The sequence below is a fragment of the Pseudomonadota bacterium genome (assembly GCA_027620075.1).
Lineage (GTDB): Bacteria > Pseudomonadota > Alphaproteobacteria > Rickettsiales > UBA6187 > 1-14-0-20-39-49.
Genome location: JAQCEY010000004.1, coordinates 56,466 through 114,136, shown reverse-complemented (window position 1 = coordinate 114,136; position 57,671 = coordinate 56,466). Strand labels below are relative to the sequence as shown.

The 57,671-nt window shown below is 39.6% G+C and carries 52 protein-coding genes (2 of these 52 cut by a window edge); 19 read left to right on the top strand and 33 right to left on the bottom strand.

The features are described from left to right. Positions 1–1,411: the 5' portion of a PBP1A family penicillin-binding protein gene (locus O2942_07490; protein MDA0782092.1), read on the bottom strand. It extends 524 nt beyond the left edge of the window; 1,411 of the gene's 1,935 nt are visible here — the first part of the coding sequence; it begins with the start codon at positions 1,409–1,411; its stop codon lies off the left edge, out of view. Between the two features lie 90 nt (positions 1,412–1,501). On the opposite strand from O2942_07490, the gene cyaY reads away from it, so the two are divergent. Beyond that, on the top strand, positions 1,502–1,813 hold the full coding sequence (cyaY, locus tag O2942_07485) for an iron donor protein CyaY (GenBank protein MDA0782091.1): 312 nt from the start codon (positions 1,502–1,504) through the stop codon (positions 1,811–1,813). A gap of 342 nt (positions 1,814–2,155) precedes the next feature. Here cyaY and O2942_07480 read toward each other — a convergent pair whose 3' ends face one another. Further along, positions 2,156–2,812 carry a 50S ribosomal protein L25/general stress protein Ctc gene (locus O2942_07480; protein ID MDA0782090.1) on the bottom strand — a complete coding sequence of 219 codons (657 nt, stop codon included), beginning with the start codon at positions 2,810–2,812 and terminating at the stop codon, positions 2,156–2,158. 82 nt (positions 2,813–2,894) lie between these two features. Continuing rightward, a complete protein-coding gene (locus tag O2942_07475; protein ID MDA0782089.1) occupies positions 2,895–3,827 on the bottom strand; it encodes a ribose-phosphate pyrophosphokinase in 933 nt (310 codons plus the stop codon). A gap of 136 nt (positions 3,828–3,963) precedes the next feature. Here O2942_07475 and O2942_07470 point away from each other — a divergent pair, with 136 nt between their 5' ends. Further along, positions 3,964–5,784, top strand: a complete 1,821-nt coding sequence (locus O2942_07470) for a glycosyltransferase (protein MDA0782088.1) — start codon at positions 3,964–3,966, stop codon at positions 5,782–5,784. Positions 5,785–5,799: 15 nt separating this feature from the next. Here the strand turns inward: O2942_07470 and O2942_07465 are convergent, their stop codons facing one another. From O2942_07465 to O2942_07430, 8 genes are all read right to left on the bottom strand, one after another. Beyond that, positions 5,800–6,651 carry a hypothetical protein gene (locus tag O2942_07465; protein MDA0782087.1) on the bottom strand — a complete coding sequence of 284 codons (852 nt, stop codon included), beginning with the start codon at positions 6,649–6,651 and terminating at the stop codon, positions 5,800–5,802. Between the two features lie 72 nt (positions 6,652–6,723). After that, positions 6,724–7,833, bottom strand: coding sequence for a rod shape-determining protein RodA (gene rodA / locus O2942_07460; protein MDA0782086.1), 1,110 nt, complete (start codon positions 7,831–7,833; stop codon positions 6,724–6,726). A gap of 9 nt (positions 7,834–7,842) precedes the next feature. Further along, positions 7,843–9,651 (bottom strand): penicillin-binding protein 2, encoded by a 1,809-nt coding sequence (gene mrdA, locus O2942_07455; GenBank protein ID MDA0782085.1) that lies wholly within the window; start codon positions 9,649–9,651, stop codon positions 7,843–7,845. After that, positions 9,644–10,147: a rod shape-determining protein MreD gene (gene mreD, locus O2942_07450; protein ID MDA0782084.1), complete on the bottom strand. Its 504-nt coding sequence runs from the start codon at positions 10,145–10,147 to the stop codon at positions 9,644–9,646. Before mreD ends, mrdA begins: the two co-directional genes overlap by 8 nt. A 4-nt stretch (positions 10,148–10,151) precedes the next feature. Further along, positions 10,152–10,997 carry a rod shape-determining protein MreC gene (gene mreC, locus O2942_07445; protein MDA0782083.1) on the bottom strand — a complete coding sequence of 282 codons (846 nt, stop codon included), beginning with the start codon at positions 10,995–10,997 and terminating at the stop codon, positions 10,152–10,154. Between the two features lie 319 nt (positions 10,998–11,316). After that, positions 11,317–12,810 (bottom strand): DegQ family serine endoprotease, encoded by a 1,494-nt coding sequence (locus tag O2942_07440; GenBank protein ID MDA0782082.1) that lies wholly within the window; start codon positions 12,808–12,810, stop codon positions 11,317–11,319. 27 nt (positions 12,811–12,837) lie between these two features. Further along, positions 12,838–13,734 (bottom strand): protease modulator HflC, encoded by an 897-nt coding sequence (hflC, locus tag O2942_07435; protein ID MDA0782081.1) that lies wholly within the window; start codon positions 13,732–13,734, stop codon positions 12,838–12,840. A gap of 3 nt (positions 13,735–13,737) precedes the next feature. Next, positions 13,738–14,961, bottom strand: coding sequence for a protease modulator HflK (locus O2942_07430; protein MDA0782080.1), 1,224 nt, complete (start codon positions 14,959–14,961; stop codon positions 13,738–13,740). Positions 14,962–15,069: 108 nt separating this feature from the next. Here O2942_07430 and O2942_07425 point away from each other — a divergent pair, with 108 nt between their 5' ends. From O2942_07425 to O2942_07410, 4 genes are all read left to right on the top strand, one after another. Next, on the top strand, positions 15,070–16,158 hold the full coding sequence (locus tag O2942_07425) for an Mrp/NBP35 family ATP-binding protein (GenBank protein MDA0782079.1): 1,089 nt from the start codon (positions 15,070–15,072) through the stop codon (positions 16,156–16,158). Beyond that, positions 16,151–16,372 (top strand): hypothetical protein, encoded by a 222-nt coding sequence (locus O2942_07420; protein MDA0782078.1) that lies wholly within the window; start codon positions 16,151–16,153, stop codon positions 16,370–16,372. Before O2942_07425 ends, O2942_07420 begins: the two co-directional genes overlap by 8 nt. 79 nt (positions 16,373–16,451) lie before the next feature. After that, positions 16,452–16,775, top strand: coding sequence for a hypothetical protein (locus O2942_07415; GenBank protein MDA0782077.1), 324 nt, complete (start codon positions 16,452–16,454; stop codon positions 16,773–16,775). Positions 16,776–16,891: 116 nt separating this feature from the next. Continuing rightward, on the top strand, positions 16,892–17,113 hold the full coding sequence (locus tag O2942_07410; protein MDA0782076.1) for a hypothetical protein: 222 nt from the start codon (positions 16,892–16,894) through the stop codon (positions 17,111–17,113). Between the two features lie 2 nt (positions 17,114–17,115). Here O2942_07410 and O2942_07405 read toward each other — a convergent pair whose 3' ends face one another. The 4 genes from O2942_07405 to ilvC form a co-directional block, all read right to left on the bottom strand. Next, complete coding sequence (locus O2942_07405) at positions 17,116–18,159, bottom strand: rod shape-determining protein (GenBank protein ID MDA0782075.1); 1,044 nt, start codon at positions 18,157–18,159, stop codon at positions 17,116–17,118. A gap of 140 nt (positions 18,160–18,299) precedes the next feature. Next, positions 18,300–19,838, bottom strand: a complete 1,539-nt coding sequence (locus O2942_07400; GenBank protein ID MDA0782074.1) for a 2-isopropylmalate synthase — start codon at positions 19,836–19,838, stop codon at positions 18,300–18,302. Between the two features lie 157 nt (positions 19,839–19,995). After that, positions 19,996–20,901 (bottom strand): DMT family transporter, encoded by a 906-nt coding sequence (locus O2942_07395; protein ID MDA0782073.1) that lies wholly within the window; start codon positions 20,899–20,901, stop codon positions 19,996–19,998. 300 nt (positions 20,902–21,201) lie between these two features. After that, the gene (ilvC, locus tag O2942_07390; GenBank protein ID MDA0782072.1) at positions 21,202–22,269 is read right to left on the bottom strand and encodes a ketol-acid reductoisomerase; all 1,068 of its coding nucleotides are present in this window, start codon (positions 22,267–22,269) and stop codon (positions 21,202–21,204) included. 173 nt (positions 22,270–22,442) lie between these two features. Between ilvC and O2942_07385 the strand changes: the two genes are divergently transcribed. Further along, positions 22,443–22,655, top strand: coding sequence for a hypothetical protein (locus tag O2942_07385; protein MDA0782071.1), 213 nt, complete (start codon positions 22,443–22,445; stop codon positions 22,653–22,655). A 106-nt stretch (positions 22,656–22,761) separates the two neighbouring features. Beyond that, entirely contained in the window at positions 22,762–24,081 is a 1,320-nt protein-coding gene (locus O2942_07380; GenBank protein ID MDA0782070.1) for a dihydroorotase, read from the top strand. On the opposite strand, the gene O2942_07375 is transcribed toward O2942_07380, so the two are convergent. The 3 genes from O2942_07375 to O2942_07365 all read right to left on the bottom strand — a co-directional run bounded on the left by O2942_07375 (position 24,078) and on the right by O2942_07365 (position 26,376). Then, positions 24,078–25,130 carry a saccharopine dehydrogenase NADP-binding domain-containing protein gene (locus O2942_07375; GenBank protein ID MDA0782069.1) on the bottom strand — a complete coding sequence of 351 codons (1,053 nt, stop codon included), beginning with the start codon at positions 25,128–25,130 and terminating at the stop codon, positions 24,078–24,080. The genes O2942_07380 and O2942_07375 overlap by 4 nt on opposite strands. Before the next feature lie 89 nt (positions 25,131–25,219). Beyond that, the gene (locus O2942_07370) at positions 25,220–25,855 is read right to left on the bottom strand and encodes a CatB-related O-acetyltransferase (protein MDA0782068.1); all 636 of its coding nucleotides are present in this window, start codon (positions 25,853–25,855) and stop codon (positions 25,220–25,222) included. A gap of 2 nt (positions 25,856–25,857) precedes the next feature. Continuing rightward, positions 25,858–26,376 (bottom strand): histidine phosphatase family protein, encoded by a 519-nt coding sequence (locus O2942_07365; GenBank protein MDA0782067.1) that lies wholly within the window; start codon positions 26,374–26,376, stop codon positions 25,858–25,860. 191 nt (positions 26,377–26,567) lie between these two features. Between O2942_07365 and O2942_07360 the strand changes: the two genes are divergently transcribed. Together O2942_07360 and O2942_07355 are read left to right on the top strand one after the other, a co-directional pair. Then, complete coding sequence (locus O2942_07360) at positions 26,568–28,736, top strand: RNA degradosome polyphosphate kinase (GenBank protein ID MDA0782066.1); 2,169 nt, start codon at positions 26,568–26,570, stop codon at positions 28,734–28,736. Between the two features lie 5 nt (positions 28,737–28,741). Continuing rightward, a complete protein-coding gene (locus O2942_07355; GenBank protein MDA0782065.1) occupies positions 28,742–30,208 on the top strand; it encodes a Ppx/GppA family phosphatase in 1,467 nt (488 codons plus the stop codon). 146 nt (positions 30,209–30,354) lie between these two features. On the opposite strand, the gene O2942_07350 is transcribed toward O2942_07355, so the two are convergent. Further along, positions 30,355–30,708: a hypothetical protein gene (locus O2942_07350; protein MDA0782064.1), complete on the bottom strand. Its 354-nt coding sequence runs from the start codon at positions 30,706–30,708 to the stop codon at positions 30,355–30,357. 327 nt (positions 30,709–31,035) lie between these two features. Between O2942_07350 and O2942_07345 the strand changes: the two genes are divergently transcribed. Continuing rightward, entirely contained in the window at positions 31,036–31,779 is a 744-nt protein-coding gene (locus tag O2942_07345) for a prepilin-type N-terminal cleavage/methylation domain-containing protein (GenBank protein ID MDA0782063.1), read from the top strand. On the opposite strand, the gene ychF is transcribed toward O2942_07345, so the two are convergent. Both ychF and O2942_07335 read right to left on the bottom strand, forming a co-directional pair. After that, positions 31,776–32,876, bottom strand: coding sequence for a redox-regulated ATPase YchF (ychF, locus tag O2942_07340; GenBank protein MDA0782062.1), 1,101 nt, complete (start codon positions 32,874–32,876; stop codon positions 31,776–31,778). The two genes, O2942_07345 and ychF, sit on opposite strands and share 4 nt — an antisense overlap. Before the next feature lie 128 nt (positions 32,877–33,004). Beyond that, positions 33,005–33,583: a hypothetical protein gene (locus O2942_07335; protein MDA0782061.1), complete on the bottom strand. Its 579-nt coding sequence runs from the start codon at positions 33,581–33,583 to the stop codon at positions 33,005–33,007. A 244-nt stretch (positions 33,584–33,827) separates the two neighbouring features. Here O2942_07335 and O2942_07330 point away from each other — a divergent pair, with 244 nt between their 5' ends. The 4 genes from O2942_07330 to O2942_07315 all read left to right on the top strand — a co-directional run bounded on the left by O2942_07330 (position 33,828) and on the right by O2942_07315 (position 38,955). Next, on the top strand, positions 33,828–35,132 hold the full coding sequence (locus tag O2942_07330) for a pitrilysin family protein (protein MDA0782060.1): 1,305 nt from the start codon (positions 33,828–33,830) through the stop codon (positions 35,130–35,132). 2 nt (positions 35,133–35,134) lie between these two features. Beyond that, positions 35,135–36,448 carry a glucose-6-phosphate isomerase gene (locus O2942_07325; protein ID MDA0782059.1) on the top strand — a complete coding sequence of 438 codons (1,314 nt, stop codon included), beginning with the start codon at positions 35,135–35,137 and terminating at the stop codon, positions 36,446–36,448. A 266-nt stretch (positions 36,449–36,714) separates the two neighbouring features. Next, entirely contained in the window at positions 36,715–37,998 is a 1,284-nt protein-coding gene (locus tag O2942_07320) for a gamma-glutamyl-gamma-aminobutyrate hydrolase family protein (GenBank protein MDA0782058.1), read from the top strand. Positions 37,999–38,232: 234 nt separating this feature from the next. Beyond that, positions 38,233–38,955: a Bax inhibitor-1/YccA family protein gene (locus O2942_07315; protein MDA0782057.1), complete on the top strand. Its 723-nt coding sequence runs from the start codon at positions 38,233–38,235 to the stop codon at positions 38,953–38,955. Between the two features lie 292 nt (positions 38,956–39,247). On the opposite strand, the gene hscA is transcribed toward O2942_07315, so the two are convergent. From hscA to O2942_07280, 7 genes are all read right to left on the bottom strand, one after another. Continuing rightward, on the bottom strand, positions 39,248–41,098 hold the full coding sequence (hscA, locus tag O2942_07310; protein MDA0782056.1) for a Fe-S protein assembly chaperone HscA: 1,851 nt from the start codon (positions 41,096–41,098) through the stop codon (positions 39,248–39,250). A gap of 22 nt (positions 41,099–41,120) precedes the next feature. Continuing rightward, positions 41,121–41,771: a Fe-S protein assembly co-chaperone HscB gene (gene hscB / locus O2942_07305; protein ID MDA0782055.1), complete on the bottom strand. Its 651-nt coding sequence runs from the start codon at positions 41,769–41,771 to the stop codon at positions 41,121–41,123. Positions 41,772–41,781: 10 nt separating this feature from the next. Next, on the bottom strand, positions 41,782–42,135 hold the full coding sequence (locus O2942_07300) for an iron-sulfur cluster assembly accessory protein (GenBank protein ID MDA0782054.1): 354 nt from the start codon (positions 42,133–42,135) through the stop codon (positions 41,782–41,784). A gap of 174 nt (positions 42,136–42,309) precedes the next feature. After that, the gene (iscU, locus tag O2942_07295; GenBank protein ID MDA0782053.1) at positions 42,310–42,687 is read right to left on the bottom strand and encodes a Fe-S cluster assembly scaffold IscU; all 378 of its coding nucleotides are present in this window, start codon (positions 42,685–42,687) and stop codon (positions 42,310–42,312) included. A 250-nt stretch (positions 42,688–42,937) separates the two neighbouring features. Continuing rightward, on the bottom strand, positions 42,938–44,170 hold the full coding sequence (locus tag O2942_07290) for an IscS subfamily cysteine desulfurase (protein MDA0782052.1): 1,233 nt from the start codon (positions 44,168–44,170) through the stop codon (positions 42,938–42,940). 89 nt (positions 44,171–44,259) lie between these two features. After that, positions 44,260–45,375: a cysteine desulfurase family protein gene (locus tag O2942_07285; protein MDA0782051.1), complete on the bottom strand. Its 1,116-nt coding sequence runs from the start codon at positions 45,373–45,375 to the stop codon at positions 44,260–44,262. After that, positions 45,368–45,829 (bottom strand): Rrf2 family transcriptional regulator, encoded by a 462-nt coding sequence (locus O2942_07280; GenBank protein MDA0782050.1) that lies wholly within the window; start codon positions 45,827–45,829, stop codon positions 45,368–45,370. The genes O2942_07285 and O2942_07280 overlap by 8 nt, the downstream gene beginning before the upstream one ends. A 269-nt stretch (positions 45,830–46,098) precedes the next feature. Here O2942_07280 and O2942_07275 point away from each other — a divergent pair, with 269 nt between their 5' ends. Together O2942_07275 and pth are read left to right on the top strand one after the other, a co-directional pair. After that, entirely contained in the window at positions 46,099–46,827 is a 729-nt protein-coding gene (locus O2942_07275; protein MDA0782049.1) for an alpha/beta hydrolase, read from the top strand. 2 nt (positions 46,828–46,829) lie between these two features. Then, entirely contained in the window at positions 46,830–47,393 is a 564-nt protein-coding gene (gene pth, locus O2942_07270) for an aminoacyl-tRNA hydrolase (GenBank protein MDA0782048.1), read from the top strand. Positions 47,394–47,468: 75 nt separating this feature from the next. On the opposite strand, the gene O2942_07265 is transcribed toward pth, so the two are convergent. The 3 genes from O2942_07265 to lepA form a co-directional block, all read right to left on the bottom strand. After that, entirely contained in the window at positions 47,469–48,350 is an 882-nt protein-coding gene (locus O2942_07265; protein MDA0782047.1) for a hypothetical protein, read from the bottom strand. A 107-nt stretch (positions 48,351–48,457) separates the two neighbouring features. Beyond that, positions 48,458–48,838, bottom strand: a complete 381-nt coding sequence (locus O2942_07260) for a DUF5329 domain-containing protein (GenBank protein MDA0782046.1) — start codon at positions 48,836–48,838, stop codon at positions 48,458–48,460. Between the two features lie 17 nt (positions 48,839–48,855). Continuing rightward, a complete protein-coding gene (lepA, locus tag O2942_07255; GenBank protein ID MDA0782045.1) occupies positions 48,856–50,658 on the bottom strand; it encodes a translation elongation factor 4 in 1,803 nt (600 codons plus the stop codon). A 212-nt stretch (positions 50,659–50,870) separates the two neighbouring features. On the opposite strand from lepA, the gene O2942_07250 reads away from it, so the two are divergent. Further along, a complete protein-coding gene (locus tag O2942_07250) occupies positions 50,871–51,512 on the top strand; it encodes a hypothetical protein (GenBank protein MDA0782044.1) in 642 nt (213 codons plus the stop codon). 100 nt (positions 51,513–51,612) lie between these two features. Then, positions 51,613–54,168, top strand: coding sequence for a hypothetical protein (locus O2942_07245; GenBank protein MDA0782043.1), 2,556 nt, complete (start codon positions 51,613–51,615; stop codon positions 54,166–54,168). Here the strand turns inward: O2942_07245 and pheT are convergent. Beyond that, positions 54,157–56,538 carry a phenylalanine--tRNA ligase subunit beta gene (pheT, locus tag O2942_07240; GenBank protein MDA0782042.1) on the bottom strand — a complete coding sequence of 794 codons (2,382 nt, stop codon included), beginning with the start codon at positions 56,536–56,538 and terminating at the stop codon, positions 54,157–54,159. The genes O2942_07245 and pheT overlap by 12 nt on opposite strands. Positions 56,539–56,602: 64 nt before the next feature. Continuing rightward, positions 56,603–57,671 carry the 3' portion of a phenylalanine--tRNA ligase subunit alpha gene (pheS, locus tag O2942_07235; GenBank protein ID MDA0782041.1) on the bottom strand. 2 nt of this gene lie beyond the right edge of the window, so only the last 1,069 of its 1,071 coding nucleotides appear in the window; its start codon straddles the right edge of the window (only 1 of its three bases is visible, at position 57,671); its stop codon occupies positions 56,603–56,605.

Here is a 57,671-nt window from a genome sequence, read left to right as displayed (position 1 = left end):
CCAGTGCCGAAGAAAGATCTTTATTCATAGGTGATGTTATGCCGAGTTTCTGTGCCTGACTAATAACCTTAGAGATACCCACACTCTTTGCAAGCTTAACGGCAATTGTATTTATGGATTTAGCCATTGCGTTCCTTAAGGATACTTCGCCGATATATCTGTTATCCCAGTTATCGGGCGACCAGCCGTTTAGGTTTATTTTCTCATCTATCATCGTATCATCGGGTGAATAGCCGTTTTCCATTGCCGCAAGGTAAACAAACAGCTTAAATGCCGAACCCGGTTGCCTATATGCCTGAAACACACGGTTGAACTGGCTTTCTTTATAATCGGTTCCGCCGACTAACGCCCTTACTTTGCCGTCAGGAGTCATAGCAACGATAGCCCCTTGTTGTATTTTTTTATCCTTGCCGTAAGAGTTTATATTATCAATAAGGGCTTTTCTTGCGTTCTCATGTATTTCAGGATCAAGGGTGGTCTTAACGATAATTTCACCACGCTCGTTACCTATATAATCGGGTAGCTGCTCTTTTATCCAATCAACAAAATACGGATATTTTGACGGAATGTTATAACGGCGAACCGTATAATTATGGTTAATGCCGCCATTTATTATTTCATCTGCCGTAAGTGTGTCATTATCGACCATTAGCTTCAACACCTGATCTGCACGCTCCTGTGATAACTCGAAATTATTGGCAGGTGAATACCTGGTAGGGGCTTTTATCATTCCTGCAAGAGTGGCAGATTCAAATAAGTTTATATCCTCAATCTGTTTGCCGAAATAAGACTTAGAAGCAGCTCCTACCCCATAATTACCCGAACCGAAATAGATACGGTTCAGATACATTGTAAGGATTTCCTGTTTGGTAAAATTCCTTTCCAGATATAATGCAAGCAATAGCTCTTGAGCTTTTCTTTTGAAGGTACGTTCATGGCTTAAAAATACCACTTTTGCCAATTGCTGAGTTATGGTACTTCCGCCCTGTACTACACGTCCGGCTTTATAATTTGACACTGCCGCCCTCAAAATGCCGATAGGGTCAACACCGAAATGATTGAAAAAACGCCTGTCTTCAGTAGATATAACGGCATTTATAAGATGTTTGGGCAACTTTTCATATGTGACATATTCACCGTAAAGATTGCCTACATTATCAATTACCAGCCCTTCTCTATCCAATATCTTGATATTAGGCGTGCGGTAGTCTTCGTAAAGCTTATCAACGCTTGGCAGGTCATAAGCAAAATATGCTAAAACACAGGCAAAAGCGATGCTTCCCCAGATAAAGGCGATAAAGAGCCATTTTAATAACCTTAGCTTTAGTGAAGGCTTCTTTTTGCGTCGGGTATTTCTCCTTTTTGGAGTTCTTTTTGTAGTTTTCTTACCTTTTTTAGTAGCTTTAGGCATATTGCTTTTTTGTTTATATATTATATGAAATATGAATGGTTATGGTTTATCATAATTAAAATGTAAACTCAAAAATATAAAATAGAAATTATGAACAGCACCCGATTCAAACAAGTGGCAGATGAGACATTGCAAAATTTAAGTGATGCACTGGAAAATGCCGATACCGATTATCAGCTAGATGTAGACCTTCTGGACGGCATTTTAAACATAGAACTGCCTGACGGCGGTCAATACGTCATTAACAGGCATGATGCGTCAATGCAGATATGGCTGTCCTCGCCGATATCAGGAGCAGGTCATTTTTCTTATAATAACGGAGCATGGCTTGCATCTGACGGAAGAAATTTTATCGATACGATAAAAGATGAAATTAAAAATGCGACCGGAGTTGTAATATAGTTCACTTTTTTAAGTGTAGTGTTTATAAATTCGGGAGTGTTCGATAATACGACCATCTTTAATTCTTTGTCATGCTGAACTTGTTTCAGCATGACAAAATCTATGTTTATTTAACGCCGCATTATTTACGTCATTCCACTATCTAAAAAGTTAGAAAACTTTTTAGGAGGAGTAATCATAGAAACCTCTGCAAAAGGTTGCAAAAACTCCCTCTCCCAAAGGGAGAAGGGACTAAGAGTTGAGCTTTACCCACTTTTTCAGAGACTTCTATACTTAACTAATCTATAAAAAAAGCCCCGTTTTGCAACAGGGCTTTTTAAAATAAAATCTTTAGTTTGAAGACTACTCGTCAGAATTATCCGATGATTCTTCATCGCCGCCTTCGGCATCGGCATCTTCCACAGGAGCCGCTTCTTCAAGCTCTTCTTGTGATGTTTTACCTACGATAGCAGCAATAGTGAAATCACGATCAGTAATAGCAGGATGCGTGCCTTCAGGATATTTAATACTGTGTGAGTGTAAACTTTCACCTATTTTCAAACCGTCAAGGTCAATTTCCAGATATTCGGGAATTGAATCGGCACGACATATTAACTCAATTTCACGACGGATAATGCTTAATACGCCACCACGTTTTAAACCGATTGATTTATCACGGTTAAGGAAGTGTACGGGAATCAATACGTGTACCTTAGTATCATTTTCAACCCTCTGGAAATCAGCATGTATAGCTACGTCAGATACGGGGTGTAATTGTACATCTCTTGGAAGCACGGAAATTTTATCTTTTCCAACTTCAAGGTCATATATCCTAGAAGTGAAATTTCCTCTTAAATATTCTTTTTGAAGCTCTTTTCTGTCGGTAGTTATCGATATCTCTTCTTTTTTGTTACCGTAGATAATTGCAGGTACTTTACCTTCCCTGCGTAATGCACGTGAAGCACCCTTACCCGATTGTTCTCTGATTTCGGCTTTTAATACCGGTCTTTCTTTTGCCATTTTATTAACTCCTTAAATGGTTTTTATTCCGCACGATACACCCCATGTATATCATACGTTTCTAGTCCGTTGGTCGGACACCTTAGTCAAACAAACAAGACACTGAAGCTTCTTCCGATATCCTCTTAACCGCTTCCGCCATTAACGGGGCGATAGAAAGAATGCGGATATTATTAAGTTTCAGCACATCGTCAGTAGGACAAATACTGTCTGTAACAACAAGTTCGGTAAGAGCCGAGTTGTCAATGCGATCTAATGCCTTGCCCGATAACACGCCATGCGTGATATATGCAGACACGCTTTTAGCACCTTTTTGTTTAATTGCATCAGCTGCGTTACATAAAGTTCCGGCGGAATCTACTATATCATCGACAATAATGCAATCTTTTCCTTCGACTTCACCAATAATATTCATCACCTCCGATACACCAGCCTTTTCACGGCGTTTATCAATGATAGCTAAAGAGGCATCAATACGCCTTGCAAGCGACCTTGCACGAACAACACCGCCGACATCAGGCGACACAACTACAACATTACGGCAATCGTAATTTTTTTGTATATCGTCCCTAAAAACAGGAGCAGCCTGCAAATTATCTACAGGTATATTAAAGAAACCTTGTATCTGCCCTGCGTGTAAATCAAGCGTCAGAACCCTGTCAGCCCCTGCCGTTGTAATAATATCGGCAACCAACTTTGCCGATATAGGAGTTCTAGGACCCGGCTTCCTATCCTGCCTTGCGTATCCGTAATAAGGGATAACTGCCGTTATACGTTTGGCAGACGAACGCTTTAGTGCATCTAGCATTACCAGTAGTTCCATTATATTGTCATTGGCAGGATATGATGTAGATTGCACGACAAAAACATCTTCACCACGCATATTCTCGTTTATCTCGACAAATATTTCCTCATCGGCAAAGCGTTTGATTGTCGCATCGGTAATGCCCGTCTTCAGATACTCGGCTATACCTTGCGTTATTACCTTATTACTATTTCCTGCTATTAATTTCATTATATCCTCACCCTTACCAGTATCCTTTTGTGACTTGGATATAACAGAAACCGAATCGCATGTAAAGACTCTGGTTATTTTTGGAATAATTATTATAATAGTTTCTTAACAAAAATTTGGTATGTAACCGGTAAAAATGACCCTGAAAGATTTTCTTACGGAAAAATCCGTTATTTGTAAAAATTCATTACAAAAAGTTTTAGATATCTGTGAGCAAACAGGGTCATCACTAGAAGATATACTTATATCTCATAACTACGTTAATCCGAAAAAATTATATTCGGCAATTGCAGATTATAACAAGCTTGAATTTGCAGACCTTAGGATATCCCCTTGTGATATGAAAATATTAGATAATGCACATAAACCTTTTTACAGGTCGCTGAAAGCTGTTCCATGGAAAAAAGACGGTGAGAATATAGTTATAGCGGCGGCAAAGATAACAGATGAGTTGAAGCAGTGGGCATCAGTGAATTTTGAAAAATATAAATTCGCTATAACTACGCCTTTTGATATTCACCATAGTATTAACAAGATACTAGTCGATAGGAATAACTTTGAGGCAATTGACATATTAAGTAAATATCAACCGCAATATTCGGCTAAATATTTATTCAAGGACGTTCAATTTAGATTATTGATAATGTTCTTTATTTTAATTGCATGCCTGTTTTTTGTGTTTCCACAAAAATCAATCTTTATATTCTTTATTGTAATCAGTTTTTTCTACTGTGCTACACTCGTTGTAAAGACGCTCCTGTTTTTTATAGGCATGAGTAAAAGCAAGGATATCTCAAAAAATCAAAAACACCTACAGATAGATGATAAGGATTTGCCCGTATATACGATATTGGTTCCGCTCTATATGGAAACCGGAGTATTACAAAAACTGATAAATGCCATAAGAAACCTTGATTATCCGAAATCAAAACTTGATGTAAAACTGATAGTAGAAGAAGATGATACGGAAACCGTCAAGGCAATAAAGGAGCTTAAATGCGAACGCTTTTTTGAGATTATCGAAGTTCCGTTCTCATTACCTCGTACAAAACCCAAAGCGTGTAACTATGCCATGCAATTTGCCAAAGGGGAATATGTCACTATCTACGATGCCGAGGATATACCCGACCCGCTGCAGTTAAAAAAAGTGCTTTACACATTTTATAATGATTCGGAGGATATAAAATGTGTTCAATGCAAGCTAAACTATTTTAACCGAGAGGAGAATCTTTTAACAAGATTGTTCGCAATTGAATACTCCACATTATTCGATTTCTTGCTGTTTGGTCTTGAGGCATTGAAAATACCTATACCGCTAGGGGGAACAAGCAACCATTTCAGGAAGTCCACACTTGATAAGCTAATGGGCTGGGATCCTTATAATGTTACCGAAGATGCGGACATAGGTATGCGTATCGCACAAAAGGGGTGGAGGTGCAAAATTATCGATTCAATAACACTGGAGGAATGCCCTATCAAAGCAGGGGCTTGGATAAGGCAGCGTTCAAGATGGATAAAAGGGCATTTACAGACCTATTTTGTTCATATGCGATATCCCTTACGCTTGTATAAAAAAACGGGTATTATAGGATTTATGGGAATACAGTTTTTTCTTGGTGCACCTGTACTTATATTTTTAGTAAGCCCTATAATGTGGGTACTTTTTGTTTCCTTTGTAACCGGTTTGTTGCAAATGCCCCCTGATATGCCAGACCGGTTCTATATATTGATGGATTATAGTATGCTTATGCTGATTACGGGGTTTTCATTGCAGTGGTTGCAAGCTGCCGTTGCAGTACGGAAAAATAAATGGCAAAATATGGGTAAGGCGGTTATATCGTTCCCGTTTTATTGGTTCTTACATTCGGTAGCCAGCTTCAAGGCACTTTGGCAGTTAATCACCAATCCTTTTTATTGGGAAAAAACATCTCATGGCGAAACCTCAATAAACTGCTAATGATTTTATAAAATACTATAAGATTATACATTGCCTGCAATCATTTCTTTTTATTGTCTCGACAAAACTTCTGCCGCTTTTTTTATTATTCAGAAATCCCCTAAAGAAATCGGCATGTTCTTTGGCTTTTTCTTTATCCAGACCGCTACTTACAAGGTCATACAAAAACTTATCGGGAGTTTCATATTTAAAATTAAACAGTTTGTCATTGATATCACTTGCTTTATCAGGCTCTACTCCGTTTTCAATAATATTGGGCAAAAATTGTTTTACCTCATCATAACCTTTATAAAAAAAATTCCGTATATTTGATTCTACAGTTTCCCTTTTTATACCCATATCTTCAAGTTCCAAAATGAACCGAGCAGTACTATCATACTTTTCCAGAGCTATCTTTTTGGCTATCCCATGTGACGTATCACTATATCGAACTCCGATTTTTTCAAGCTCTCTTTGGTAATAATCAACGTCGCAACTATATGGAACCCGACATTGTATTTTTTTGTAATGCTCGCTTTTATCAATTCTTGTATTTTCTTCGTATTTTGCTTCTATAACTTCAGCCTCTTCATGAAATGAAATTTTGCTTGTTGCATCGATTCCTTTTTCCGAGCCTTCGCTTGAGTAATTTTGTCTCCAGCTATTATTAGCAATAACGGTTCTTGAGCTTTCCTGTTTTGTTGATTTTAAATACGATTCGGGGCAATTTTTTTTTGCCTGTTTTAAATTTTCTGTAAATTTATTGACAGATGCTCTTGGCTCTAACCATCTTTCCTGCGGTTCTAATGCTTCCTCTAATTTGCGAGGAAAACGCTTTGGTTCGGTTAAAGGTAATTCTTTGCGTTCTTCTTTTTTCTCTTCTTCCATAACTAACCCTCGGAATATACATTATAAATGTATGTAATATTTCATAGCAACGGAATATTAATTTTTTTACTTTTATCTATTGAATGTTTCTTCGCTATGCAGACTTACATTCAGTAGTAATCCGAACGACACCAGAATTGTCATCATAATCGTGCCTCCATATGATAATAGTGGCAATGGCGCGCCTACTACGGGTATTAGACCCATTACCATGGCAATATTGATAAATACATGGAAGAACAATATGCCGGTAATACCGATAGCCATTAAACGCCCATATATGTTTTTGGACATTGCGGCGATAAAAATTCCGTATGCTATTATAATGGCATAAAGAGTAATAACGGTTATACCGCCTATAAAGCCGAATTCCTCAGTTAGCATCGTAAAAATAAAGTCGGTCTGCTTTTCGGGTAGAAAGCTTAACTGGCTTTGTGTTCCTTGTAGAAAACCCTTGCCTGATACCCCTCCCGAACCTATGGCTATCTTTGACTGAAGTATATTATAGCCCGCCCCCATAGGGTCGCCCTCAGGGTTTAAAAAGCTTGTCACTCGTTTTTTCTGATAATCATGCATATGCATCCATATAAAAGGTGCAAGTGCTACGCCGCCAACCCCTAACGCAATAAATTTCCACATCTTGACACCGGCTACAAAAAAAACCACTCCTGCAACCGCAATTAAAATAAATGTCGTACCAAGGTCAGGTTGCTTGAGGATAAGGACAGAAGGAAGTGCAACCATGATAAGCGGAGGAATCAGATAAGTTATCCTGCCTATATTCATCGGGCTTGTAGCGTGGAAATATCTTGCAAGGGCAAATACTAGACAAACCTTCATTACTTCAGACGGTTGTATATTAAAAGGACCTATGCTTATCCATCTGGTAGCACCCATAGCAGATGAGCCGAATAACTCGGTAAAGACAAGTGACATAAGCACTAAAAAATAGATTACATATGATGCCTTGAACCATATTTTGATGTCAATAATCGCTATTAATATCATAAAAGGAAATAATGCCACAAAACGTATTATCTGCTTGCTCGCCCAAGGGTGAAAACTGCCCTCGGCAGCAGAATATAACATTGCGAACCCTATACTTGCCATAATAATAATCAAACCGATAAGAGACCAGCTTAAGTTTATTATTTTATATATGGTAGAATTGTTATGTATCACCTGTTTCCTCTAAATATCTAAAGTTTGCACTTTTTCCATGACATCACGTGCAACAGGAGCCGCCGCTTTTGAGCCACCCCCACCATGCTCTATAACCACAGCAATGGAATATTTTGGCTTTTCAGTAGGACCGAACCCTACAAACAAAGCGTGGTTCTGGGTTTTCTCCAGTTCTTCGGCGGTTATTTTGTCCTTTATATTTTCCAGTCCCTTTTTCGATATAACCTGTGCAGTACCGGTCTTTCCCGCCATTGACATTCCTTTTGTCATTATCCTGCTGCCAAAAGCCGTACCGCCGGGAACATTTACTACATTTATCATACCTTCACGTATAAGGTTCAAATGGTTTTTAGGTATTCCCATATCTAAAAAATTTTTCGCCCCTTTATAAGAAGGACCTACGATATTACGTGCTATCAGGGACGGCTCTACATTAGTACCGCTGGCTATCCTTGATGTCATTAAAGCAAGTTGCATCGGTGTTGCAAGGAGATAACCCTGACCTATACCGACATTTAAGGTGTCACCTTTTTGCCATGCTACGTTGTATTTTTTCTTTTTCCATTCACTGCTTGGCAAAAGACCTGATTTCTCGCCTGATAAAGGAACCCCTATTTCTTTACCGAAACCGAATTTAGCAGCCATATCGTGTATATTATCAATATCCAGTATTTTGGATAAGTTATAAAAATAAGTGTTACATGAATGCATTATAGCCTGCTTCATATCAAGATTACCGTGTCCTTCTTTCTTCCAGCAATGAAACCTTGTCTTGCCGAGATCCATATGTCCGGGGCAATAAAATTTCTTATCAGGGTCAAATCCTTCCTTCAATGCAGTAAGTGCTACCACCATCTTAAATGTAGAACCGGGCGGGTACTGGTTTGAAAGTGCCTTATTAATAAGGGGCTTCTTGTCATTATGCATCAGTTCCTTCCAATATTCGTTCGAAACACCGTAAGTGAACTCATTAGGGTCAAAGCCAGGGGTTGATACAAACGATAATATATCCCCGTTATTTACATTCATAACAACGCAGCAACCTGTAAGACCTTCCATTCTTTTACCGACAAATTCCTGTAACTCTTTGTCAAGGGTGAGCACTACATCTTTTCCCTCCTTGCTCTCTTCACGTGATAACTCACGTACGGGAAGTCCATACGCATTTACTTCCATTTTCTTTACACCTGCTACACCACGTAAGTCCTTTTCAAGCTGGCGTTCGATACCGTCACGCCCTATTTTGAAATCGGGGTGGTTCAAAAGCGGGTTCTTTTTTATTTCAGTTTCAGATACCGGCCCCATATAACCTACAACATGCGAAGATATCGCACCTGTCGGAAAATCCCTTATCTGCCCCACATCAATAGAGATACCGGGCAGATCGGGGGCATTGACGGAAACTTTAGACAAGTCGCTCCATGTAAGATGCTCATAGATAGTTACCGAACCTATCGCTTTACTATTTTCCAGCTTGGCTACCAATCTTTGGTAGCCGTCTTCGCCTATCTCAAGCACTTCTGACAATTTCCTCAATACCAAATAGCTGTCGGACTTTGTCTGTCTATCAAATATAACCCTGTAATAATTGCGGTTAGTGGCAAGTATCCTGCTTTGCCTGTCTAATATTTTTCCACGAAGGGGGGGAATAAGGAATAGCCTTATACGGTTACTATCGGAAAATGTTTGGTACTCACTTGTCTTAACTATTTGCAGGTAGTATAACCTTGCTACAAGACCAAGCAATAAAGATGCTTTAAGCCCCGCTAAAACGAAGATGCGTCTACTAAAAATTTTGTCTTTTTTCTTTCTAAGCATTTACAAAATGTCTCGGCAATAAACCATGTATTTTATTAAAAAAGTTATGTACAAACGGGTATATAAGGACGGATACCGCACATTGTTTCGCCGCTGCTCCTATGCCCAGCCATTGTTCTGCCAAGAACGAGAACAATAACCATTGTATTGTTGTGGATATCATAAGTATTATAGCAAAACCCAACCAGAGAAAATAAAATGTAGGTTCAAAATGTCCTCCCTTTCGGACTATCATCATTCTTATTATAAGGTTGTTAAGTGCGTTTATACCAAAAGAAACACCCATAAGAACATCTTTTAAAAAACCCAATAAAAAAACAAAACCGTTACCCAGAAGCTTCGGTCTGTATATACACCAGTAATATATAACCATAAGGTCAATTGCCGGAAAGTAATTATCAAAGCCGTAAACCCTGCTTTGCGTACACATTAGCAATACCGCAAAAACAGCAAGGAACTTCGGAATAATAAGCATGGTTTTTGATATTGCGTGCATGATCTTATTGTCCCGAATAGTCGATTACGCTTAAATGCTCAAGTTTATGCAATTCTACAAAAGGCTGAACATATCTTGTGCCGCTCGCATCGATTTTTATTACTCCTACATGCAGACCGTAAGGATAAACATCGCCGTCACCTGAAGTTTTCACTACCTCCAGTTCTTCAGTTTTAGTCTCATTTGATAAATATCGTAATCTCGGCATCTCATTATTATTTCCCGACATAATTGCAGGCTCTCGTGAACGGCTGGTGATAACGGGTATATTCGAGTTAATGTCGGTCAATAATAATACCCTTGAGCTTTTTTCACCGACCTCAATTATACGACCTACAAGACCTTCTTCATTAACTACCGCCTGCCCCTTTTTTACATTGTCGGAAGTACCGGCATTAATAATGATCGAGCTATAAAAAGGACCGCTAGTATTTCCAACTACTTTTGCCGATATGTAATTATATTTGAGCTGTTCGGCATAATTCAAAAGCTCTTTTAACCTTTCATTTTCATATGCAATACCTGAAAGATTTATAAGTTTTGTTTTGAGCCTTTCGTTTTCTTTTACCAGATTTTCGTTTTTTTTATGTACGAAAAAATAGCTTTGCATTGATTCTTTAAAATTGCTTATAAAATTTACAGGTACCGACATCGTGCCTATAACAGGTGATGTTATATCCGTTATTTTAGTTCGGATATCATTGGTTATAGGGCTGTCTATCTTGCCGATTATTATACCCGATATTGCCAGAATAAATAAAAGTGCCAGTGAAAACTTCCTGATTAACGCTTTCACAGGTCTTGATATATGTATAATAAAACTGGATTTTACCGGCGTACTGCTTATCATTTTTAATACTTGAAGCTTATAATATTCCTTAGTTAAACATGATTAATAACCTATTCTTATCATGATGACAAAAACAAAATATCAAATTACACATAAAAAGTGATAAGTTATCTATAAAATTCAACTAATGATTATGGGAATTTTTAATAATATAGTGTATGACGGGAGAAGTAAAGAAGCCTTTGCAAAAGTGAAAAAACTACTCTCCCCTTGAGGGAGAGTTAAAAACACAAAGTGTTTTTGTGAGGGGTAGAAACTCGCAAGTGCTTGTTATACCTGCATGTGTCTCCCCCTTACTAACACCCCTTCCCGTAAACGGCTATTTCTTTTCTATCGGAACGGCGATAAATAAAGTATCACCGCCTCTGTTAATCAATAATAATACCGATTTACGTTTTTTGTCTACGGCAGCATCAAAAACTTCCTTAGCCTCTTTTACCGAATTAACCTGAGTCTGGTTAATTGCCGTAATAACATCACCGGCTTTTATAGGCTTTGAAGATGCCTCGCTTTTATGGTCTATATCGGTAATAACTACACCTTTAATGTCTTTATCAATATTATATGTATCACGGTACGCTTTTGTAATATCCTGTATCCCGATACCTGCAATTGCCACATCTGCTTTTTTGGAGTCTTTCGTATCATCTGATTTTCCATCTGCTGATTTGGAGGCATCACCGTCTGATTCATCAAGCAATGCAATAGTAACAATTACGGTTTTCTTTTCACCGTTTCTCCATACTACTACGGGTACTTTTTTACCTACCGGAGTTTCCGCAACAATCCTCGGCAACCTCCTCATTGTCTCAACGTTTTTACCGTCAAAGCTGATAATAACATCACCGGCTTTTAAACCGCCTTTATCGGCAGGGCTTTTTTCCTGAACATCTACAACCAAAGCACCGTTGGAATCTTTCATGCCTATACTCTCGGCAATCTCGTCCGTTACGGTCTGTATTTTAACGCCTAGCCAGCCACGCTCTATATGACCTGTTTCAATTAACTGGTTTATAACAGGCTCTGCCAGATTAGAAGGTACGGCAAAGCCTATACCTACGTTACCGCCTGACGGCGAAAATATAGCCGAGTTAACGCCTATTACTTCCCCTTCAACATTAAACATAGGACCGCCTGAGTTGCCTCTGTTTATTGCCGCATCTGTCTGTATGAAGTCATCAAAAGGACCTGCATTTATATCCCTTGCACGGGCAGAGATTATACCTGCGGATACCGAGCCGCCAAGCCCGAAAGGATTACCGATAGCTATTACCCAGTCACCCACTCTGGCTTTATCGGAGTTACCGAATTTTACGAACGGCAATTTTTTATCGGTCTCTATTTTTAATACCGCAATATCTGTTTTAGCATCGGAACCCACTACTTTTGCGGTGGCTTCGGTGTCGTCATTGAATATTATAGTTATCTCATCGGCCTTATCTATAACATGGTGGTTGGTAACTATATAACCTTCTTCCGATATAACGAAACCGGAGCCTAATGAAGTTGTTTCACGCTTTTGTTTGTTGCCTTCTAAATTGCCGAAAGGCTCACCGTAGAATTTTTTGAATAGTTCGGGCAACTCGCCAAGGTCATCGCCGTTTGGACCCTCAAAGTGGAAAAACTGACCGAAAGGGCTTAAAGATGAGCCTTCTATTGTTTGTGTAGTCGATATATTAACAACGGCAGGGTTCAGTTTTTCTACCAGATCGGCAAAGCTCTGCGGTGCATTTGCCGCTGTAGCTTTTACCGCAAATAAGATAAAAACCGTAATAGTTACAAGTAACCTTGTAATAACATTATTTCTAATCATAAATTCCTCAAATACAAAATATAGTTACTACCTTTTCCGAACACCGTTTATGTCTCCGAAATAACCCAAAAATTCACTATCAGGCGATAACACCATACTTGTGCTGTCTTTATTGATACTTCCCTTATATGCCTGCATTGAGCGGTAAAAACTGAAAAATTCCGAGTCACGGTTAAAAGCGTCGGCAAATATCTTGGTTGCCTTACCATCGCCTTCACCTCGGATTATCTGTGAGTCACGCTCTGCCTCGGCAATGATTATCGTAGCCAGTTTTTCAGCTTTTGAAACTATTTTCTGCGCTTCTTCCTGACCTTGAGCTCTATATTCACGTGCCTCCTTGTTACGGTCGGTGTACATTCTTTGGAAAATAGCATCTGAGTTCTCTTTAGGCAGGTCGGCTCTTACTATCCTTACATCGGTAACCTGTATCCCGAATGCGGAAGATTTCTCGACAACGCTATCGTTAATTTCTTTCATTATCCCTTTTCTGTTGTCCGTAAGCAGGGTCTGAAGAGGTGCTTTACCTATAGCATCACGCAGGCTTGACTCGAATATCTTATCAAGCTTTGAATTAATCCCCCTCAGGTCGGTAACTTTTTCATAGAATGTAAGGGGATCGATTATTTTATATTTTGCAAAAGCACTAACGGTAAGCGTCTTATTCTCCGAGTCCAGTATCTCCTTGTCTGCCGCTTCAAAATATAAAATACGCTTATCAAACCTTACTACCTGCTGAATAAAAGGTATTTTAAATTTAAGCCCCGGATTGTTAATATAAGCAACTTCCTTACCGTCATCATTAAATTCTACGGGTTTTCCGAATTGCAGTACGATAACCTGTTCGGTCTGGTTAACTATGAAAAATGAGTTTAGTAATAACAGTACTATAAATACGCCGACTATAGCAAATAAACCTTTATTCATGACCTACCTTCTTTTTTTTAATTCATTAAGCGGAAGATACGGGACTGCACCGCTTTCTGAGTCCAGAACTATTTTGTCCATACCTTTTAAAACTTCTTCCATAGTTTCAAGATATATACGCTTTCTTGTCACGTCCTTTGCATTACGGTACTCATCGTAAACGGACACGAAACGTTTTGCCTCACCTTCCGCCTTAGCGATTATCTGTTCTTTATAACCTTGTGCTTCCTGAATCAACTTCTCAGCCCTACCGCGTGCTATCGGAACTATCTCGTTCTCCCGAGCCTGTGCAGCATTGATTGCGGCTTCTTTATTGGCTTTTGCCGCCTGCACGTCCTTAAATGCCTCATCAATTGTGGTAATTATGGCTTTGTCTATTATCTCACCTTTTTCGTTAATGCTCTTGTTCATAACCTCTATGGTAGTCTTAGGCGGAACGGCACTTATATTTATCTCTTCAACGGTTATTCCTATATCATAGGAGCTAAGTATGCTTTGAAGAAGCTCTTTTGTGTCCAGTTGTAGCTTTACACGTCCCTCGGACAGAATTTCACTTAACCTTGTCTTACCGATAATTTCACGTATGGCACTTTCTGCGGCATCTCTTACGGTTATCTCGGGGTCATATACGTTGAACAGGAATTTTTCAGGATTTTCAATTTGCCACTGAACCTCGACGAACTCTACGCTTACGAGATTCTCGTCACCGGTAAGCATTAATATTTCCTTACGGGAATTTCTGTTATCTCTTACAGCAGGAAAGCGTTGTTCAGTGCCGCCTGTTGAGTTATTTCCTATCTGTGTACGGTAACGGTCGGTTACTTTTAGCTTTATCACCCTTTCAATAGGAAAGGGTAGATGGTAGTTAATACCCGACTTTGTAGTATCTACGAACTCACCGAATCTCAGTACTACACCTACCTCTTTCGTGTTAACCGTATAAACACCGGAACCTATCCAGAACAAACCTACTATTGCTATTATAACGCCGATTACTTTGTTGCTGTTTACGGGAGGAGTTGCAAGACCGCCACCCTTGCCACCGCCGCCACGTTTACCGCCACCACCGAATATATCGCGTATTTTTTCCTGACTTTTACGGATAATCTCGTCTATGTCATCGGGCTGCTGTCCTGATGATTTGGGCTTGTTATCCTGCGGTTTTTTACCGCCCGGAGCTTGTCCCCACGGCCCCTTATCGTTGTGATTATCATCATCCCAAGGCATAATGTCTTCCCTTTTTGAAAAAAATTACTATATTAATATTAATTAGCGTGCATGTGAGTTAAAAGTCATAAAACAGAATATAAACAATATACGGAATATTTCAAGAGAATGTCAAAATTAAAACTGGAAATAAGTAAAGACAAGGTGTTATCGGCATTACAACCGATAATAGATCCTGATTCCGGCAAAAGTGTCGTTGAATCCGGCATCATATCTTCAATTGTAATCAAAGAGTCTTCTGTAGGGTTCGCTCTGGAAGTGGACATAAACAAGGCGGAGGAAAAGGAAACCTTACGTAAAACATGTGAAAATGCCGTCCGTAAGATAGAAGGCGTTAACAGCGTTACGGTTGTTATGACCTCCTCACAACCGGGGGCTTTTTCTTCTCCTAGAACCCCATTGCCTGCCAATAAGGTGCAAAATAATAATGCTCAGTTGCCTGTCGGTAAAAATATACCTAACGTAAAGAATATTATTCTTGTAGCATCGGGTAAAGGTGGGGTCGGAAAGTCTACGGTTGCGGTCAATCTTGCAAGGAAGCTAAGTTCGCTCGGGCATAAGGTCGGTTTGGTTGATGCGGATATTTACGGACCTTCCATACCTAAAATGCTAGGACTTAAAGGCAAGCCTAGCCTTGATGACAAGAATAAAATAATACCTAAAGAGTCCGAAGGGATTAAGTCCGTTTCAATAGGCTACCTGATAGAAGAGGATAATGCTTTAGTATGGCGTGCATCAATGGCAATAAAAGCCATGAACCAGCTTATGCTCGGTGTTAGCTGGGGGCAGCTTGACTATCTGATTGTAGACACCCCTCCGGGTACGGGTGATATACAGCTTAGTCTTTGCAAAAGCTATGATATAAACGGCGTGGTCGTTGTTTCAACCCCTCAGGAGGTTGCACTTATAGATGTAAAGAAAGCCATTACTATGTTCCGGAAAATAAATGTCCCGATTTTAGGTATAGTGCAGAATATGAGCTATTTTGAAGATGACAGGGGCAAAAAGAATTACATATTCGGTGAGGGCGGAGCTAAAAATCTGGCAAAAGATATGGATATACCTTTCTTGGGTGAAATACCTATAGACCCGAATTTAAGGGAATCTGCCGATATGGGGAAACCTGCCGATAACCTGCTTTTACTTGATAAAATAGCATTAAAATTTAAGAAAGAACTGGAGAAATTAAATGGATAATAATGAAGAGTTAATCGTCCAAATAATGAAAGAAGCAAAATGCTACGGTCAGGAAAATATGATAAAGCCTGACGACCTGATAGCTAAATGTGCAGAAAAAGGAATTACTGACGGTGAAACGGTAAGTGCCGCAATAGTTAGCCTTATAGATCAGGACGTGGTTGAATATGAAATGGACGATAATCTTAAAACAACCGAGCTTTGGTTGTTGTAACTCAACAGTTTGTTGATTTTTTTACATATTTGCGATATAAAGGTAAAAAAAAATTAACAATTTTTGTCGGGGTTATACAGTGGATAAAGAAAGGGATTTGCAGTTTTGTCCTTCATTAAGATTTGAAAGGGCTTTCAATAAAAAATACGGTACTAATTTAAAGGTAAGTGAGGACTATAATTTACCTGATGGTTTTGATAGTATAGAAGGGCTTAATGAAGCCCTTAAATCTATTTATGTAGATGGTAAAGGAAAAGATAGACCTACTGCCGATGTGAATAGTGATTATTTGCATTTGGCTGTTAATATGGTTAAAGCAAACCCCAAACTTAAAAGCTTGTACGCAAAGATAAATAAAGAAGATCATGCAAAGAAGATCATGCGGAACTTGCTAATTTTGTAAACGGAGTAGCCTCAAGATTCAATCAATCCGATATAGAATATTTTAGCAAGCATTACTTCGTCGGCATCACTAAAGGAGAGAGTGAGTCGGCTTGTTATAAAGATAAGATAATAGAAGTGAGCAATACTATCGGCTTACAAATTAATTGGGTTCCCTCTCAACAAACTATGCAAACAATTTCTGCTGCATATGAAAAATATAATAATAAAAATTATGATATTACAAAAAACCTAAATAAAAATTACATTGAAAATAACTCGGCAACAGTCAGCCGTTATAAAAATTATTCTTCAATGGTTAAGGAGCAAGCTATTAACCGCATTACGGCAATAGGTTAACACTATTCCTGCTTAAATAATATGTGATGTTTAAGCTGACGATGGTTTTCCAAAGCTTTTCCTGTTCCAAGTACAACACACGATAGCGGATCATCGGCAACAAACACAGGAAGACCCGTAGCATCACGCAGAACCGTATCAAGATTATGCAACAAAGCTCCGCCACCTGACATCACTATTCCTTTATCTACGATATCAGAAGATAGTTCGGGAGGAGTGCATTCTAATGCAATTTTTACCGCTTCTACAATTTGACTTACAGGCTCTTGCAGGCTTTCTGCAATTTGTGACTCGGTAAGTACTATTTCTTTTGGAACGCCGTTTACAAGGTCACGTCCCTTAATTTCCATAACTTTACCTTCACCATCTTCAGGTAATTTGGCTGAACCGATAGTCTTTTTAATTTTTTCAGCAGTAGATTCGCCGATAAGAAGATTATGGCAACGGCGGATATATGAAATAATGGACTCGTCCATCAGGTCACCACCCACACGCACCGAACGTGCGTAAACTATACCGCCAAGTGAAAGTACGGCAACTTCAGTAGTGCCTCCACCGATATCAACAATCATTGAACCTGTAGGCTCGGTAACAGGAAGGTCAGCACCGATAGCAGCCGCCATAGGCTCTTCGATTAGATAAACATCTCTTGCACCCGCACTTTCTGCCGCATCTTGTATGGCACGACGCTCAACCGGAGTAGAACCTGACGGAACACATATAATGATTAACGGACCTGTAAGCCACTTACGGTTATGAACAGTCCTGATAAAGTGCTTTATCATTTCTTCGGCTCCCCTAAAATCGGCTATAACACCGTCTTTTAAAGGGCGTATGGCCTCAATCTCGGCAGGAGTTCTACCCAACATCATCTTCGCCTCGTTACCGAAAGCGTAAGGTACGGAGCCTCCCTTGTCCTTTAACATAGCCACTACAGAAGGCTCATTTAAAACAATCCCGCGACCTGCTACATATACAAGCGTATTTGCAGTACCTAGGTCAATTGCCATATCGCAAGAAAGCGAACCAAACATTTTTGACATCATACTCATAAAACCCTATCTTAAAACTTTAATAATCTAACTATTTGGAACTCGGAATATAACCATTAAATCTTAACTAATTATTAACGCACTCGAAAATTCTTTCACTACCGTACCGTCATAAAAAATTAAAATTTCTATTTTTAAACAACATGCTCTTTATTTGCATCCTCGTCAAGCTTCTTTAGTTTATTTACAGCAGCAATATAAGCTCCTGCCGATGCAACCAAAGTATCCGTGTCACGGTAATTACCGCTAATTATTTTTCCGTCCTTATTCAGCCTTACCGTAACCTCGGCCTGTGCGTCGGTTCCGCCTGTTACCGCATGAACCTGATATAATTCCAGTTTTGCATCATGCGTAACTAATTTTTTTATTCCGTTGAAAATAGCATCAACAGGACCGTCACCCGTTGTTTCTATTTCTTTGGTCACACCTTCAACTGCAAGCTTCAGACTCGCTTTGGGGTTATCAACAGAACCGCAATGAACCTGCAAACTTAAAAGTTCGACCAACCCTTTATTGTTAATAGCACTATTATCGATAAGTGCAATAATATCTTCATCATAAATCTCTTTCTTTTTATCCGCTAAGTTTTTGAAGTTGTTAAATGCCTCCTCAAAAGCGTTATCTCCCAACTCAAAACCCAACTCTTCTAATTTATTTTTGAAGGCATGACGACCCGATAATTTACCCATAACCAATTTAGATTTGTGCAAGCCGACAGATTCGGGTGTCATTATCTCGTAGGTAGAGGCATTTTTCAACATACCGTCCTGATGCACGCCCGATTCATGTGCAAATGCGTTTGCACCTACTATTGCCTTGTTGTTCTGCACTACGAAGCCTGTAACGGTAGATACTAATTTTGAAGCACGCATAATCTGGGTAGTGTCAATATTTGTGTCATAAGGCAAGATGTCATTACGGGTTTTGATAGCCATTACTATTTCTTCCATGGCTGCATTTCCGGCTCTTTCACCAAGCCCGTTGATAGTGCATTCTATCTGCCTTGCACCGGCACTGACCGCCGCCAATGAATTAGCAACCGCCAAACCAAGATCGTTATGGCAGTGTACCGATAAAACGGCTTTGTCAACATTTGGTACACGGTTTTTTATCATAGATATCAAACCTGCATATTCCAAAGGAGTGGTGTAGCCTACGGTGTCGGGTAAATTGACGGTGGTAGCACCCGCCGCAATAGCAGCTTCAACAGTTTTGCATAAAAAATCATGGTCGGTACGGGTAGCGTCTTCCGCCGACCACTCAACATCATCACATAAATTACGGGCTAATTTTACCATATCACGAGTGCGTTCCAAAACCTGCTCCTCGTTCATATTCAACTTGTGCTTCATATGAATAGGGCTGGTTGAAATGAATGTGTGGATACGCCCTCTTTTTGCAGGCTTTATAGCCTCTGCTGCCGCCTCAATATCAGCCTTTACAGTTCTTGCAAGCGAGCATACCGTGGCGTTCTTCACCTTCTTGGCAACTTTATTTACCGCTTCAAAGTCACCTTTGGAAGCAATAGCGAAACCTGCCTCAATTATATCAACGCCCATCTTATCAAGAGTTTCAGCTATTAATATCTTCTCGTCCATATTCATCGTAGCACCGGGAGATTGCTCACCGTCACGCAATGTAGTATCAAATATTTTTATCTTGTCTTTAGTCATTTTGTTTTTTTTCCGTTAAATTTTTTTGCATCTATATTACACCTAACATATTGTTAATATTCGCAGAGCAGAAAATTTTCGCGTGAGCGTTTAAACCAACGTGCAAAGTATATTGTTAAGCTTTTATTTGTAAAGTTTATAAAGCTGTTTTTCATATTTACATCTCCACTTTCTGTATGGTTGCGTGCATCACCTTTGCTTTTTTTGCCTCACGCCTGACCATATATATACTTGATAACATAATTATAACCGAACCCGTTGCGGTGTAGATGTCTATTATCTCATCAAACGCCAGATATGCTATTATTATGGTAAATACCATTCCTGAAAAATCAAACGGCATTATGACGGTTATATCACCAAAGCGAAATGCGTTAGTAACCGCATATATGTTTATCAAAAATACGGCTCCCAACAATATCATTACCCCCCAATGCGAAAAGCCTGAAGATGACTGCCAAAAATATACCGCCAACGGCATGGTAAATAACGACATACCGCCGGTTAAGTAAAATAATTGGCATATATTGGATTCGGTCTTGGACAATGTCTTTATCAATATGTCTATCACCGACCACATAAATACGCACGCTACCACCATTAAGGATATATACGTGAATCCTTCCATTCCGGGTCTTACTATAAGTAATACTCCGGCAAAGCCTATTATCATTGCACTTGTCCTGTGCCTTCCTGTCTTTTCCTTCAGGAATATTACGGCCATTAATGAGCTGACAAGAGGTCCTGTAAGTGCGATTGCCCTTGCCTCGGTAAGCGGTATTACGGTAAAGGCGTAAAAATACATGGTCAATGATATAGCCCCTAAAAAAGAACGCCCTAAATGTAGTTTTAGTTTCTGCGTTTTTATAACATCTGACCAGCCGTTCTTATACATGAAAGGCAATAGGAACAATAACGCAAAAGCGTTATATAAGAATACTATTTGAAAAACATTCATATCTTCGGCGGTAACCTTTATTATTGCCGCCATAGCGGATATCAAAAAACAGTGGACTACCATCCACGTAATACCCTTAATCTGATTTGTATTTATGTTTTCCATTTTAGCTACGGTAAATTTGAATTTACTTCTCCTGTCATCCTATGAAAAAAATTTAGTAAAATTTTTTATCATGGGATCCAATTTGAAAAGTTTAGGAAAACTTTTCAATATTAAAAAAGTTTCCTAACTTTTTTAAATGTGGATTCCACTATAATTTGTTTTACTAAACAAATTCGTGGAATGACAAATTTACGTAAATTAAATTCAAAGTTACTTTAGTCTGTCGTCGTTTTTTAAGTATAAAAAAACCCCGTCTTGTAAAAGAACGGGGTTTTTAAAGGAAAATCCTATTTCTGCTTTTTATGCAGCCTCATCTTTTACAAGTTTGTTCTTACCTATCCAAGGCATGAGCTTACGGAGCTTTGCACCTACTTCTTCAATAGGGTGTTTAGCTTCTTTAGCACGTATCTCTTCTAGTTTGTGAGCACCTTGTGCAGCACGGTCGGCAATGAATTCTTTTGTGAATTTGCCTGACTGTATATCTTCTAAAATACGCTTCATTTCAGCTTTGGTTTCAGAAGTTATAACTCTAGGACCGCTTACATAGTCGCCATATTCGGCAGTGTTTGAAATTGAATAACGCATGTTAGCCAAACCGCCTTCATATAACAGGTCAACGATAAGTTTGGTTTCATGTAAACATTCAAAATAAGCCATTTCAGGCGGATAACCGGCTTCAGTCAAAGTTTCAAAACCAGCTTTGATAAGCTCGCTGATACCGCCGCAAAGAACAGCTTGCTCACCAAATAGGTCGGTCTCGCACTCATCTTTGAAAGTAGTTTCTATAATTCCCGAACGTCCGCCACCTACGCCAGATGCCCAAGCAAGAGCGATATCTTTTGCCTTACCGGATGCGTTTTGTGCAACAGCTATCAAGCACGGAACACCGCCACCTTTTACATACTCACCGCGTACGGTATGACCCGGTCCCTTAGGTGCAGTCATGAATACGTCAAGATCGGCACGAGGTTTAATTAGGTCGAAATGTATGTTTAATCCATGAGCAAATGCCAGTGCCGCACCATTTTTGATGTTATCCTTTACAGCTTCGTATAAATCAGCCTGATTTTCATCCGGCACTAGGAACATAATGATATCTGCGTTTTTTACAGCATCGGCAGGCTCTTTTACTTCAAAACCGGCGTTTCTAGCAGATTTTACACTTGAAGAAGAACTGCGAAGACCGACAGTAACATCGGCAACGCCGCTATCTTTTAAATTTTGTGCATGTGCATGACCTTGGCTACCATAACCTAGGATAGTAATTTTTTTATTTTTTATAAGACCTAAATCACAGTCTTTATCATAATATACGTTTAAGCTCACGGAACCGCTCCCTTGTTCTTTAAATTTTAAAACATCACCCATAATTAATACCTGTTATTCGGGAAAGAACGCAAATTATATGAGTTTTTCTTTAAAAAGCAAGGAGTAAATCCACTATTAATAATAATGAAAACTTATGATATGTTATTTACAGTTTGTGATAAATGAATATTAATATTAAAGTCTGTTAAATATAAATTAATAAGGTAAAAGTCATGAGCCTAAAAAATATTACTTGGCTAATTGTCATATCGGTCACCGTTATACTGGTTGTTGACCGGCTTTGGACAAATTATCTTTCAACCGAAATGTTTTTCAAGGTGCTACTAACCATGTTCATAGCCGTAATAGCGGGCGTTTCGATATCTATGGTAAAATCTAAGCCCTCAAAAAGCGTAGATAAGACCGATGATGATAAAAAAGAATAGTGTTATTTGCAACGATTCATATTTCCGAAAACACTATGCTAAAAAAATATGGTTTTCTGCTCTCAAAAAAGCTATATTCTTGTCAAAAACTACATAAAAGAAGACCATGCCACAGATATTCTACCGCCCTCAGGAAACCGAGCTTAAAGATACCGCATTTATAAATGCAAGAATCATAGACCCCGAATCAGGATATGACGAAGTGGGGACTTTGATAGTAAAAGACGGAAAAATAAGCCGGTTCGGCTCCGACATCGTGCCGTCAGACGATATGGAAATAATTGATTGCCGGTGGTGCGTACTTTGCCCCGGGCTGCTTGACATACAGGTGCATTTTAGAACTCCCGGTCAGGAATATAAGGAAGATATTATAACCGGAACAAAGTCGGCTGCGGCAGGAGGGGTTACGACATGTGTATGTATGGCAAATACTTCCCCCGTAATAGATTCCGTAGAAGTGGTCAACGAGTTATACAAGGCAATACAAAAAGACGCTTATGTAAATACATATACCTACGCATCTATCACTAAAGGGTTAAAAGGTCAGGAATTGACAGATATGCAGGCGTTAAAAGAAGCAGGAGTAATCGGTTTTAGTGATGACGGTCTGCCTGTGATGAACTCTCTTGTCATGCGTCGTGCGATGGAAAAAGCCGAAGAATCGGGAATGTTGATATCCCAGCATTGTGAAGACAAAAACCTTTCTGACGGCGGCTGTATAAATGAAGGCGAGATATCGGAAAAATTAGGTTTAAAAGGTGTACCCAACGCATCAGAGGCAATTATAGTTGAGCGTGACCTGCTGTTGCTCGAACTTACAAAAGGGCATTATCACGTCCTGCACATATCTACACATCAGGCAATTGAAGCGGTAAGGCGTGCTAAGGCAAAAGGATTCAATGTTACATGTGAGGCAGCACCGCACCATTTTGTGCTGACCGACCATGCGGTAGAGCAATGGGACACCCTTGCGAAAATGAATCCGCCTCTTCGAGCGGAAAAAGACAAGCTTGCCATTATCGAAGGATTAAAGGACGGCACTATAGATGTTATAGCTACCGACCACGCTCCGCACGAGCCTGATTCAAAATGCGTACATATCTCGGACGCTGCATTCGGGATTGTGGGTCTTGAAACCATGCTGCCGCTTTCTTTGGAACTTTACCATCAGGGATATATGAGCCTGCCTGAGGTTTTGGGGAAGATGACATATAAGGCTGCCGATGTAATAGGTAAGCCTGTAGGCAGAATTAAAGAAGGCTTAGCAGCAGACCTTACATTAATTGATGTATATGCACCATGGGAAATTCAGTCATGCGAGTTTAGCAGTAAGTCAAAGAACTCTCCTTTTGACGGATATAAAGTAAAAGGACGGGCGGTCAGGACTATTGTAGGCGGAAAAACCGTGTTTGAGTTGGAAGACTAGTCATTATAATAACTGCCGTTTTTTGTTTTCAGAAATTTTTCCAGCGGAATATCTTCCTGTTTTAAAAATCCCTTATCAGGCAACTCACCGTTTGCTACCATTTCAATGGTAGCGGCGATAGAACATGCGGTTGTCCACGAAATGGCACGCCATTGTTTGCCGTCAATAATTTTCGGGTAATATGCCTTTACAAATTCATCACGGGATAGTTGCTTTCCCTTATAGCCTTCAACTGCGGCATGTACATAAACCACATCATCATTAACAGGGGGTTTTGCTTTTGTTAGTATTTCACCGGCTTCTTTTCTGTTTTCACGCATCAATAGCTCATGGAAGAAAAAACGCATAAGTTTCATATGCCCCGGATAACGCATGGTTTTATAAAACAATTCGTCAACTTTGCCTTCATATGTTTCGCACATTGTTCCTAAGCCGCCCGACGTAGTAAAGGATTCAAGCGTATCACCCTTGATTACTATTTTATCAAGATATTGCAATGCCGGAACTTTCTTTATTTCTCCTCCCTGAATTATAATACAGTCATTTAAGTACTCGTTTACCACTCCTTCAGGCGACCAATTGAAAGCATAGCCAAGCTCGCCTTTTGGGTGTTGAGGCAACGCACCTACACGCAGCTCTATAGAACGCAGTTTTGAGAATTTTTGTGCAAGGCTTGCTCCCACTATTGCTATAAAACCCGGAGCCAATCCGCATTGAGGAGCCATAACACCTTTTGCGGTTTTAGATAGCTTCTTGATATATTCGGAGGTAGGCACGTCCTCGGTCAGGTCAAAATAATGTATTCCTGCCTCATGTGCCGCCTTTACTACATTCTCATTCAGGTCGTATGGCAGGCATGAAACAACCGCATCATTTTCTTTCAGGATTTTCAGGAGAGATTTGTACGCCGTAACACCGGCTTTCAAGGTTTTGAACTTCTGCTTTTTAGCAGCCATATCAATTCCGGTTACTTCAAAACCTGATTCGTGCAGTAAAGTTGCAACTAAAGTCCCTACCTTCCCAAGCCCCAGAACTACTATGTTTTTCATTTTTCAAAACCCCCTGAAATAAATTCAGCATGACAAAATATCTTTATATTTTATATTAATCCGATAAATAAAAACAGGAAATAGTTTTATTAGGCAATTATTGCTTTTTTCAATGCCGTTACATCACCGCTTCTTAATATATCGATATTTTTTAGGATAGTTTCTTCTTCTAAATCCCACCATTTTATTTTTAATAGGATTTTTATTTCCTCATCGGTGAAGCGTTTTTTTATAACTTTAGCAGGGTTGCCGCCAACTATATTATATGGCTCGACATTTTTAGTTACTACTGCCCTTGCACCTATTACCGCTCCGTCACCTATTTGTATTCCCGGCATTATCATTGCCTCGGTTCCTATCCAGACATCATTGCCGATTACCGTATCGCCTTTTTTGCGATAGCCTTCTAAGTTTTTTTTGCCGGGCTTTCTTGTTTTTTCTATTATATCTAAAGGATAAGAGGCGAGCCGGTCATGCCTGTGTCCGTTATTTCCGCCCATCATAAAGACAGCCCCGCTTGCTATAGAGCAGTATTTTCCGATAATAAGTTTATCGCAGTCTTTATTTTTATCGGCATTATCTAAATAGCGGACGCAATCTTCAAAATGCAAACCATGATAATAACCTGCATAATAACTTCTATGCCCTACGATAATTTTGGGGTGGTTAAGACGCATATTTATAGCGTATGAATCACGGTAGGACTTAAACGGATTGCCTGACATGGTTATATATTTACTAAAATTGTAGGGGTAATGAATTCGTCCAGATAGGCACTGCCTGCATCTATATTTTTCCAGCTATCCGAATTTACGGTAAGGCATGCCAGAGAGCATGTGGGGTAACCTTTCTTTAAGTTCTGTAATGCCCCTTTGTTGCCGTTTCCTGCCAGTATGGCGGTAAGCATCTCGGCTCCCGGATTGTGGCATACTACCATCGCAGAAGAAAAACTATCATCAAGCTTGGCAAGTTCCTTTAATATCTCTCCCGGAGTTGCAAGATATAGCCTGCCTATAAAATCTACCTTAGTTTCGATAGAAGCTTCCCTTACTATGTTGTTAATGGTCTGTGTGGTTCTTGTAGAATCAGATGATAATATAACATCGGGGTTTATCCGGTTTAAGCTTATATATTTCCCCATTGCGACGGAGGCTGAATTTCCCCTTTTATTCAGTGGGCGTGCATGGTCTTGTACTCCTTCAGGGTAATCTGATTTTGCATGCCTTAATATATATAATTTTTTCATTTTTATAATTTTGTTTATTATATTGAAACCGTCATTTTCCGGACAGGATTTTGAATCAAGATTGAAAAATTTACAGTTTATACGTTCTGTAACTACACCCGATATGCTTATACTAAATACTAAATACTAGACTCTTAGACTCTAATCACTATATAATATCTATTATAAGCACATAATTTATAAGGTATCAATTGCAAAAAAATATTCTAGATACAAAACCCTTTTTTAAACACCCTTCCGAGAGGTTCATAAACCGTGAACTTTCATGGCTGGAATTTAACTGCCGTGTGTTGGAGGAAGCGAATAACAAGAATGTCCCGTTGCTTGAACGGGTAAAGTTCCTCGCAATATCCGCAAGTAATCTGGACGAATTTTTCATGGTCAGGGTGGCAGGATTAAAAGAACAGGTACGCAGCGGTATCGCCAAGATAAGTCAGGACGGTCTGACTGCCTCGCAGCAGTTGGAAAGGATTAAGGAGAAATCTGAAAATCTGATTACCGGACAGCAAAAATGCTGGATACATCTTAAAGAAGATCTGAAAAAAGCCGGTGTATATATCGTAAGTAAAGAAGATTTGTCCCGAAAAGATATTAAGGAGTTAAATACTTATTTTTTAAGGAATGTATTTCCCGCACTTTCTCCTATAGCCGTTGATCCTGCACACCCTTTTCCTTTTATACCCAATATGGGGCTGGCAGTAGTTTCACAGTTTTATAATGAAGATGAGAAAAAAGAACAATATTCTATAGTGCTGCTGCCGTCAAAGCTGAACAGGTTCGTGAGAGTTCCCGGTAATAAGGAACGCTACATATTATTAGAAGATGTTATTGAGATTTATAAAGATGATATTTTTCCTGAAAAAAACATAACCGGATATGGTGTATTGCATCTGACCCGTGATAGTGAACTTGAGATAGAGGAAGAAGCCGAAGATTTGATGAATCACTTTGAAACCGTAGTAAAAAAACGCCGTAGGGGAAAGGTGATTCAACTTAAACTGAAATTATCCAAGAACCATGACCTTGACAATTTTCTCATGAAAGGTCTGGGCGTTAGTGCCGCCGATGTTATAGAAGTAGATGAAGTTCCGGGTATGGACAGGCTTATGGAACTGCATTGTATAAATAAGCCTAAATTGAAATTCAAACCTTATGAAGAAAGGTTTCCTGAAAGGATAAATGATTTTGGCGGTGATTGCTTTGCGGCAATAGCTGCCAAGGATATTGTAATACACCACCCCTATGAAACGTTCGATGTGGTAGTAAAGCTACTGCAACAGGCGGCAAGGGATCCTAATGTGGTAGCTATCAAGCAGACCTTATACAGAACAAGTAATGATTCACCTATCGTTATGGCACTGATAGAAGCTGCTGAGGCGGGAAAGTCGGTAACGGTAGTTGTTGAGCTAAAAGCTCGTTTTGACGAAGAGTCCAATATCAGATGGGCAAGGAACTTAGAGAGAGCCGGCGCACAGGTGGTGTTCGGATTCGTTGACCTGAAAACCCATGCGAAGGTATCGTTTATTGTAAGGCGTGAGAATGATTCATTAAAATCATATGTGCATTTTGGAACGGGAAACTATCACCCCGTAACTGCAAGGACATATTCGGATTTATCATATTTTACATGTAACCCGATATTATGCAACGATGTAGCTTATCTGTTCAATTACCTGACCGGTTACTCGTCGCCTGATAATTTTGCGTCAATTGCCGTATCTCCCACGTCCCTCCGGAACACCGTAATGTGGCATATAGAAAACGAGATAGAAAACGCAAAAGAAGGTTTACCTGCGGCAATCTGGGCAAAAATGAACGCTCTTATTGACCCCGACATAATAGATGCGTTATATAAGGCATCACAACAGGGAGTATCTATAGATCTGGTGGTAAGGGGTGTTTGCGGATTACGTCCGGGTATCAAAGGATTCTCTGAAAATATAAGGGTAAAAAGTATAGTAGGAAGGTATCTTGAACATGCAAGGATATTATGTTTCGGTGGTGGTTCGGCACTACCTTCGGAAAATGCTAAAGTTTATATATCCTCTGCGGACTGGATGCAAAGAAATTTAAACGGACGAGTGGAAGTTATGGTTCCTATAACTAATAAGACGGTACATCAGCAGGTTCTGGAACAAATTATGATAGCGAACCTGAAAGATGAAAAACAAAGCTGGTATCTGCAACCTGACGGACAGTATATACGCAAGTCAAATTCACCGAACGATTTTTCGGCACATGAATATTTCATGACCAACCCGAGCCTTTCGGGAAGGGGGAACTCTATCACTGAAGCGGAGTCTGAAAAGCAGCGCAAGAAAATCTATCAACTATTCCCGTTCGATAATAAAAAGGAATAGCCGTTATGCCCCATTCTAACCCGTTAGCTTTAATAGATATAGGTTCAAACTCCGTAAGACTTGTTATATATGACGGTCTAAAGCGTGCGCCGATGCCGCTGTTCAACGAAAAAGTGCTGTGCGGACTGGCTAAAAATATTGATTCGACAGGCAAGCTACATAAGAAAGGTGTTGAAAAGGCTTTACGTTCTATAAAGCGTTTTGTGAGTCTGGCTAAGATAATGGACGTTAACAACCTGAAGCTTTTTGCAACTGCTGCCGTACGTGATGCAAAAGACGGTAAGGATTTTGTACAACGGATAAATGATGAACTGGGAGTTCAGATAGAAATATTCTCAGAAGAAGATGAGGCAAAATATGCTGGTATGGGAATTATGTCTTCTATCACAAGACCAAAAGGTGTTGTAGGAGATTTAGGCGGAGGTAGCCTTGAGCTTGTAAGCGTTAAAAACAACAACCTTGAAAAAGGCGTATCATATCCTATAGGTCCGTTAAGGCTCTTAAATATAAGCAATAAACATAGTAAAGTTGACGGCTATATAGCACAATATATAAAGCAGTTCCCTTTAAACGAGAGCCTTGCAGGAAGTAACTTCTACGCCGTCGGAGGTAGTTTCCGTAACCTTGCCAAAGTCCATATGGGACGGAAAAACTACCCTCTGAAAGTAATTCATAACTATAAGGTAGAAACCGAGGATATCATGACGACTATCATGATATTAAGCCGTATGTCGGAAGAATCCCTGCTTAAAATTCCCGGCATATCCAAAAAGCGTATGAAATTAATGCCTTATGCCGCCATGGTATTAAAGCATATTATTAAAATAGGAAAACCCAAGACCATAGTTTTTTCCGCATCGGGTGTCAGAGAAGGGTTTTTATATTCTCAATTGGACGATGAAACAAAACTGCAAGACCCTCTTCTTTGCGGTGCTTCCGAGATGATGGCAAGAATGCTAAGGGGCAGTGAATACGGCTATGAACTTGCACAATGGATGCAACCTTTATTCAGTATAAATAATAGTGTCGATGATAAAAGACTTCGTCTTGCCGCTTGTATAATGAGCGATATTTCCGCTTACGAGAATACCGAGTACAGGGCTGAAATGGCATATCGTAAAATACTGGATTCATCACTTACCGGACTTAATCATACGGAACGGCTGTTTATAGCTAAGTCATTATATTTCAGGTATGACTCATACCCTGATATAAATATATTATCGACAATGGGGCAACTACTAAGTTCGAAGAAGATTCAGCATGCACAGACAATAGGGGCGGCAATGCAACTTGCCAGAACAATATCCGGCAGCAAGTACGGCGTGTTGGAAAAAGCCAAATTAAGAATGAGCAAGAATGTTCTTTCGCTTTCGATAAATAAAGATATTGAAAATATATACGGGGAATCCGTTCAGAGAAAAGTTAAGCTCTTAGCGGACGTGGTCGGCAAAGAGGCAAGGGTTTTATAAAAAAAATCCCGCCACATAGACAGGACTTCGGATAATAAATTATAGAAACCTCTGCAAAAGGGGTAAGGCATTATAAAATTTAGTCCCCCCTCCCTAAGGGAGAGGGAGCTTTTACACCTTTTTGCAGATGCTTCTATAATAAGTTTTTAAAACTCTACCCTGAAAGATACGTGAGGAGTTTGTTGTTTATAGTCCATTCCTACGGCAAAATAGTATTTTTTATTATTTCTTTCTTTGAACATGGTTTCAAGTTCATAGACCTTTTTCTTCTTCTGGATAACGAATAACTTACCTTCATGATCCGAATCATCGTCTTTTTGAAGCTTTAAAGCACCGTAATTTGTAGGTTTTTTCATATCGGAGATACCTTTTTGATATAGCGGGTCGGTATCCAGCAGATCACGAGAAACATAATTTATATTATCGCCCGAACCACAGGCAAATAAAGGTATACATAATACCGCACCTAATAGTTTTTTTAATAATATGTTAATTCTCATTGCTTGTTACCGTCCTTATATATCGTATATAAATTCTCCGCTTTAATTTTTTCAAAATTCAATAAAACAATAACCTTCAGTTCTCGAAAAAATACAACCGAGTTAAATTATCCGGATTTTTATTTATTTTTATAAAATAGCAGTTGTAGTGCTATTTACTTCCTTAAAATCCTACTTCCTTATCCTTAATACTAACACAAAAGAGTCAAAAATACAACAAATCCGATGCGTTTTCGTAATAAAAATGCTGTGCAATGCACAATGACCTAAGACGAAAAAACGGCATAAATTAATGAATTATTAACTAACCTGTGATAATATTACTATATGAAAAACAAAGTAAGTTCAGGGTTCAGTCTTGTTGAATTATCAGTGGTTTTGGTAATTATAGGGCTTATTGTTGCCGCAATAGCCGGTGGTTCGCATATGTTGTATGCGGCAAAGCTAAATGCCGTAATATCAGAACTAAGGGGCTATGCAACGGGTGTTGAAAATTTCCGTAATAAATATAATTACTTTCCCGGTGACTTGCCTAATGCTGCAACCGATTATTGGGGAACTTACAATGCAACAACCAATCCTACAGGTGTACTAAATGGTGACGGTGATGAGGAACTAGATACGGCATCAGAGAGATTTCAGGCGTGGTCACATATGGCAAAAGCAGGTTTTATTACCGGCGATTATGATGGAACCGGTACGGCAAACGGTGATGGTGTGGGAGGCGTTAACATACCGCAAAGTTCGGCAATAGAAGAGCTAACATATTTTATAAATACCACTTCCAGCTACGGTACGGGCGGAATTTATATTGCTACAAAGAGGGGAACGGGTTTTAACGGCATTCTTAATTCTGCCGACTCATATTATATTGATAAAAAAATTGATGACGGCGATAAAGGCACAACAAGTGCAGGTACGGGTAACTTTTTTGCTATCAGAGGTGATGATGTTGCTACCACAGCAGACAGATGCGTTGATAAAGAAAGAACGCAAGCACCGCCGGTAGAATATGTTCTTACGGATTTTGCAACTAATTGCAGACTTGTTTTCTGGCTGATGAAGGACTAAACATTAAATCTGAAATGCATAATGTCGCCGTCTTGTGTAACATATTCTTTTCCCTCAAGACGCATTTTTCCTGCCTCCTTACAACCCTGCTCACCCTTATTTGCGATATAATCGTTGTATGAGATTGTTTCCGAGCGGATAAAACCTTTTTCAAAATCAGTATGGATAACACCTGCCGCCTTAGGGGCAAGAGAGCCTTTTTTAACCGTCCACGCACGTGCCTCCTTAGGACCTATGGTAAAGAAGGTTATAAGGTTCAATAGCTCATATCCCGTCCTTATAACACGGTTAAGACCGGCTTCTTCCAAGCCGATAGTCTCAAGGAACTCTTTTTTCTCCTCGTCATTTTCAAGTGATGCTATCTCTTCTTCGATACGAGCCGATACTACGACACAAGCCGCACCTTCTTCATTTGCTTTTTGTGCAACCTGAGCGGAATATTCATTTCCTTCTTTAGCATCTTCCTCTGCCACATTGCATACATACATTATCGGTTTTGACGTAATGAGTTGTAAAGTGCGGAAAGCTTTTTCCTCATCGGCAGATACTTCCAGTTTACGGGCGGGCTTGCCTTCTTCCAGAAGCTTTAGAACACGCTGTAATAGTTCCATCTGTATTTTAGCTTCCTTATCTTGCGATCGTAGTTTTTTCTCCAGAGCCGGTATGCGTTTTTCAACCGACTCTAAATCGGATAAAACCAGTTCCGTTTCTATTATCTCCGCATCACGCAAAGGATCTACCGAACCTTCAACATGTGTTATGTCACCATCTTCAAAACAACGCAGCACATGCACAATAGCATCTACCTCACGTATGTGTGAGAGGAATTTGTTTCCTAGCCCCTCTCCCTTACTTGCCCCCTTTACCAGACCTGCAATATCCACAAATTCAAGCTGAGTAGGGATTATTTCTTTAGAAGCGGCTATTTTTGCCAGTTCGGATAATCTGTGGTCGGGAACACCGACACGCCCGACATTGGGTTCTATCGTGCAAAACGGATAATTAGCCGCTTCTGCGGCAGCAGTTTGAGTAAGTGCGTTAAACAAAGTTGACTTGCCTACATTGGGAAGACCTACTATACCACAATTGAAACCCATCGGTAACTCCTAAATTTATTAAGCTTTTCTTGTGAAAAAGATGCTGAAATAAACTCAACATGACAATAACGGCTTATATTTTTGATAGCTTTTAGCAAAGAAATAGAAAAGTTACAATAAATTATTGCTTATCGACAAACTATTGACGCAGAGTTTTCTCGCATCTTTTGCCTTCGTCTCACTACGGCTTCTGCAATTGATATATTAAGATCCGGTTTGATCATTTCTAATTTTCGTTTAGGCTTGTGACCGGAGCTTTTTTTTGCTTCAGTATCCGGCTCGGATTTGACAAGACTTTCTTCCTCAAGTTGTTTTATTACGGCTTTTTCTTCAGATGTCATATTATCAAATTCTTCTTCCAGATAGTTTTGTTCGGATAATGTAGAGTAGTCGCTTGAAATATGACACTCTTCGGTATCAAGGATAACTTGTTCCGTATTCAATCTTCTGTCTTCTTGCAGATTTTTCTGTCTTCTAATATTATCATAAATATTATGAAACATAGAATCGTACCACGCACCTTGTTTATCATCGGGTGAACGCGGCTTTAGCTTGCCTCCTTCATAATCCTCACCTATTTGCTTGAAAACCTCATCAGCGCTTTCTCCCAGTATATCCTTAATTTTTTCTTCAGGAAAATCTTCTTTTAGCACTTTTTCCGCCTCATCCCAATCTATTGTTTTATCAGGTGATTTATTTTCAATCATTATCAAACCGTTTTGTATTTACAAAACGATGTTATTTGCATAATAATTTAATTTCAAGTGAAAAAAGTTAATAAATTTGCATTTATCACTAAACACAGTTTTTGCAATACCGGATTTATTTCAGTATCTTTTTTGTTTCAAAGTAGATGCGTCAAACAAGTTTAGCAACACAAAATCTATCTTTATCATGCACTCCTATAAAAATTTCTTTACCGCTTATAAAAGCTGTGTCTATATTGGCTTCATGAAAAAATTACTTACTTTAATTTTTATTATAATATCTTTTGCAACTAATTTTGCCTTGGCAGCGATACCGAAGGTAGAAGAAGTAGTTTCAAAAGGCGGTTATAAAGCATGGGTAATAGAAGATGATTACTTGCCTATCGTATCTGTAAAAATAACATTTACCAAAAGCGGTGTGGCATATGACTATGAGGGAAAGGAAGGACTTGCCTATATGGTGTCAGGGCTGCTTGATGAAGGAGCGGGCGGAATATCATCGCTTGATTATAGGAAAAAACTGGAGGAACTGGCTACATCAATTTCATTTAATGCAGACAAAGATAATTTTCATGTTTCGATAAAAACATTGAAGGAAAATCTGGAAGAATCACTGAAGCTGGTTAACCTTACCCTTACAAAACCTGATTTTAAACCTGATGCCGTCGAAAGGATTCGCAATCAGATACTGGTAATAATCGAAAAACAAAAAGAAAATCCAAGGTACGTAGCATCAAGGAAATTCGATGAAACTATATTCGTTAATCACCCTTACGGCAAATCAAAATTCGGAACGCCGGAGAGTATAAAATCCCTAAAAAGAGATGACTTTATATCATTTGTAAATAATAACTTTACCGATGAGAATATAGTTATAAGTGTAGTTGGTGACGTAAAGAAAAAACAGGTTGCAGACCTTCTGGATAAATACCTTAAAATACCCTCTGCAAGTAAGGAAATTAAAGCCTTCCCCAAGATCGTCATAAACGATAACGGCGAGCGTGTAGATATACCCAAGGATATCACTCAAAGTGTCGTCCTGTTCGGGGCAAAAGGGGTTAAGCGTAACGATGAGGATTTTTATCCGGCTTATATCATGAACCACATATTAGGCGGCGGAGGTTTTGAATCACGCCTGATGGACGTTGTACGTGAAAAGAACGGTCTTGCCTATACTATATACAGCTATCTGGATATCTATAGTGAAGCGGGTCTTTTTTCAGGTTATGTAGGCACTGACGGCACAAAGGTCAATCAATCCATAGACCTTATTAAATCCGAGATAAAAAAAATGCAGGAAAAAGGCGTGACCGAGCAGGAACTAAATGATGCAAAAGATTATCTGATAAATTCCTTTCCGCTAAAAATGACTAAGAATGAAAATCTGGCAGAGTTCTTATCTGTAATGCAAACTGAAAATTTAGGAATCGATTTCTTGGAAAAAAGGAACGGTTATGTTAAAGACGTAACAACACAGCAGATTAAACAGGTAGCTAAACGCCTTTTGGACGTAAACAAAATGACCTTTGTGGTAGTCGGAGGTAAGTGATAGTGAGTAGTGACAAGGTAGTTAAGTTAAAAACATATGAAGATAGTATGACTTACGAGCAAAATATAGATAATTGTTTTGAAGACAGGATAGGTAATAACGGTCTGAGCAGGGAAAAGTTTAAAAAGAACCTTGTAAAAGCATCTGATATTCTTGATAAGTTAAGACGGGAAAAAGATGAAGGCAACTCTCCGATATTCAATCATATCGAACAAGCTGATGATATTGAGGGTATCATACAAATAGGTAGTCGGATACGCGATAGCTTCGATGAGTTGGTAGTGCTGGGAACGGGTGGTTCTACACTGAATCCTCAAAGCATGGTATGTCTTGCCCAGCCGCATGACGGAATAGATAAAAGGGTTTATTTCATAGATAGCGTCGACCCATATACCATAGAGGCATTTATAGCCCAGCTTGACCTTGAAGGTACAGCTTTCTTGGTTACGAGCAAGTCAGGCAGTACCGTTGAGACTCTTGCACAGTTCATGTGTTTTTTAGATGCATTGGAAAAAGAGCGTTTAGATATAGGCAAGCATATTTATATAATATCCGATTCCGTAGATAATCCCTTACGTGATATCGGCAAGCAGATAGGTGCTACCGTTATTGACCATGAAAAAAATATAGGCGGAAGGTTCTCAACATTTACTAATGTAGGGTTGATACCCGCCGTTGTAGCAGGAGTTGATATAAGGAAGATAAGGAAATTTGCCAAAGCTGCGGTGGGAGAGTTTTTCAAAAATAATAGTATTCCTGTGCAAGGAGCCGCATTGCAGTATTCTTTTATGCAAAAAGGTACGGCAGCAACCGTGATTATGCCATATGTCGACCGCTTATCGGCAGTGGCGACATGGTACAGGCAAATATGGGCTGAAAGCCTAGGCAAGCAAGGGAAAGGAAATACTCCCATAAAAGCAATCGGTGCATTAGACCAGCACAGCCAGTTGCAGCTATATTTAGATGGTCCAAAGGATAAGCTTTTCAACCTTATCACCTGTGATACGGAAAAGAAAGGGCTTAAAATAAGCGGTAATTATATAAATAACGACACAAGATACCTAAAGGGCAAAAACATAGGCGATGTTAATGCCGCACTACAAAAAGCTACCGCCGAAGCATTAGTTAAGAATAACTGTCCGCTAAGGCATATAAAATTCGGTAATATGAATGAGGAAAACCTGTCCAAAATAATGGTTCATTTTATGCTTGAAACTATCATTACCGCTCACCTTCTTGAACTTAATCCCTTTGACCAGCCGGCAGTCGAAGAGGGGAAAGTTTTTGCCAGAAAGATACTACATAACTCCAACTAAAGTATATGTTGAAAAAATCCCGCACCCGCACCCTCACACCAACCCTCTCCCAAAGGGAGAGGGGGCTTTTGTACCCTTTTGCAGAGGCTCCTATAGTAATTTTCACAGTATAAAACCGAGAATTATATTGCGTATATATTTCCATCACCCTAGATTGACATGGGCAACTTTTCTTTTTAAATCAAGTCTTTAGCTTTTTATATTTTGTAATAAATTTTTAAACAAAATCATATACAGTTAAAAAATTAATTATAGATGGTTTGTTCATGAAAAAGAATAATTCAGGTAAACCCGTTATAGGCTTTGTGTTCATCGAAGGTCGAAAAACTAATCAGATGTATATGGATAATTTGCGGGAAAGTGCTGCTGATTGTGGCGTGGATTGCGAAGTAAGACCTTTGGAAGTCGAAAAAATAATGGACGAATTCAAAAAGGGAAATGCTGAAACCTACGCACAACTTTTAGAACAATATCCTCCCAAAAAAGAAATAAACGGTGTAGTTACAGCTCCTAATATAGATGTCGAAACACCCGATATGGAGGCGAAAAAAAGTCCGGGTGCAAAATTAAAGGAATTTCTGGCTAACCACCCTTCTATACAGGGGATTAACGCTGTGGCAGCTCCGGGCGATGTAAAAAACGTAGTTGAACCGAGTATTAATAAAAACCCTGACAGAATGTATTTTGAGAAGGCTTTTTACAGTATAGTTAAAGACCGTGGAATACCTGCCCTCGGCGTTTGCGGCACGGAACAGCATATAGCACATTTTGCAGGTGCTCAAATCGTCAATGATGTTGAGCAAAGAACAGGTCATGACCATAATCCTAAATTTGAAGGAAAAAGCTCAGGTGAGGTACATTCACATGAAATTATCGTAGATAAAGGCTCTATGTTAGCCGGATATTTGCCCAAGGACATAAGAAAATCTTTAAGTAAGGATTCACCCGATCCGACAATAGCAGTTAACAGCATACATACTCAGGGTGTTTTAGTAAGTCCCGAAAATGAGAAAATATTAGACAAGGCAGGATTTGAAATTTCCGCCGCAGAACCAACAGAAAAAATAGTTGAAGGATACGAATCAAAATATGGAGCTCCTATCATTCAGACACAGTTCCACCCTGAGTTCGATAACGCACAATTTGAACGCAATATATTAAAAGGATTAGCAAAAGCCGCTGAAACTAATTATAAAAAGCAATCAGTAACGCAAGAAGTAAAACAAAAAGGTGAAGGCGTTGCTTCCGGCTTGAAGCATGTAAAAGAAAAAGAAACCGGTGAATATACGCAACAAGATAGGGTCGATGCAATAGTTAAGGGAGAATATATAAGTAACAAACTGGACGAAATACTAAAGAACGGCAAAAAAAGCGAAGCCCTACAAAAAGTATTTCAGGATAAAGATGTTACGCTTGATAACCTAAAACTCGGTGAAAAATTACTTAAAGATAACGCAGAAAAAGGTAAAATCAGAAAAGCGGCTCATAAAAAGACCAGTTCAGTCGAGAAAGTTATATTAAGCAGGCAGAATAAACGTTTAATTTCATAGTCGAAACTTGATATGACAGGTTACCCTGAAGCACTACCGATAACCGTATGAAGGCTAGTTTAAAATAAAATACCCGTGTAAATGATTAATTAATTTAGAACCGAATTAATGAACTTTTACACAACTTACATACTTTTAATCCGATTCCACTTGAAATACCTTAGTAAATTACTATATAATAGTATGTGAGTAATAAACAACTTAATGAAGGTAACTAAAATGAACTTTAAAAAGATGTCTGAGTTTAACACGCAGAGTAACATGAAGACGGTAGGCTCAACTTCTTCTGCGGCATATGATCAGGGATTAAGGTCATATATGCTGAGAATCTATAACTATATGGCACTTGCTCTTGCGTTAACAGGTGTAACCGCATTTGCGGTAGCCTCAAGTGAGCCTTTGATGAATGCTATATTCGGCAGCGGTCTTAAATGGCTGGTAATGCTTGCTCCGCTTGCTTTTATTATGGTATTCTCATTCGGCATGAACAAACTGTCATTCGGTACGCTACAAGCACTTTTCTGGGCATTTGCGGCAGTAATGGGAATTTCATATTCTACCATAATGCTGGCTTATACCCCGACAAGTGTAGCTAGGGCTTTCTTTATAACCGCCGCTACATTCGGTTCTATGAGTCTTTATGGTTATACTACCAAAAAAGACCTTTCAGGCTGGGGTTCATTCCTGTTCATGGGTCTGATAGGTATTATTATTGCGTCAGTGGTTAACATATTTATGCAAAGCTCGGCTTTACACTTTGCCGTATCGGTAATCGCCGTATTGATATTCACAGCTTTAACGGCATATGATACGCAAAGATTGAAGCATACGTACCATCAGGTAGCCGGACATAGCGAAATGATGGGCAAAGTTGCTATATCGGGTGCTTTATCATTGTACCTGAACTTTATCAACATATTTATCCACATACTTCAGTTTGTCGGAGAAAGAAGGTAACAAAAACCTAAATTACAAAAATACTTTAAAAGCCCTGCCAATCCGGTGGGGCTTTTTTTATTAGAATATATAGTATTTTAACTTTTCAACAATGCTGTCATCCCCCGAATTTTCGTAGAAAATTATAGGGGGATCTCATTTAAACTTATCAAGATCCCCGAACAAGTCGGGGATGACAACTCCAACCATTAAAAAGCAAATATACTATAGTTCTTCCAACAACTTACATATTCTTTATTTTTGTCGCCCCATCGAATTACGGGGTCCGGACATAACAACCTATGGTAAGGAGCTAAACCTCTTTCCCCTTCAAAGCCTCGCCTATATACATATCCATTCTTTGTCCGGCGAATTTCTCGGTAGCTTTTTCAAGGGCATCTTTGGCATCATTTACAGCGTCACGATTATCGCCCTTTATAGACTCCGTTAATGCTTTCAAAGCATTAACTATCTTTTCTTTTTCATCAATTGCAAGCATCTCGCCGTCTTTTTCAAGTGCGGCTTTAACCGATTCTATAGTCCCTTCAGCCTCAACTTTAGCCTCGGCAAGCAACCGCTGCTCCATATCAACTTTAGCATTTGCCATAGAGGCATAAAGCATTTCTTTTATTTCCTCATCGGTAAGACCGTAGCTTGGTTTAACCTCAACCTGCTGTTCTTCACCCGTGAACTCTTCTTTTGCACTAACCGTCAACAAACCGTCGGCATCTACGGTAAAAGTAACTTTCACCCTTGCAGCACCCGCCACCATAGGTGGAATGCCTTTTAGCTCGAATTTAGCAAGTGACCTGTTCTGACTTACCATCTCACGCTCACCCTGCACAACATGTATCGGCATTCCAGTCTGATTATCCTTATAAGTGGTGAATTCCTGAGCTTTGGCAACAGGTATCGGCGTATTCCTATGAATTATCTTCTCGACTATTCCGCCCATAGTTTCAATACCAAGCGATAACGGCAACACGTCCAATAATAGATTATCCGAGCCTACGGTCAGCCCTTCTGCCTGTAATGCCGCACCACATGCAACCACTTCATCGGGATTGATATCGGCAAGCGGTGTTTTACCGAAATATTCCCCTATTTTTTCCCTGATAAGCGGCACTCTTGTAGAGCCGCCAACCAATACAACACCGTCAATATCTTTTTGGGTCAGTCCTGCGTCGTCCAGTGCCAGCTTACAAAGCTCAATAGTAGCATCGGCATAAGGCGTTGCCACACGTTCAAATTCACTTTTAGAAATTTGCACTTCAAACTTATCGCCTTCAATTTCAATATTGAATTTACCTTCACTATCATCGCTCAAATGCTCTTTGGCAGTTCTGGCGACTTTCAATATTTTTCTTAATTCCTCAGGTTTTAGTTCCGTAGCCTTATCTTTCTTTGCTTTATATTGCCATAGGAATATTTCGGCGATTTCCCTGTCAAAATCATCACCGCCTATAGCCGTACTACCTCCTGTTGATAGAACCTGAAAAACCCCTTTTTCCATTTTTAAAACGGTAATGTCAAACGTTCCGCCGCCTAAGTCATATATAGCGTAAGTACCCTCCGCCTGCTTATCAAGCCCATAAGCAAGTGATGCGGCAGTAGGTTCGTTTATAAGACGTAAAACCTGCAATCCCGCCAGTTTAGCGGCATCTTTGGTGGCAGCTCTGGCAGAATCATCAAAATATGCAGGCACTGTAATAACAGCCTTGCTCACATCTTTTCCAAGTGCATTTTGAGCTATGTTTTTAAGGCTTTTTAGAATTTCAGCCGATATCTCTACAGGCGTTAACTCTTTATCACCAACACGGATACGCACCATTCCCTCACCTTGCACCACTTCAAAAGGCAGCGTGTTCGAGGTTTTTTTTAAATCTTCCGCCCCACGCCCCATCAATCTTTTTATTGAGCTTATTATCTGTCCGTCTTTTTCGCTATCAATGTGTCCTGTAGCAACTTTGCCGGTTGCCAAATACTGCACCACAGACGGGTGTATCTTATTACCGTTATCATCTGCTATTACCTGTGGTTTTTGACCGTCCGATATCGCTACCAGTGAATTGGTAGTACCCAAATCTATACCGATAGCAACATCATCATTGCTTTCATGCGGATTTGGAGTCTGTCCCGGTTCGTGGATTTGTAGTAATGTCATTTTATTTCCTTTTGTTCCTACTTCAAGACGCAAGCTTCATACTTTTCTTCTTTATCTCTTCAATAAACTTTTCAAGATAACGCATCTTTATAGTTGCCTGAGCAGCTTTATCAAGCGTTCCTGACTTAAAATATTTTTTTATATCATCAATCGTTGCCATTCTTTCATCTATGGCATTTACCATAATTTTCCTTATCTGATCGGAACTATTGATATTTTCAAGTTCTTCACGCATTTGTAAAGATTCCATCAGCATTTCCTGCGAAGGCTTAACACTGCTAGAATTATCCTGATTAACAATAATACCTTCGAGTTTTAGCAAATACTCGGCACGCTTTAATGGTGACTTCAACGTTTCGTAAGCATTATTTAAATCTACGGCATGACCCATTGAGTATTTTTTTTCCTGTTCGCTTTTCCTGATAAATATGTCAGGGTGTAACATGCGTTGTTTTGAATAATATGCCAGCTCCAGTATTTTTTCCCCAACCTCAAAAGAACGCCTTACATCAAGACGTGTGAAGTGGTCTACATCAGACGTAGGCTGAACAGTCTTACAGGCAGGACAAAAAATCCCACCTTTTCTAACTTCGTTTTCACATTTCCAGCATTTCATAATTAGTATCGGCGAGTTAGTTTTAGCAGCGGCGTAACTATCACTTAACACCGACACTTAACACTTCTTATACGTGGAAGCTTTCACCACACCCGCATCTGCCTTTCTCGTTAGGGTTTTGAAATATAAAGCCGGACTTCATTTTTTCCTCTACATAGTCCATGTTAGTACCTATCAGATACATAACCGCTTTGGGGTCTATGATAACTTTAAATTCCTCACGGTCAGCGTCAGGATAAGGCACTACCTCGTCGAACTTTTCTATCTCATCGGCATATTCTATCGTATAAGAAAGCCCTGAACAACCGCCCGAACGCACGCCAACCTTTATGCCCGCAGAAGGCTTACCCCTTTTTTCAAGAAGTGCCTTTATACGGAATGCCGCATTATCGGTAATGTTGATAGGTGGTGGTAAAGCCATGTTATCCTTCCTAATATTGTCATTCCACGAATTTGTTTAGTAAAACAAATTATAGTGGAATCCACTTTAAAAAAAGTTAGGAAACTTTTTTAAATATTGAAAAGTTTTCCTAAACTTTTCAAATTGGATCCCATGGTAAAAAATTTTACTAAATTTTTTCCATAGGATGACAGATTAAATATTATTCTTCTTATAATCCTCTATAGCCGCCTTAATAGCGTCCTCAGCCAGAACCGAACAGTGTATCTTAACCGGGGGCAATGAAAGCTCGCCTGCTATTTCGGTATTTTTAATTCGCTGTGCTTCATCTAGTTTTTTGCCCTTTACCATTTCGGTAATAAGCGAAGATGAGGCAATAGCAGAGCCACAGCCAAATGTTTTAAACTTAGCGTCTTCTATTACACCGTCTTTAACTTTTATCTGTAATTTCATTACGTCACCACAAGCAGGAGCACCGACTAAGCCCGTACCCACTCCTTCCTCGCTCTTATCGAACGAACCGACATTACGCGGATTATCATAATGATCTATTACTTTCTCACTATAAGCCATTTTAGTTCTCCTTAATTTATAGAGTCTAATAATCTTAGACTCTAAGTTAATTATACCATATTTTTAGTGTTACGTGTTACAAAGCTATAGTAATTTTACTATCTAATTACGTCATCGCCCGAGTTTCCGTAGGAAACTATAGGGCGATCTGGTGAGATTACCCTATAATTTGCTTCGCAAATTCGGGTAATGACGCATGTAATTATATACTTAATTTACTACAATCACCACCACTTAACACCTGCAGCTATTAATGTGCAGCCCACTCAATCTTGCTTATATCAATTCCATCTTGCGCCATTTCCCAAAGCGGACTCATATCACGCAATCTATCTATAGCACCTGTTACCTTTTCAATAGCAAAATCAACTTCTTCTTCAGTTGTGAATCTGCCTATACCGAACCTTATCGAAGTATGTGCCAAATCCTCACCCACACCTATAGCCCTCAAAACATATGAAGGTTCCAGACTTGCCGAAGTACATGCCGAACCGGAACTTACAGCCAGCTCTTTTATAGCCATTATCATTGACTCGCCTTCTATATAGGCAAAGCTCAAGTTAAGGTTGGTCTTGATACGCTTTTGTGCATGACCGTTTAAGTACACGTCCTTTATATTCGATACAAGAGAGTTATATAACCTGTCATAAAGCTTACCTATACGCTTGCTCTCCTCGTCCATTTCAAGACGGGCTATTTCAGCAGCCTTACCAAGCCCTACAACCATAGGCACAGGCAAAGTTCCCGAACGGAAGCCCCTTTCCTGACCGCCACCGTTCATTAACGGTACAAGCCTAACCCTCGGACGACGGCGTACAAATAATGCACCCACGCCTTTAGGACCGTATATTTTATGTCCGGATATACTCATAAGGTCTATGTTCATTTCCTCAACATTAAGCGGAATCTTACCGAATGCCTGTGCGGCATCGGTATGGAAGAACACGCCACGCTCACGGCATATAGCACCTATTTCCTTTATAGGCTGTATAACACCTATTTCATTATTAACCGCCATAATAGACACAATCGCCGTTTTGTCGGTTATAGCTTTTTTTAGCTTCTCAAGGTCAATAATACCTTCATTATCAACCGGTAGATATGTAACCTCCATTCCTTCACGCTCTAGGTGACGGCAGGTATCTATTACGCATTTATGCTCTGTAGTGCATGTAATTATATGGTTCTTTTTAGCACCGTAAAATTTAGCGATGCCTTTTAATGCCATATTATTTGATTCGGTAGCACCCGATGTGAATATAATCTCTTTAGGGTTTGCACCTATAAGATCCGCAACCTGTTCACGCGCTTTTTCACAGGCAGCTTCTGCTTCCCAGCCATATTTATGCCCACGTGAGTGAGGGTTACCGAATTTTTCAACAAAATAAGGTATCATCTCCTCAAAAACACGAGGATCCATCGGCGTAGTAGCCTGATAGTCCATATAGACCGGTAATTTCAGATTTTGATTTATATTAGTCATTATTTTTACGCTTTATTATTAAATTAAATCTTATTTAAAATTATACCATATCCGTCATTACCCGAAGATTACGTATATATTAAATTATTTTAAGCCACCTTTTCCTGTTTATTGCTTATGTTATTGTAAAGCTCTTTCCAGACCCTTACAAAACTATTTATATCGGCGGCAGTGTTGTGCTTGCCTAAGCTTACCCTGATAGCACATTTTGCTATTTTATCGTTTACGCCCATAGCCTTTAACACATGCGAAGGCTCAACCTTGCCAGAAGAACATGCAGAACCCGCACTTACAGCTATATCATGCATATCAAAATGTATTAACTGTGTTTCACTTGAAACATCAGGCATTGCTATAAAGCTGGTATTGGGCAGGCGCTCGGATTCCTGACCGAATATCACACAATCTGGCACGGCAGCTTTTATCTCAGACTCAAGACTGTCACGCAGCATCTTTATACCTTCATCTGCTCGGGCTATTTCAACGGCTTTACCGAACCCGTGAATAGATGCGATATTTTCAGTTCCGCCTCTCATATTATGCTCCTGACCGCCTCCTATTGTTTGAGGCACAAGCTGGATATCTTTTTTCACTACCAGTGCGGCAACCCCGTGAGGTCCTCCTAATTTATGGGCGGATATAGTAAGCATATCTACCCCCAGTTTCTTGATATCAACATCTATCTTGCCACAACATTGCACTGCATCGGTATGCACTACCGCTCCCCATTTTTTAGAGACCTCAACCACTTCTTTCATCGGCTGAATTATTCCGGTCTCATTATTTGCAAGCATTACCGAAACAAGCGACTTACCCCTATGTATGGTAAGTAGCTTTTCCAGATTCTCTATATTTACAGTGCCGTCACTCTTTACAGGCACAACTATCCTGTCAGACTTCTTGCAAACATTCAGTACCGAAGGATGCTCTATCTCGGATACGAAAAGATTTTGTCCTTCAAACCCTTTTAAGGCAAGGTTATTCGCCTCGGTTCCCGATGAGGTAAAAATTACATTATAATCATTTCCCGCGCCTATAAAATCAGCCACTTTGCGTCTGGCATTTTCAACTATAGACCTTGCCACCCTGCCCATCTTATGTGCAGATGATGCGTTAAGGGGGCGACCAAGCACCTCTATCATAGCATCGGCAACTTTAGCCTCCATTGCAGTTGTGGAATTATTGTCCAAATATATATTATGCATTTATGTTCTCCGGTTTTTGCTCGATCGGAAAACTTACCGACAAAACTTTGCGTTTGCAAACATCATCTAAAGAAATGGAGATTAAATATTCATTTATTTTTTTACCCAATCCTTCCCAAAGGTCATGCGTTATACATTTTGCTTTGGTTTTAGAGCAGCCTCCTTCGGAATTGTCGGAACAACGAGTCATTTTTATTGACTCATCAACAGCAGCAACTATAAGAGCTATATTCATTTCTTTGATATCCATTGCAGGCATATAGCCTCCTCCCGGTCCTCTTACCGACCTTACGACCCCCGCCCTCCTAAGACGCATAAATATCTGCTCAAGATAATTAAGTGCTATATCCTGACGCACCGAAATATCAGACAGAGACACTGGCTTACCATCCGCATTCATAGCAAGATCTACCATAGCCATCACCGCATATCTACCTTTTGTCGTCAAATTCATTTCAAACCTCTACCGCAAGAATCCGACAATATCACAAAATCCTTGCATTTTTTATATATTCTTATATAAGTACTGAGCTTAAATTATATATTAATACAGGGTATTTTTACAATGCCTTACTAATTTAGTCAAGTATTATCTTGGTAAAAAAACTTTGGCTATAATAAATTTATACTTTTTGTCATGCTGAATTTATTTCAGCATCTATTAAATAAAAAGAAAACAGATTAATATTTATTTTAAATACAAACTTAAACTTAGGAACATTAATGCCGGAAGTAATCATCAACGGTCCTGAGGGACGCATAGAAGCCCGTTATCACCAGTCAAAAGAAAAGGGAGCACCGGTTGCTATCGTATTGCACCCACATCCGCAGCATGGTGGGACTATGAATAATAAGGTTGCTTACAATATATATCATGCGTTTGCCAGAAACGGTTTTTCCGTAGCACGCTTTAACTTCAGGGGAGTAGGTCGTTCACAAGGAATATATGATGAAGGCATAGGTGAATTAGCCGATGCTGCAACCGTTCTTGACTGGCTTCAGTTAAACAACACTAACGCTTCCACATATTGGATGGGAGGTTTTTCATTCGGTTCATGGGTCGGTATGCAACTATTAATGCGTCGCCCTGAAATTGAGGGTTTCATTGCCGTGTCGCCTCCTGCCGGTGGTTATGATTTTAATTTCCTTTCACCTTGCCCTGCTCATGGCTTGATAATTCAAGGTGATGAAGATAGCATAGTTAATGAATCGGACGTTTCCAAGCTTGCCGATAAGCTTGCAAAACAAAAGAATGCGGGCATTGATTACAGAGTTATATTGGGTGCAGACCATTTTTTCCGTACCAAAATGGACGACCTTAATTCACATCTTGATGATTATTTACAAAACCGTTTGAAGACGGACGCAAGAAAACCTAAGAAGGTGAAACCTGACCGCAGACGTCGTCAGCAGTCACCTAGCGGCAATAACGATACTATGCCGGTGCTGTAATTATGCATTTGCTTGTAGGTCTTGGAAATCCCGGTAAAGATTACGAGAAAACAAGGCATAATGTAGGCTTCATGATAATTGACAGGCTGGTTGACAGCTATTCTTTCTCTACGCCCAAAGCAAAATTTCACGGTATTATCAGCGAAGGCTCTATAGACGGGTACAAGGTATTAGCGATAAAACCTAATACTTTCATGAACAGGTCGGGATTGTGTGTCGGGGAGATAGTAAAATTCTACAAGATACCGTTAGAGAATATAATAGTATTCCATGATGAAATTGATCTGGTATTTAGCAAATTACGGGTTAAAACAGGCGGTGGACATGGCGGACATAACGGTCTGCGTGACATAGATGCTAAAATCGGCAAGGACTATAAACGTGTACGCATCGGTGTCGGACATCCGGGCGATAAAGACAAGGTATCGGGCTACGTACTCAATAATTTTTCCAAAGAAGAGCAGCCATTTATCGAAAGATTGATAGATGGTATTTCCTCTAATATTTCGCTATTACTTAAAAATGATGATAGCTTGTTTATGACCGAAATAAGCAGGGATAAATAAATTAATCAATCCAATTAATTTGCATACTAAATACAAATAGAAGAAAAGTTTCAAAACTATATAGTTAATTTATCATTAACTCGGTGATCCCATGCCTTCATTACCTTTACCGCGATTAGCAGTATCTCTATCCGCCAAGGCTTTTGTAGCCGGACCATAAATTGTTTTTTCAGGACTTGTACTTCTTTTTGGTGCAGAAATTGTCGCATTCTTTTTATCACGCCCTCTTTCTTCATTACTACTCATTCTATCATGAACTTCATCGACCGCCATACTCAAATCATGCCTTTGCTCACGTATATTTTCCAATAAATAATCCCTGCTTTCAGAATCCTTTACAACACGCTTTATTACAGAATCAAATGCATCTAAAGTTTTTAATCTAGCAGTATCACCTTCATCATCAGCCTTTATTATAAAAGCATCTTTCTTATCAATCTCTCTTCTTACAATCTTTGAAAGACCTTTTTTTGTTTTTTCACCTACATTTAATTTATCAACAACAGCTTTTATATGATTTTGGGTCATATCCTGAACTTGATCGTCCCAACGCCCCCCCGGATTTTTAAAAGAAGAGTCAGAACTTGATCTTTTGGGGCTATTATTATCATCCGGGCGGTGTAATGAAGAATCCGAACTAGCTTTTTTAATATCAGCTTTTATAGGGTTTCCATCAATATCCTTTTTTGTTGTTGAACTCTTTGGATAAGGCTCTGCATCAATAGGTAAGCCACCTACCGAGTTTAATAAACCTTCAAATCTACTGCTATTTCTTTCTTTTTTTGATTTTTCAGAAGGAGTGTTAATTAAACTTAAATTCGCATCACCATCACCAATAATAGTACCGGCAGGTGTTGGGCTTTCAATATCTTCATTTTCGCGAAAGTATGCTTTTGCTTTAACTTTATTATCAAATTCTACTTTATTCTTTTTTGTTTTTTTATCGTCTTCCGGCATAATCTCTAAACTCCAACATTAATAACACACCACCAATTGTTGCAATTGTAGCACAAAAGGCAATAATAAAAAGTTAATTTTTTAAAAATTGTAAAGTTGGGGGTAGGCTAGTTTTTATTTTCAAAGCCATTTAGCTGTTCATACAGCCAATCCCCTGATTTAACCTCAGTTCCATCGGAGAATTTCATTTTATAGGACTTTCCGGAAACGGATGATTTTGATGCAAGGTTATTGATGAAATCCTCAGCGGTTTTGGCGTATTTAGCTCCTCTTTGCAATTTTAGCTCAAGATGCTCCCTAGCTTCCTTACTGCTATATTCTGAGCCGTTACGTTCAAAAATAGTGCCGCTTTCCTCTATTTTGTCTAAAAGATAATGTATTTTCTTACGCTCATTCTCATCTTCTGATTTGCCCCCTTCGGCAAATAGCATTATCGGTATAACCACTAATATAAAAATAATTACCGGATATTTCAGCAGATATAACATTTTGTTACCTTCTTTTCCTAATCATCACCAACTTTCAAAGCGGCAATAAAGGCACTTTGCGGTATCTCTACGTTACCTATACTACGCATTTTCTTCTTACCTTTTTTCTGCTTTTCAAGCAGTTTACGTTTACGGGTAATATCACCACCGTAGCATTTTGCAGTAACGTCCTTACGCATGGCACTTACGCTTTCACGAGCGATTATCTTGCCCCCTATAGCTGCCTGTACGGCAATTTTGAACATCTGCCTAGGTATCAGGTCTTTCAGGCGTTTACAAAGCTCCCTCCCCCGTGATTCGGCGCGGCTGCGGTGTGTCATAAGGGCAAGTGCGTCCACAGGCTCGCTATTTACCATTATATTTACCTTAACTAAATCGCCCTCCTGATAATCATCAACGTGCCATTCAAAGCTTGCGTAGCCTTTGCTACATGATTTTAGCCTATCGTAAAAGTCATAGACAATCTCATTTAACGGCAGTTTATATATCAGCATGGCACGATTTCCGGCATGGGACATATCTTTTTGCGTACCTCTTTTTTCCGTACAAAGGCTAAGTACGTTCCCCAAATATTCATCGGGAACCATTATAGTCGCTTCAATCCACGGCTCCTCAATATGGTCTATCTTTGTAGGATCTGGCATATCGGCAGGGTTATGCATGTCTATAACCGAACCGTCTTTCATATGGAGTTTATACACAACGCTTGGGGCTGTTGTTATAAGGTCAAGATCAAACTCCCTATCAAGGCGCTCCTGTATTATCTCAAGGTGAAGAAGACCCAAGAATCCGCATCTAAAACCTAATCCCAACGCACCTGACGTTTCCATTTCATATTCGAAACTTGCATCATTAAGGCGAAGCTTGCCCAGTGAATCCTTCAAATGGTCAAAATCAGATGCGTCAACAGGGAACAATCCGCAGAAAACCACAGGCAGGTTAGGTTTAAATCCGGCAAGCATCTGCTCACATGGCTGTTTATCATCTGTGATGGTATCGCCCACTTTACAATCTGCCACCTGTTTGATAGAAGCGGTAAAAAAACCCATCTGTCCCGCACTTAAAACGCCCGTCATCACCTTTTTAGGCGTGAAATAACCTACATTATCAACGGCATATGCTGCTTTTGCACGCATCATTTTTATTTTCTGACCTTTTTTTATCTCGCCGTCAATCACCCTAATCAGTATAACCACCCCCAGATAAGAGTCATACCAGCTATCTACCAACAGTGCTTTCAAAGGAGCTTCTATTTCTCCGTCGGGAGCAGGCAGCCTTTGTACTAAAGCTTCCAGAACTTCTTTTATCCCCTGCCCTGTTTTAGCTGATGTAGCGATAGCACCCGATGCGTCCAGCCCTATAACTTCCTCTATCTGGTTGATTACCCTTTCAGGCTCGGCGGACGGCAGGTCGATTTTATTAAGTATTGGTATTATCTCATGATTGTTATCTATTGCCTGATATACGTTTGCCAGTGTTTGTGCCTCTACTCCCTGCGATGCGTCCACCACCAGCAATGACCCCTCACATGCCGCAAGTGAACGGCTCACTTCATAAGCGAAATCCACATGTCCGGGCGTATCCATCAGGTTCAGTATATAAGTATTGCCGTCCTGAGCTTTATAATCAAGCCTTACCGTCTGAGCTTTAATGGTGATACCGCGTTCCTGCTCAATATCCATACTATCTAAGACCTGCTTTCTCATCTCCCGTTCTTCGAGACCTCCGCATTCTTGAATAAGCCTATCGGCAAGAGTAGACTTGCCGTGGTCGATATGAGCAATAATCGCAAAATTTCTTATATTGGATAATTTAGACATATAATTTAGTACTGTTTGTTACAATGATTCCTTTATTCCCTCTCCCTCCTGTAGGAGGGCTAGAGCTAGGGAAACCTTTTCAAAAAATAATTCAAAATTTCCTCACTTATATAACAAAAATAAGATAACGAGCAAGTTATATATCATTTAAGAATGTATTAATCTTTCGGTATTAGGATAAAACATCGGAACAATACTCATAAGGTCTGAATATGACACAAGAGGACATTATAATATACGGAACTTTGTCGGTAATCTCGATTATAACGGGGATTATAATATGGTGGGGAGTAAGAGTGACTAAGGAACAGGAGCAGGAAGGGATTAACCTGAAGGTCGAACAGGTTATAAAGCATTATGGTACGCGGATATCATCAAAAGAATTTTTATGGGGGATATGGGTGGGACGCTTTTCCGTAAAACAAATGGAACTATTTATAAAGAACCAAAAAGGAGATGATGTTGCAAAGATAACTTTTCATAGTATTCCGCAAGGTGATGCAACACGCACTATTGAAATTGGTAGTCAAAAATATGACTGCATCAATAACGGTGCGGTATCTAATAGATCTTCACTAAAGGATTGCAACGACGGTAAAGTACTTATGACATGTGAACACAAAACTTTGAATCAGGTATTTTACGAAGGTCAAAGCGATAAAATAAAATTCACAAAGTACGGTACATCCGTACTAAAGGACTTCCAGACCATCAAAATAGGTGAAAGGGAGGTCGGTCAACTAATATCCATGCTTGAATTCAAATGCGATGCCTTACTTTTAACACTTCCTGTCAGGGATATAACATTACCTGAAAAGTTATTTATACTAGCCTGTATTCCAAGGGGTAGGTAATAAAAAAATGTCCGCAATTTGATGCAAAAATTGACCTAAGTTCAATAATAAGATATAATTCAACTACCCCACAATAGTAGAATTATATTAATTAATACTTATGTCAAAAGAACACGAATCAAAGCGACCTTCCTCCGGAAAAGAAGAAAATCCCTATATGAAGACTTTAGGTTTTGAAACTGAGGATCTTATAGAACATAGTCTGGGACAAATTCACTATATGTTCAAACAGTTTGAGACTTCTCAAACACCGGAAAAAAGTTCTGAACGCGGTCATCCTAGGGGTATTTACGGTGATAAAGATACTTATGATTTGCTGATAGTCCTAACCGAAAATCCTAACGATAAAAAAAATGGAATAGAAAACAGCAACGTACGACATCAAAATGAGGTAGTCCTTGATTATGACCGCTACGAAGACACAGAAAAATGTGAAAAAAAGGCATGTTTTGAGTTTATAACCAGAGAACCGATTGATCTTGACGATGAGAAAGATAGCAAGAAAAGATTAGAAGAATATAAGTTCATGATGGATCATTTCTATGACTGGAAATCAGAAGAATTTAACAAGCATTACAATGCGTATAAGGATGATAAAAGCCATAGCGATAGTAGCAGGGCAAGTAGCAGAACAAGAAGCGGAAAACACACCCCGCCTGAATATTATGAGTCTTCTATATCAAAATGGGTAGATAAATATAACAAGGAAATAAACACAAACCACCCTGATTATCAGGAACTGATTATATCTAAACCAAAAGAAAAGGGATATAAGGATTTTGCATTTGAGTGGTTACTTGTTTTTAATGAACAGGATTTCAAACAATATGAGGAATCAGTCGCCAAACAGGATATTAATAAAAAATCATATGTTCAGATAAATGCAGCAATACCGGCTGAAATGATATTCTCCCCTGAAATGCGTGCATTAGTTGACGAACAAAAAACCGAGGATTATGTCCTTTTCAAAAAAGGGAAGGTTAAAGAACCGGACGAATTCAATACCCAGCGCCCTCGTCCTACTTTTATCGAATTTGAAAAAAATATATATGAGCAATCAAGGCAAAACGCCGATAATTTTTTCGATCTACTTAGCCAAAAGACTAGCGAGCATAAACCTAGTGAAAAGTTAAGGGGGTTTGCAAGAAGTGTGTCTTACATATCGGCAATGGAATCTATTTCAGAAGAAGCACTTACCGCAATATTCATGGAAGACGGTGAAGCTAATCAAGAAACGGCTCAAAATCTGGCAGATACCATTCGAAAGGACAAATACCCCAAAGGCATGCCTAAATTTGTTCTAAACGACTTTTTTAAAAATATATTGAGCGAATCAGATCAAAAAATAATTCTCGATAATAAAACAGATTTTACAAAATTTGTTAGCTCGTCTACAAAAATAGGTATTAATGAAAGCAGCAAGAAAACAGGCGGAAAAGAACATGAGCCTTTTAAGTATGTCGGCAAAAATATCCGTCCGACCCCTTGGACTGCTGAAGACATAGTTACAAACATCACAAGAAACGATAATGAAAAAAGTCCTTATACTGATTTTGGTATTATATCAGGTAAGCCGATAGATGTAGAGCGTTCTTCGGTTGTTGTCGAGTTCAGAGATTTAGGAGCCAAAGATCACTCGAACAGAACCAACTATAGGTTAATTGATAAGTTTACAGAACGCTATAAAGAATTTCATAAAGCCTTCCAAAAAAAGCAGTATGGGGTAATAGAAGAAAAAATAAGTAGCGTTACAACGAAACCTGAAATAAAATACGATGAACAGAAACCACCGGCAATAGCGGAAGCAATTGATAGTAGTGACCGAACTGAATTTTTCACCGCTATACAAGGTAGTGAGGATATGACTAAAAATAATATACCAAAAAAAATAGAAGTACCAATGCAGGCTTTAGAGAACGACACCAGATCGGTTTCCGCATCTCAACTTAGCGGATTATCTAATATATCTGACAGCTTTTCTCGTTCTTATACAACGCACTCAGGCAGAAGACCTGAAACAAAAAACCCCGCCAAGGCAGAAAGGGAACCACAATTTGCTTTCGTTTTAGGTCGCGGAGGAAAATCTAACAATAGTAGCGGAAATCAGATTGTATTGAAAGTAGTTCAGGATGTCTATGAACAATATTACGAGAGAGCTACTAAAGACGATAAAACAATAATATCAAATTCTATTGTAATAGCAATAATCGGCAATGGGATACCGTTCATGCAAATGAATGAGAAAAATGAATTAGTTGATATTAACACCGAAAACAGTAACGACGTTAATAAAGTTAGAAAAAAAATATCACAAAAGTTGCGAGACCAGAGAAAATACACCCCTAAATACGGTCCAAGAACGGTCGAAGCTCATTTAGAAAATAAAGTTACGGATATTTGTAAATCGGTCGAAGAGTTATTGTTATCACAAGGAATAAAGCCTGCAAGCAACGCAGCATCCTTATCGCAGGAACAACCGGTCGCAAGCCTTCCTTATGCCCAAAGCGGAGGTTTTGTAGAAAGACTAGCCCAAAAGCCTGCTCCTCAAAAAAGACAACGTGATGATATGTCAGAAACTCAGGATGATACGTCCTTTGCGTCAAAATACGCTAGAAAAGACCTCAAGCCCTCAGAGGGAAGACACTCACCCTCTTAGCTCACCGCCTGCCTGCGACACCGCATCTATCACCTTTTTGCTTATAGCCCCTATCTCATCTTCTGTCAAAGTATGGTCGGCAGCCTGTATCTTCACCGAAAATGCTATGGATTTTTTATTTTCAGCGACACCTTTGCCCTGATAAACGTCAAATAGAGAAACTTCCCGTATAAGCGTCTTATCGCACCTTCTGACCGATTGCAGTATATCGCCCACAGCGATATCGGCATCTATCAGGAACGCAAAATCACGGCTTGAACTTTGATATTCGGATACTTCCAATTTAGTGCGTGATTTTCCCTTATTCTTAACGTCAGGAAGGTTATCGAAGAAAATCTCGAACCCTACGGCAGGAACTTTCACATCTAGTACCTTTAATATTTTCGGATGTATCTCACCAAAAACGCCCAATATTGCCTTACCCAACCTTAGAACACCGCTTCTACCCGGATGGTAGTAACTTGCGGCATCAGTGGTTATCCTTAAATTATCAACAGGCACTCCGGCGGTTTCCAACGCTGCCAAACAATCAGCTTTTGCGTCGAACACATCAACGTCCCTTGATGTTCCGTAAGTATCTTTTTCCGAAGTCCTGCCCGAACGCACTGCTGATGCTACCTGTCTTTGCCCTTTTGGAGTTGTATTTTCAAATATCAAACCTATCTCGAAAAATGACAGGTTTTCATGCCCCCTGTCATTATTCCTTGCCACGGCATCAAGAAGATTAGGCAATATTGAGGGACGCATTACGTCCAAATCACTGCTTATAGGGTTCAAAAGTTTTAGCTCGTCACTATCTGCCCCGAATAATTTCGCTTTAGCCGACTTCATGAACGACCATGTTATAGCCTCGGTCAATCCTCTTGCCGCAAGTGTTCTTCTAACATCGGAAACACGCCGCTGACTTGGGTTCAGCACCGCTGCAAAACCTTTATTTTCATTTGGTAATGCCAGTGTAGGGATTTTATCATAACCGTAGATACGCACTATTTCTTCAACTATATCCGCCTTTCCCTCAATATCACTTCGCCATGATGGAATAGAGATATGATTCATATTTACTCCAAAACCTAATGACCGCAATATATCAAAACAAGTTTCTCCATCAAAGAAAATGCCGCTGCGTTTTCTAGTGTAGTCAAGATCAAACATGAGCTCTCTTTGCCATTTTGGCTCTTCACCTGCTACAACAGGCTCACTTGCCTCGCCGCCGCATATATCTATAATCATTTTTGTGGCTATCTCCACCGCCTTTTTCACAAAGGCAGGGTCAACGGTTCTTTCAAACCTGTAACGTGAATCTGTGATTATATCAAGCTTACGACCGGTAGATGCAACAGATACAGGGTTAAACAAAGCCACCTCTAAAAACACTTCCGTAGTATTTTCGTCGCAACCACTTTCTGCTCCGCCTATAACTCCGGCAATAGCCTGTACTTTTTCATCATCTGAGTCAGCTACAACCGTCATTTCGGAGTCTAGAAAGTACTCTTTATCATCTAATGCGACAATTTTCTCCCCCTCAGCGGCATAACGCACATGAAGATTGCCTTTTATTTTTCTTGCATCATATACATGGAGCGGTCTGCCAAACTCAAAGGCGATATAATTTGTAATATCGACCAGTGCAGATATAGGACGAAGCCCGATAGCCGCTAACCTGTTTTTTAACCAATCGGGTGATTCACCGTTTTTTACGCCTGAAAAATAACGCCCCACGAACATCGGGCATTCTATTTCATTATCTATTACAATTTTAATTTTAGATTTAAAATCGCCTTTTATAGTATCTATCTGCAACTGTTTTAATTCGCCAAGACCTGCCGCCGCCAAATCCCTAGCTATACCGTAAACGCCCAGACAATCACCTCTGTTCGGTGTTATGGCTATCTCTATAACAGGGTCACTCAAGCCTACCACATCGGCATATTTTCGGGCTATATTATCATTGCTTGCGGGCATCTCGATAATCCCCGACCGGTCATCACCCAATCCCAGTTCCGCCGCCGAGCATAACATACCGTTACTTTCAACACCTCTTATCTTGGACGCTTTTATTTTCATACCGTTAGTCGGTATAACGCTGCCCACAGGAGCCAGAACAACATTGATACCCGCCCTTGCATTTGCTGCACCGCACACAATCTGTAATTCCTCGTCACCGCTATTTACTTTACAGATCTGCAATTTATCGGCATCAGGGTGCGGCTTCGCCTCTAATATCTGTGCTATCTTAAAATCAGCAAGCTCTTTGGACTTATCGGTCACTTCTTCCACCTCAAGACCGATAGCCGTAAGCTTTTCAACTATTTCTTCTAATGAAGCATCTGTTTTTAAATATTCTTTTAGCCAGTTTAATGTGAATTTCATTTTTAATCTTTACTAATATTAATTAATCAATAACCGTAATCCCTCGGATTTTATTAGGAAAATGCTACAAACCGCTAACCTGACTAGGCTTGTGTAACGCTCCGAATCCATAATGTTCCATCCATTTTATATCACAGTCGAAGAAGTTCCTCAAATCAGGAACTCCATATTTCAGCATGGAAAGTCTTTCTATCCCCAGACCGAAAGCAAACCCCTGATATTCGTTAGGATTAATACCGACATTCCGCAGCACATTCGGGTGTACCATTCCGCAGCCCAGTATTTCAAGCCAGTCATCGCCCGTGCCTATCTTTAACTCACCTTCTTTACGGCTACACCCTATATCCACCTCGGCAGAAGGCTCGGTAAACGGAAAGAAAGACGGGCGGAAACGCAGCGGCACATCATCTAGTTCAAAAAACGCTTTTAAGAAATTGTGCAGGCAGCCTTTTAGGTGTCCCATATTAACATCCCTGTCTATATATAGCCCTTCAATCTGGTGAAACATAGGGGTATGCGTCATGTCATAATCGCTTCTATAGACTCTTCCCGGTGCTATGAATTTAAACGGAGGGTTTTCATTTTCCATATGTCTTATCTGTACCGACGATGTATGCGTTCTCAATACAAGCTTGTCGCCATTTTCATTGGCAGGCATGTAAAAAGTATCCTGCATCTGGCGTGCAGGGTGGTTCTCAGGAATATTAAGAGCCGTAAAGTTATGGAAATCATCTTCTATTTCAGGGCCTTCTTCAACATTAAACCCCATGCCGGCAAAAATAGCCACACACTCATCTATCACCTGTGATATAGGGTGTATCCGCCCCTTACTTTCAGGTCTGACAGGCAATGTAACATCGACCTTTTCCGTAGACAGGCGATTATCCAGTTCCAATGCTTCCAACTCAAACTTTTTGACCTCAATCGCATCACTGACCGCTACCTTAACCAGATTTATTTCCTGTCCGAACTGCTTACGTTCCTCCGGCGGCAACTTCCCCAGTTTTTGTAGCTGCTGAGAAATAACACCTTTTTTCCCTAGCTGCTCGACTCTGACTTGTTCAAGCTCTTTTATCGAACCGGCATTAGCCACCGCTTCTATTGCCTGATGTTGGATATTTTCCAATTCACTC

Excerpts from the sequence above, each read along its gene's own strand:
- cyaY (MDA0782091.1), top strand. The coding sequence starts at position 1,502 with ATGAACAGCACCCGATTCAAACAAGTGGCAGATGAGACATTGCAAAAT.
- O2942_07480 (MDA0782090.1), bottom strand. The coding sequence starts at position 2,812 with ATGGCAAAAGAAAGACCGGTATTAAAAGCCGAAATCAGAGAACAATCG.
- O2942_07475 (MDA0782089.1), bottom strand. The coding sequence starts at position 3,827 with ATGAAATTAATAGCAGGAAATAGTAATAAGGTAATAACGCAAGGTATA.
- O2942_07470 (MDA0782088.1), top strand. The coding sequence starts at position 3,964 with ATGACCCTGAAAGATTTTCTTACGGAAAAATCCGTTATTTGTAAAAAT.
- O2942_07465 (MDA0782087.1), bottom strand. The coding sequence starts at position 6,651 with ATGGAAGAAGAGAAAAAAGAAGAACGCAAAGAATTACCTTTAACCGAA.
- mrdA (MDA0782085.1), bottom strand. The coding sequence starts at position 9,651 with ATGCTTAGAAAGAAAAAAGACAAAATTTTTAGTAGACGCATCTTCGTT.
- mreD (MDA0782084.1), bottom strand. The coding sequence starts at position 10,147 with ATGCACGCAATATCAAAAACCATGCTTATTATTCCGAAGTTCCTTGCT.
- mreC (MDA0782083.1), bottom strand. The coding sequence starts at position 10,997 with ATGATAAGCAGTACGCCGGTAAAATCCAGTTTTATTATACATATATCA.
- O2942_07440 (MDA0782082.1), bottom strand. The coding sequence starts at position 12,810 with ATGATTAGAAATAATGTTATTACAAGGTTACTTGTAACTATTACGGTT.
- hflC (MDA0782081.1), bottom strand. The coding sequence starts at position 13,734 with ATGAATAAAGGTTTATTTGCTATAGTCGGCGTATTTATAGTACTGTTA.
- O2942_07430 (MDA0782080.1), bottom strand. The coding sequence starts at position 14,961 with ATGCCTTGGGATGATGATAATCACAACGATAAGGGGCCGTGGGGACAA.
- O2942_07425 (MDA0782079.1), top strand. The coding sequence starts at position 15,070 with ATGTCAAAATTAAAACTGGAAATAAGTAAAGACAAGGTGTTATCGGCA.
- O2942_07420 (MDA0782078.1), top strand. The coding sequence starts at position 16,151 with ATGGATAATAATGAAGAGTTAATCGTCCAAATAATGAAAGAAGCAAAA.
- O2942_07405 (MDA0782075.1), bottom strand. The coding sequence starts at position 18,159 with ATGATGTCAAAAATGTTTGGTTCGCTTTCTTGCGATATGGCAATTGAC.
- O2942_07400 (MDA0782074.1), bottom strand. The coding sequence starts at position 19,838 with ATGACTAAAGACAAGATAAAAATATTTGATACTACATTGCGTGACGGT.
- O2942_07395 (MDA0782073.1), bottom strand. The coding sequence starts at position 20,901 with ATGGAAAACATAAATACAAATCAGATTAAGGGTATTACGTGGATGGTA.
- ilvC (MDA0782072.1), bottom strand. The coding sequence starts at position 22,269 with ATGGGTGATGTTTTAAAATTTAAAGAACAAGGGAGCGGTTCCGTGAGC.
- O2942_07385 (MDA0782071.1), top strand. The coding sequence starts at position 22,443 with ATGAGCCTAAAAAATATTACTTGGCTAATTGTCATATCGGTCACCGTT.
- O2942_07380 (MDA0782070.1), top strand. The coding sequence starts at position 22,762 with ATGCCACAGATATTCTACCGCCCTCAGGAAACCGAGCTTAAAGATACC.
- O2942_07375 (MDA0782069.1), bottom strand. The coding sequence starts at position 25,130 with ATGAAAAACATAGTAGTTCTGGGGCTTGGGAAGGTAGGGACTTTAGTT.
- O2942_07370 (MDA0782068.1), bottom strand. The coding sequence starts at position 25,855 with ATGTCAGGCAATCCGTTTAAGTCCTACCGTGATTCATACGCTATAAAT.
- O2942_07365 (MDA0782067.1), bottom strand. The coding sequence starts at position 26,376 with ATGAAAAAATTATATATATTAAGGCATGCAAAATCAGATTACCCTGAA.
- O2942_07355 (MDA0782065.1), top strand. The coding sequence starts at position 28,742 with ATGCCCCATTCTAACCCGTTAGCTTTAATAGATATAGGTTCAAACTCC.
- O2942_07350 (MDA0782064.1), bottom strand. The coding sequence starts at position 30,708 with ATGAGAATTAACATATTATTAAAAAAACTATTAGGTGCGGTATTATGT.
- O2942_07345 (MDA0782063.1), top strand. The coding sequence starts at position 31,036 with ATGAAAAACAAAGTAAGTTCAGGGTTCAGTCTTGTTGAATTATCAGTG.
- ychF (MDA0782062.1), bottom strand. The coding sequence starts at position 32,876 with ATGGGTTTCAATTGTGGTATAGTAGGTCTTCCCAATGTAGGCAAGTCA.
- O2942_07335 (MDA0782061.1), bottom strand. The coding sequence starts at position 33,583 with ATGATTGAAAATAAATCACCTGATAAAACAATAGATTGGGATGAGGCG.
- O2942_07330 (MDA0782060.1), top strand. The coding sequence starts at position 33,828 with ATGAAAAAATTACTTACTTTAATTTTTATTATAATATCTTTTGCAACT.
- O2942_07320 (MDA0782058.1), top strand. The coding sequence starts at position 36,715 with ATGAAAAAGAATAATTCAGGTAAACCCGTTATAGGCTTTGTGTTCATC.
- O2942_07315 (MDA0782057.1), top strand. The coding sequence starts at position 38,233 with ATGTCTGAGTTTAACACGCAGAGTAACATGAAGACGGTAGGCTCAACT.
- hscA (MDA0782056.1), bottom strand. The coding sequence starts at position 41,098 with ATGACATTACTACAAATCCACGAACCGGGACAGACTCCAAATCCGCAT.
- O2942_07300 (MDA0782054.1), bottom strand. The coding sequence starts at position 42,135 with ATGGCTTTACCACCACCTATCAACATTACCGATAATGCGGCATTCCGT.
- iscU (MDA0782053.1), bottom strand. The coding sequence starts at position 42,687 with ATGGCTTATAGTGAGAAAGTAATAGATCATTATGATAATCCGCGTAAT.
- O2942_07290 (MDA0782052.1), bottom strand. The coding sequence starts at position 44,170 with ATGACTAATATAAATCAAAATCTGAAATTACCGGTCTATATGGACTAT.
- O2942_07285 (MDA0782051.1), bottom strand. The coding sequence starts at position 45,375 with ATGCATAATATATATTTGGACAATAATTCCACAACTGCAATGGAGGCT.
- O2942_07280 (MDA0782050.1), bottom strand. The coding sequence starts at position 45,829 with ATGAATTTGACGACAAAAGGTAGATATGCGGTGATGGCTATGGTAGAT.
- O2942_07275 (MDA0782049.1), top strand. The coding sequence starts at position 46,099 with ATGCCGGAAGTAATCATCAACGGTCCTGAGGGACGCATAGAAGCCCGT.
- pth (MDA0782048.1), top strand. The coding sequence starts at position 46,830 with ATGCATTTGCTTGTAGGTCTTGGAAATCCCGGTAAAGATTACGAGAAA.
- O2942_07265 (MDA0782047.1), bottom strand. The coding sequence starts at position 48,350 with ATGCCGGAAGACGATAAAAAAACAAAAAAGAATAAAGTAGAATTTGAT.
- O2942_07260 (MDA0782046.1), bottom strand. The coding sequence starts at position 48,838 with ATGTTATATCTGCTGAAATATCCGGTAATTATTTTTATATTAGTGGTT.
- lepA (MDA0782045.1), bottom strand. The coding sequence starts at position 50,658 with ATGTCTAAATTATCCAATATAAGAAATTTTGCGATTATTGCTCATATC.
- O2942_07250 (MDA0782044.1), top strand. The coding sequence starts at position 50,871 with ATGACACAAGAGGACATTATAATATACGGAACTTTGTCGGTAATCTCG.
- O2942_07245 (MDA0782043.1), top strand. The coding sequence starts at position 51,613 with ATGTCAAAAGAACACGAATCAAAGCGACCTTCCTCCGGAAAAGAAGAA.
- pheT (MDA0782042.1), bottom strand. The coding sequence starts at position 56,538 with ATGAAATTCACATTAAACTGGCTAAAAGAATATTTAAAAACAGATGCT.